Origin of the sequence: Shewanella piezotolerans WP3 (assembly GCF_000014885.1) — a bacterium.
Taxonomy (GTDB): Bacteria; Pseudomonadota; Gammaproteobacteria; order Enterobacterales; family Shewanellaceae; genus Shewanella; species Shewanella piezotolerans.
This window is the reverse complement of the sequence record NC_011566.1, coordinates 519,044-576,714: the sequence shown is the minus strand read 5'-3', so window position 1 is coordinate 576,714 and position 57,671 is coordinate 519,044. Positions and strand designations below refer to the sequence as shown.

Sequence of the window (57,671 nt, the reverse complement as noted above, 5' to 3'; positions counted from 1 at the left end):
ATTTATTGCTCATTTTCAAATCCTTTTACTCACTACTGGTCAGTCCAGATAGCAAGTTAACACATTTGGAATAAATCGTTAATACCTATAACATGTTGTTGTTTTTTGACTATCGTCAATAAACTGTCATGCAGTGCTACTTTCTATCATTGTCAGGATAGAGGATAATTATTGGTGTTTGACCTGTGTATTTCTTCATTTATGGCATAGATGTGACACGATTAGGAAAGTAATTCAATTGCAATATTAGCGTTAGAAAAGCAGAATAGTAACGCAGTAGCTTTATATTAAAGTATTTAAATTCATACATATAGGCATAAGTAAACTTTCAGTTAGCTTTTAAAAATAACAAAAAATAGTTAACTTGAGCACGAATATTAGGATAAAAGAACAATAATGCCATTTCCCGTACTAATATGTGACGACTCTGCGCTCGCAAGAAAGCAGATGGCGCGGACACTTCCAAAAGAGTGGGACGTAGAACTCACCTATGCCGCTAATGGTGCGGAAGGAATAGATGCGATCCGTGAAGGTAAAGGCGAGATTGTTTTCTTAGACTTAAATATGCCTGTCATGGATGGTTACGAAGTCCTCGAAGCGATCCAAAGAGAAGATCTTCCAGCTCTCGTCATTGTCGTTTCTGGTGATATCCAAATAAAAGCTCACGAACGAGTCAAAGTACTTGGAGCACTCGACTTCATTCAAAAACCAGTAAGTGTTGACGCTATCAGTCATATCTTGCAAGAGTACGGCATTTTAGAACTCGCAATTGGTACTGGCCAAACTGAAAACCCAATGGTTGAGGTTGACCTGCGAGATGCTTGCCAAGAAGTCGCAAACGTCGCAATGGGACGCGCTGCAGACTTGTTATCAAAACTACTCGATGTTTTCGTGTTACTGCCTATTCCTAACGTTAATGTGCTCGAAGTCAGTGAACTGACAATGACGCTAAAAGCGACGGAGGAAAACGGTACAGTTTCCGCGCTTTGCCAAGGCTTTATCGGTGCAGGTATAGCAGGTGAAGCTTTACTGCTATTTCATGACTCCTCTTTCCAAGATATGGCCAAGCTGATGAAGCTTGAAAACCCAGAAGACGAAACCACTGAGTTAGAGGTCATGATGGACACAGGTAATGTGCTTATCGGTGCCTTTCTCAATGGGATCTCAGAGCAGCTACACATGAAATTCAGCCAAAGCCATCCCGTGGTATTAGGCCGTCATTGTACCGCCAATGAACTCATTCATGAGAATTCAGATAAATGGCAACGCACCCTAGCAATGGAAATTAACTATCAAATTGAAGATCATGATATTCAATGTGATTTACTGCTGCTATTTACTGAAGACTCATTGCCAACGCTTAATTATAAGCTTGGCTATTTGCTAGATTAAGATGGATCATAAGATGGCAGACGATCAAAGCGCGATGAACGAGCTACACTGGCTGATTGATATGGTGCAAACCATTGAAGTTGGATTAGTCGTACTCGATAAGGATTACAACATCCAACTGTGGAATGGTTTCATGGAAAACCACAGTGGCGTCTCACCTAATTCGATTAAAGGTAAAAATCTGTTTAAGCAGTTTGACTACCTTCCCTCAAAGTGGCTTAAGCACAAGATGGAGTCAGTATTTCAGCTAAAAAATCGCGCCTTTATTAGCTGGGAACAACGCCCATTCATTTTTCAGTTCAAAAACTATCGTCCGATTACTGGCCGCGCAGATTTCATGTACCAAAATGTTACCTTGCTGCCGCTATCATCGCTGACGGGCGAAGTCACTCACTTAAGTATGATTGTCTACGATGTTACTGATGTTGCCATTAACAAGTTGCAGCTAAAAGCAGTTAATGAAAGCCTGGAGGTATTAAGTCAAATAGATGGCTTAACCCAGCTTTACAATCGGCGTCATTGGCAGCTTTGCATGCAAAAAGAGTTTGACCGCAACAGTCGCTACGGCGATGAGACGACCTTAGTAATGTTGGATATTGATAACTTTAAGCTGATTAACGACACCTACGGCCATCAGGCGGGTGACAAAGTCATTCAGAACGTTTCGCACCTAATCAAAAAGTCATTACGAGAAACAGACTGTGCAGGCCGTTATGGTGGCGAAGAGTTTGGCGTTGTGCTTGCCAATACACCGGCTGCTAATGCGCTATTTTTTGCAGAGCGATTACGGAAAAAAGTCGAACAATCAGAAACTGTGTTTGACGAACAGATCATTAAGGTGACGATTAGCATTGGCATATGTGATATCCAACCAGAGGTTTTGACTAGTGAAGCGTGGCTTTGCTTAGCCGATCAGGCCTTATATCAAGCGAAAGAATCGGGCAGAAATTCCTGTGCTATCCATCAACATAATAACAACTAGCAACCTGCGGATTAGCGGTTATTATACCAATCAGTATAAAGATTTGATCGCTCAGCGAGAGTTTAGCGACTTTGAGGTAAGGTCATTAAATGCTCCTGCATTAATGACATTCACCACATCCATGTGGTTAGCAATGAATGAAGAGCATAGTTATTCTACGTTCAAATTCATTAACGCAGCATCAAAGCCGCTAAAACTCGCCTTTAGGAGTGTTTTTGGCTTGCTACTTCTGCGTTGAATAAACTCATAAGGGAATAACCATTATGTCATTTATTCGCCTTGAATTAGCGTGCCAAAAACGCTCTGAGTAGATCAACTTCTTATACTGATTGGTATTAGATAGCAAAATGCCCATCAAAGATGGGCATTGGGATTCAGATATTGCTACAAAGCGCTGACGCTTAGTCCAATTCGTCTTCCTCTTCATCACGGACTTCACCATCTTCATCGATGAAGTAAGTGCCCCAGCCGTCATAATCCACTTTCTGCTTGTTGGCTAACAGCAATAATTTTTCACAAGCGGTGTCGAGCAACTCAACCTCAAGCTTATGAGAAGCGACAGCATCAAAACAGATAATCACCGAACCATCTTCCAGCTCCATCTCTTCTGCATCATTCACCTCAAAACCTAATTTGAAAGCGTCTACAGCTGCTTTTTCTAAGCGATCAAAATTGGTCGATGAGAAGTGATGTTCAATGGTGTAATCAGCATCTGGCAATGAACCGTCAGCAAGGATCGCTGCTACGATTTCACGGTTCTCAGCTTTTTGTTCGTTTAACAGGCGTTCTATAGACATCAGTAGCTCCTCAAAAATTTCGCGAAGATTATACCGCTTTAGTCATTAATGCTGAAGCTTCTTGGTTCAACTGTGATAACTTTTCCGACATCAAAGTATGAATACGTTTCGAAAGCTCTTTCACTTGTGTTTTATCAAACCCTTTGGTTTCGATAGGCTCCATCATTTCAATAATCACTACACCATTATTCCAGCGGTTTAGTTTGATATGACCTTGGTTGGACGCCAACACAGGCACCATAGGCACCCCTGCCGCAATAGCAGTGTAAAAAGCACCCGCTTTAAAAGGTAGTAGCCCCTTGCCACGAGATCGAGTTCCTTCGGGGAAAATCCAAACTGACAAACATTTGTCTTTGATTTTTCTTGCCGTCGCAGCCATGGTATCAAACGCTTTGCTGCGATTCTTACGGTCAATCAATATGTTACCTGACAGCCAATAAATTTGTCCAAACAGTGGCATCCAAGCAAGACTTTTCTTACCTAAACTGACAGTACCTTTTGGTACAGCTGCAGTATGGGTAAACATATCGAAATTATTTTGATGATTAGCGAGGAAAACACAAGGTTCTTCACTTTCGCCTTTAGAGTTGCGAACAATGACCTTAATGCCGAGTACAGGCGCTGCCCAAGAAAAAATCTTAGCAAACATATGCACGTTGTCACGGTGACGTGGTCGTAAAATGCAAGCTAAGCCACCGATAATAAAGGCTAAAACTAACATAACAGATAAGATCAAACATCTAAGGATTAACAGCACTACAATCTCCCGCGATTTAATTGGCGTCAGTATAGCCAGCAAGTTCTAGCGACTCAATGTTTAGTTTACACATGTAGCCTGAACCAGGCCTATACAGTAGTGCATTCTGTTTACTTTAGCGCATCTAACTTAAGTGAACTTTAACCTAGTGCACATAATAAACCCGCGAATTCTAGCCTATATGGAGCACGGTCAAGGTCAGACCTCATTAGCCGCTAGCGGCTAAAAGCTAATATTTATGCCTAAAAGACAACACTAATCTAAAGCAAATAGCACTTACAGCTAAGGTCGCCACTATCGCTGCGCCGCTAGGTAGATCAAATGAAGCTGATAACACCAGTCCTGCAACATAGCCAAATAAACCAACAAAGTAGGCCCAACCCAGCTTGAATCGACTATTAAAGTGATTAACCGCGAGTGCAGGAAGTATCAATGAACTAAAGACCAAATAGACTCCGACAAGCTCAACAGAAAGCGTGATGACGATCGCGAAGAGTAGATAGAAACCACGGCCAACAAGGATCTGAGGCTTTAGGGCTAATAGTAATAATATGGCGCCATAAATTGTCGCAGGAAACACTAATTGACTCCAGCTGACCCAAAGGATCTGCCCAGACATCAACTCTTTTAGCATCTCTGCTCCGTGAGGATCATTCGATAACAGCAACATGGCAGCCACCGCCGCCAACACGTAGAAACAACCAATAATTGCTTCAAGCTCGTCGGCCATCCGTTTTGACAACCAAGCGATGAAGCCCGCGCCTGCAATGGCAAACAGTGCTGGCATCCAAATATTAGAGAACGGTAACGCCTCAATATCATGATTAAGGTGACCAACAATTGCCCCTAATGCAGCCACCTGAGCAATGGCAAGATCAATAAAGATGATGCCGCGCTTTAAAACTTGTTGCCCAAGTACAACATGAGTAGACAAAACCAGCATTCCGGCGACGAAAGCAGGCAGTAAAATTGATAATAGGTCCAAATCAAACATTGGTATTAACTCTGATTGAGTAATTAAAATAGCAGGTAAACGCTAGCATCGACGCTTACCTGCTCCACGCTAAAATAGCGGTTATTGAGCAGCGAGCAATAGATCAATCACGCTGTCATACAAGCCAAATAGATCAATGCTATCGTCATTGCCCCCCACTGACATTGGCAGCATAATAACCGGTAAATCAGCTCGTTCTCCTAACCAGTCAGCCCCACGCTCGCTTTGATATGAGGCGATAATAATCGCCATAATATCGCCCTGTTTAGCTCGGGTCAGTAACGTGGCCAAGTGTGAACTACTTGGCGGGATCCCAGGCTTAGGCTCCAGATCGGCAACCTGCTCTATGCCTAACCAGTTATAGAGGTATTTAAAGCTCGAATGATAAGCGATAACTTTGTTCCCCTGTAATGGTTTTGCTTTTTCCTCCCAGCGTGGGATGGCGTCATTCCAGCGCTGACTAAAGCGAGTCAAATTACCTTGATACTCAGCAGCGGAACCGGGATCAATTTGAGCCAGCTTTTGCGTTAATGCCTCAGCAACCCCAAGCAAACGTCTCGGATCAAAATGCAGATGGGGATTACCCTTTGCGTGAACGTCCCCCATAGAGCGATCGACTGAGGCCATTTGATCGAGAGTATCGATTTGCTCGGCAGCAAAAAATAAACCTTGGTCGGTTGAGCGTACTTTCGCGTTTGCCGATTTCATCTGTAGCATAGGCAACCAGCCAATCTCTAAATCTGCTCCGGCACAAACCGCTAGATCAGCTTGGCGCATTTTAGCGATCAGGCTAGGCCTTGCTTGCACCTGATGCGGATCTTGCATCGCCGTTGTGGCCGAATAGATACGGGCATCTGGTGCCAGCTCTTTTGCTAACGCAGCATACTCAGGTTCACAGGCAAAAATATTTATTCCTGCGACAGCACTGTTTGCCGCCCCTAACGCCAGAGTAAGAGTGAGAGCTTTTAGCCCTCGAGTAATAAACTGCTTAGAATTGATGCGCACCGTGAGCCCCCAGAGTCATAACATATTGAAGAGTAATAACGTTATCGTCTTCTATACCATCAAAGTTAGTGCCTTGTTGGTTGGTATATTGCAAACGAACGGTTGAAAAGTGGCTGTGATGCCAAGCCAAACTAACTTCTGTTTCTTTCAGTTTTTGCGGGTCAAAGTGGTCATCATGCATCAATTGAGTATCTACCTGACCATAACGCACACCTGCGGACCACTTTGGCGAGAACTGATAAACACTGCTTAAGTACCAACCATCTTGGTAATCTTTACCTGAATCACCGTGGGCATCGCTGCCATGGTCATCATGCTCTTCCTCTAATGGTTTAAAGTCAGCCACTCTAAAATATTCGCCGCTTAGAGTCAGATGCTGATATTTGTAGTTACCGTTAGGCGCCCACTTGTAGACAAAATCTGCCACATAGGTGTTTTCACCTGTGTACTGCGCGCTATGGCTATGATCATGGTCATGATCTTCTTGAACGGCGGCATGATCATCATGCTCTTCAGCAGTCATACGACCATTTTCATTACGTAGATAGCTTAAACCCGCCTGCCATGAACCGTTAATACCTGCATCGCCACCAATCTTGGTAAATGCTGTATAAACACCAATGGTTTTATAATCGCGTTCACCATGCTCATCTGCGGCTTGCATGCTGTCGCCTTTAAATGCCTCGGCTCCCATAGTCCAATATAGATCTGTCGGTGCTACATAGCTCACTCGCAGGCCATCATCAAAATAGTGACTGCCTAGAAAGGCACGGTAGGCTGCAGGCCTGTCAGAAAATGCATCAGTGTGTACATGCTGATTATTTAGGTAGCCAATGTCTGATAAGAAACGACCCGCTCTCATGGAAAGGCCATAAGGCATTGCCATTGTTTGAATGAACGCTTCTTCAAGGCCTAGCTCAGTCTCACCATCGTGCACCTCGATTACAGCAGTTAACTTGCCATAGAACATGTCATCGATATTGGCACTCATCGCCACTTCTGTGTGACCAAGGCCAAAGCCTTCAACACGCTCACTCATGGGGCGTTCAGTGTTTTGATAATAGCCATCTAATACTGCACTTATCGCAGGGTTAGTTAGGCTTGAATCTTCCGCATAAGCGTTGATTGAAAAAAAAGCGCATGCAGCAGCTACACCTGTAAGGCGTATAGTTGAAATAGTCATTTTGTCTCCGAAATACAGCTAAGCAAAGCCTTCCCTTTGGGAATGCCTAATTAATTTTCTAGTTTTTAATTGAGAGGCTTAAGCTGTGAAAGGAGGAGCGCGGCTATTGAAAAAACTCACATGACGTGAATTAAAAACGGGCAGGATATACTCTTTGCTCTCAACAAACTGTCGCTCTACCGCAATATGTATTTCAAAGCTAGGTAGCAGCTTATTGACGTGGTGTTGGTGATAACACAGAGTACAATGGTTTTGAGCGCCATCATCCAAATGACTCAGATCATGAGCGGACGCTGCAAATGACAGGCACAAGAATACGGCAATAAGCCCTATTACAAGTTTCTGCTTTACGCTACTCAGTTGAATCAAAGTGTTAACCTTGTTTACAAAAAAACAAGCCAATTCTATGTCGTTCGAGGTCGAAGTCAAGCGTTCACTAATTGAAAGCGTTACAAAGTGTTTGTGATACAAATCACTTAAACTTGAATGGCAATTAATACTGTCTTAAGCTCATACAACTAATATAACTGCTGTAAAATGCATTCATAGTGATATGAAACAAGAGTTTATTTATTAATAAGGCGCAAATACTATGCTTGAACTTCTTCGCTCAAACTTAAAATTTCTTATTTTGACGTCGCTATTTTTTATTGTGGTGCTTGGCGGAATTTATTACGTTGAAGCTGCACTTGAAGCGCAAGTGCAGGTTATTGACTAACACTGCAAACCTATTGATGTGTTAGCACTCGAATTAAATCTAGTGCTAACGCTATCAGCTAGCTAAAACTGCCGACAATAGTGATTAACGATACTTCTGCCGTTCTTCACTGTTATCAACTTGCTCAGGCGCCTCGGTGACTTTCATATGATCCATCATATGACTTACTAGCAGTAACATCACCGCAAATATCGCTACCGGGATACAGATATTGCGTATGCTTTCGTCGAAATACCCCCATACTATTGCCATAAAGCCAATATAGAAACCCGCCATTTTGACTCGAGCCATCGTCGCACTCTTGCCTAACCATGCGCTACATAGTGGGCACTGGATCTCTCCACTCAAGCCTTTTCCTCTGTGGTTGACTATTTTGTCGATCGCGAAAGACTTAGAACAATGTGCACATATCAAAGCGGTTTCTCTCTATCATCAGTAAAAATCGTTGCATGACCAACAAAGGTCAATAAGTGGCATATACAGCCAAAAACAGGCTGCCAATTCTAACAGATTACGCTTTGGTCAGGGCGTTATTTTGCTCAATACAGCTATCAAACTCACAACACCCAGTTAATACACACACATGAGTTAGCTGTCATTATTTCAATTCCTAACGAACCGAAGAAGCTTAGTTGCTCTGATTTGACTACCTATTTAATACAATTGGTATAATATTAGAACTTCAGGGAACTAACGGACGTTTACAGATGCATAGATTGCTTACCCCGCTGATCTTTATCAGCTTATGCTTTTTTTCCTCCATCATATCTGCAAATGATGCTCCACTAACAAAAGAACTCAACAAAATCCAAAGCGCCATTGATAGCGATGCTAAGGTGCTCGTCGGGACTAAAGGCGAAATAAAATCATTTCTAGAGTATCGAATCAGTCGTAATGCCGCTTTATTACAGGAAAAACTCAAAGAGCAAATTGAGGCAACACCACCTAATTTAGAGATGCTTAAGCCTTATATTGTTAAACAGCTTGCGTTCACTAACTTAGTTGAGGACTATTTTAACGATCAAAAGAAAGCATTAATGGGTCAGGTGGGAGCCGACAATGACCGCAAGATAATGCTGCAATTGATCCATATTCAGCGGGAACAAGACAAGCTCTATGTAGCCGAGAAGCAGTTAATCGATTGGGCATTAATGGCTGGTGTTGATGTAAAAGACAAAAATCAACAATTCATTGCAGCACTGGTAAACAGAGCAGACGACCTCGATAGTTTTGTTCATTACAATCAGTCTCGGCTCGCTCAAGCCGTTGCGGATGTCACCGTCGCAGGTAAAGATGTTAGCAGTGACCAAACGGCCATAGTCGTTGAGTTAAAAGAGCGTCTTGACCAAAGCTCAACAAGCCTGTCGATAGCCATTGGCTTACTTGATGATTTAGGGCAAGACACTGCGATGTATAAGCAAACCCTATTTAGTATCTCAGGCGATATTACTCAAGACGTCCTTAACTTCGATGTTGCAAGCAGCCTACTCAGTGAGTGGATGTCAATTGCCAAAACCCAAGCCTTAGAAAATGGTGCTAGCGTAGTGTTTAAGCTCATTATTTTCAGTCTAATTCTGTTTCTATCCAGTTTGGTTGGCAAAATCGTTAAACGGGTAGTACAAAAAACAGTAAGCAATTCTAAGCTTAAATTTAGTTTGCTACTGCAAGATTTCTTTATCTCACTCTCTGGGAAAGCTGTTTTTGCTTTAGGCTTATTAATTGGTCTATCACAACTCGGATTTGAATTAGCGCCACTGTTAGCAGGTTTTGGTATTGCAGGTGTGATTATTGGTTTTGCCCTGCAAGATACCCTATCTAACTTTGCTTCAGGCATGATGATTTTGATCTACCGTCCATTTGATGTCGACGACCTCATTAACGCCGCAGGTGTTACCGGCCGAGTCAGCCATATGAGCCTGGTATCAACCACGATCAAAACGCTAGACAACCAACGATTAATTATCCCCAATAATAAAATCTGGGGTGACACTATCAACAACATTACTGTTGAACATCAGCGCCGCGTCGACCTAACCTTTGGCATCGGTTATGGCGATAACATTGAACATGCTGAAAAGGTGCTAAATGAGATTGTCATGGCGCACCCTAAGGTACTAAAAGATCCTGAACCTTTAATTAAGTTGCACGTATTAGGCGAGTCGTCTGTGGACTTTATTGTCCGCCCTTGGGCAAGGCCAATAGATTACTGGGATGTTTATTGGGATATTACCCGCGAAGTGAAAATGCGCTTTGACGCTGAAGGGATTAGCATTCCGTTCCCGCAACGCGATGTACATATCTATCAAACGACCTAGAATACACGTCCAGAAAAGCCCCACCAGCAAGTGCTGATGGGGCTTTTTTATTAGGAGTAAGTTTTTAGGCTAAACCAATAATCTCATCATCAGCATCAATATCTATATTCAAATAACCTGGCTTAATCCCGAGTCCAGGCATCGTCATCACTTTACCAACGAGTGCGGTAATGAAACCAGCACCAGCATTAAGTCTTAACTCGTTAATCGGCAGTTCAAAGTTACGGGGCACTCCCTTCACATTCGGATCATGGCTAATCGACATAGGTGTTTTAGCAATACAGACTGGCAATTCACTGTAACCCTGCTTGTGTAACCAAGCTAACTGCAGCTTTGCCTTGTCTGACAGAGAAACACTGGCAGCGCCATAACCGACTTCGGCCAAGGTCATCAATTTGGACTCTAACGTATCTGTTGTTTCGTATAAACAGTTGAACTCGGACTCTACCATTGTTGCTGCATGAACTACTTTTGCCAGTTCAGCCGCCCCTTGAGCGCCATTAGCAAAGGCATCACTGATTGCACAGCCAAATGCATTGGTCGTTGCTACCTTGGCCTGTAACCAGTCAAGCTCCGCTGAAGTATCTGTTGGGAAACGATTAATCGCTACCACAACAGGCGCACCGTATTGGTGTACATTATTGATATGCCATTGTAAGTTGGCAAAGCCAGCCTCTAAACGAGCCATATCAGGTTGATCGATGGCTACCTCAGATTCAATACCGCTATTAGCCTTAAGCGCTCTTAAGGTCACTACAACCACAGCTGCTGATGGCTTATATCCTGACTCTCTAACCTTAATATTACTGAATTTTTCAAAGCCCATATCAGAGCCGAATCCCGCTTCAGTCACCACCACATCAGCCAACTTTGAAGCGATACTATCAGCTATAATCGAGGAGTTACCGTGGGCAATATTGGCAAACGGACCTGCATGGATAAAGCAAGGATCCCCCGATAACGTTTGCATTAACGTTGGCTCAATGGCATCACGCATGATCACCGTCATCGCTCCCGCCACGCCGATATCTTCTGCCGTAATAGGTTTACCAACTAAATCGAGTGCTAGTACGAGTCGACCCACTCTTTGACGCAGATCCTTAACATCTCTGCTTAATGCAAGAATCGCCATCAATTCAGATGCTTTCGTAATATCAAAGCCCGAACTATGCACAGGTCCGTTTACCGCTCCAAAACCCACCTCAATTTGTCTTAAACTGCGCTCATTGTGGTCTACAACTCTACGCCATAAGATATTTTCAGGGTCGATATTCACTGCGTTAAGGCCTGACTCTTTTGTGAAAGCTATGGCACCTAATCTCGTTTCATGAAACAGCCGGGCATCAATCGCCGCGGCGGCAAGATTATGAGCACTGCTCACTGCATGAATGTCACCAGTCAAATGTAGATTCAACTCCTCCATTGGCACTACTTGAGCATAGCCGCCTCCCGCAGCACCGCCCTTGATCCCAAATACAGGTCCCATGCTTGGCTGACGTATGCAAGCGCACGTTTTAACTCCAATAGCATTCATCGCCTGAGTTAAACCTACAGTGGTAACTGTTTTCCCTTCGCCATAGGGCGTAGGAGTTACCGCAGTGACAATGACCAGTTTAGCATCAGGCTTGCTAGCTAAGCGATTAGTCACAGACAATGAGATTTTGGCCTTATTCGCACCGTGCACAGAGAGTTCTGACTCGACAATTCCAAGATTGGTCGCGATTTCAGCAATAGGTTTACAGACATGTTTACGAGAAATGTTTATATCTGACAGCATTGGTATGTATCCACTGTTTTATTTGTTGTAGGGTAAACTTGCTTGTAGTGCAATATAGTGGATCTGAAACCACGGTAGAATAGTGATACGACGCTATTTTAGCTTTTCATAATCTACATCAATAAAATAGACAGGAATAGCTCATGCGAAGTAGCGAATTTCAACTATCACAGTTTGTCGCGGGATTTTGGCGAGTCGCCGACTGGCAGTTATCAGCCCAACAGCGTTTAACCATTATTGAGCGCTATATTGAGCTTGGCGTTTACAGTATGGACCACGCCGATATATATGGTGGCTATCAATGTGAATATCTATTTGGTGAGGCCTTAGCTTTACAACCAAGATTGAGAGATAGCATCCAACTCATCAGTAAGTGTGGCATAAAATTGGTCACTGATAAGACTCCTGACAACGACCTCAATCATTACGATACCAGTCGCCAACACATCATTAAAAGCGCTGAAGCATCACTACAAAATTTGCAAACCGATCACTTAGATCTTCTATTGATCCACCGTCCCGATCCATTGATGAATGCCGATGAAGTCGCTTCAGCTTTCGAAACTCTGCACCAACACGGCAAAGTACGTCACTTTGGCGTGTCTAATTTTAGTCCGCAACAGTTTGACCTTTTGCAGTCTCGCACGTCACAAAAGCTAGTGTGTAATCAAGTAGAAATTTCCCCCACTAACATGACCACATTGCATGACGGTACCTTAGATCACTGTCAACAGCACAATGTGGTACCAATGGCGTGGTCTTGCTTGGGCGGTGGTAATATATTTGAGGCTAACGATCCGCAATCTCTAAGACTACGTGCAGTACTGGAAACTATCGCTGATGAAGTCAATGCACAGAACATCAGCCAAGTGATTTATGCTTGGGTGCTTGCTCTCCCTAGTAAGCCTCATCCAATCATTGGCAGTGGCAATATTAGCCGAATTGAGTCTGCTGTGAGATCCAATAAGATTACACTAACACGGCAACAGTGGTTTAGTATTTGGCAAGCATCTACCGGCCATGGTGTACCCTAGTATCGCTAGTTTTTAGACACAAAAAAGGCGCTATTACGCGCCTTTATATATGGTAACGGCTTACAAGAAGCTAATTTCGCCCGTTAGATGTGGACGGCGGCCTTTTTGATCTCTTAATTCAAAAACTAAACTATCTTGCTGTTGCTCAGCGGAAAAACTAACATTGCCAGGCATAAACAAAGGGAGCTTAAAGGCGACATCAATCTTGCACGGCTTATTGACGATCTCTGGCATAACTTGTGCGATACAACGCCCCTTAGACCACATTCCGTGGGCCAACACCCGGTCAAAACCGAAACGTTTCGACAATACAGGGTGCAGATGAATAAGGTTATAATCTCCCGATGCTTTAGCGTAACGGCGACCTAAGTCCTCACTTAGACTCCACGCTTCAGGCGCATCCCAATTCATATCACTTGCTTTAGGCGGACGCACGCGTTTTGTTTTACCTTCAATACGGTAAAGATAGGTCGATAGTGATTCCCAAACCAGCTCGCCAGCTACAAAGGCCTTTGATACTAATTCAAATTCCAGACCTGAATCTGTCATCTGACTAGTGGTTAACGAACATTCAATATCATAGTTTTCTGCCACGCTTGTAGCGCGATGCAGAGTGATACTGTTCTTTAAGTGGATCATTCCCAGCAAAGGAAACGTAATCGCTTCGTGAGTAAAAATCATCGCATGTAATCTAAATGCCATCACATACAAATAGGTAGGCGGTAAGGTTTGACCATCAAACTCAAAACCACATACTTTGGCATACTGCTCGACCTTATCTGTAGCTAATGCCACATTGGGACTGCTCACTTTAATCATAGGCAGCGGCTGTTCATCCCACCCAGGTTTACGCCCAAAAAATATCTTTCGATAAAGCGAAAACAGCGATGGCATAGCCTTTAAATCAATACAGTAATCTTTACTCAAACTAATCAAACCTTACATTAGAACGCAGACAAAAATAAAACGAGCGGCGGATTATACCCTAAAATGCCCGAAGCCGATAATCCACATTAGAACAGCTTTAAATACAACTGCTTTGCCAACAGTTTTTACTGCTTACTCCGTAAGGCGCTAGGTAGGCTTGCACACTCTTAGCCCCCACTAAATGCCCTGCCCCCACAACCACGAATAAAGGTTGTTTTGTTGTCGCCGAATTCATCAGCTCGATCAGTTTACTCGCCATGCCCTTATTGCGACCCCATAACATCCGCTCTACCATCTCTGTATTACCATCACGTAGCATTTCCCCTTCCATCAAGTCGGCCAGTTCTGCTTCATCACCGCTGCGCCAGGCCGAAATCAGCTCTAACATATCAGAATCGGGCGCCTCTATTGCTTCACGCACCATCTCCCACTGTGTCTCAGGGCTAAAAGAGGACAACAGCTCAAACTGAAACTCAGTGCTTTCTAGCTCATAAATAGGGCGATGCCCCGCTTGCTCCACTAAAACAGAATCAACACCATAAAGAGCGCTATAACCTAAAGCGGTATAACGTCCTATGCTTAACTGCATCGATTGCAACCAAGGTGCATAGCTGCTTAACGCAGTACATAAGGCCGCCTTATCCTGACAATAAGTCGCTAACACTTGTTTAGTATCATCATCCATAGGTATAGTTTCGGTGCCGTATTTCTGCAATAGCGCTGGTACGTTTGCGCCTCTAACATCAGCTTCAACGACTAACGCTTTTGATTGCAAAAATGCCTGCTCAATTTGTTCGGCAAAAGGGTAAAAATCAGCTTTACCAATGTGAATAGAGCCCAATAAGTAAGCTGTTTTACCTTGATAATCTATTTGATAAAACGGTGGTTTATCGGTGGGTGCAGCGTTAACAAACGTTGCCAACAATAGACTAGAAACACTAACTAACGACAATAAAGTTTTCTTGATACTTGTTGCCAACATACTTGCCCCTTATAATTCAGCAAATTTTAAAATGAGAGGCTGTTATGCCACACACACAGGTTACCGAGCAATTAAAAGCCAGTTTGCAAACCGCATACCGCCAAGCTATCGATGCAGATACCAGACTTGATGAGCTAAAAAAAGCGGGTCACGTTAAGTTTGATACTATCTTTACCAAAGACGAAGGCTTTACTACTGCCAGCAATCGCTTTCAGCCTTATGTACAAGAACTCGCTGCAGAGATGGAAGCCATGACTCAAAACACAGAGACCATGACGCAAGCGCTTGAAGGTTATGTGCGTAAGCTTGGCCTATTATTGCAAACTATGCAGGCTTTTAAATCTAACGCCAAATAAATTAACAGTAAGAACAGTCCATTAATGGCATAGCAACCAACCTTAGCGCATAGAGGTCATCGGTTGCTACTAATTTGTTAATGGATTGATTTTTGTCATCTAAATGTCATTCTAGCGTCATATAATTTTCTGCCTCTTAGATACTAAGTATTAGATATTAGGTAGACGATATGACCGCCATTGATCTCAAAAATGAACTCGCTAAAATCATCGAGCGAGAAAAAATCAACGCGGTTTTTCAACCCATCTGTAATATCTCAACTTTCCAAATTCATGGCTTTGAAGCGCTGAGCCGTGGTCCAGAACACAGCCCGCTTTATTCTCCTGTGCCGCTATTTAAAACCGCAGCCTATGAAGGCCGTTTATCTGAGCTTGAAAGTTTATGTCGTAAGATATCTATCCAGCAATTCAAAAATGGCGCGCTACCCGGTAAGTTGTTTATCAATATCTCTCCGAAAGCACTGCTCGACCCCAATCATGCCAAAGGACTGACTTTGAGCTTAGTGCAGGATTTAGGGATCCATCCTTCACAAGTTGTAATTGAGCTTTCAGAACAATACCCTGCCGATGATATCGATCTGCTAAAGTCTTGTTTAAATCACTATCGCAGCCAAGGCTTCTTGACCGCTATTGATGACTTAGGTGCCGGGTACTCAGGCTTAAGACTATGGTCAGAGCTAGCACCTGATTATGTCAAAATTGATAGACACTTCATTGATTCGATTGATTCCTCTCCAGTTAAGCAGGAGTTCGTTCGCTCTATCGTGGCTCTTTGCCAAAACTTGAGCTGCAAAGTTATCGCCGAAGGCATTGAGACAGAAAAAGAGCTCGCAGTATTAAAACAGTTAGGCATTATCTATTGTCAGGGCTATTTGCTTGGCCGTCCTGAAGCCTCACCAAAAACAAGCATTTCGCGTCAAGCAAATATAGAACCAATTACTCATCACATTAGATTCGCAGACTCCGCAGAAAGCCTCAGTTGCGGTGCGATAACCTGTGAATCAGGGACCAAACTAAAAATTATCGGCGAACAATTTAATCAACAGCCGGCCTTACGGGCGATAGTGGTAATGGATAGGCATAAGGTGATCGGCCTCATTGCACGTTCGCACGTCATCGAACTTTTCAGTACTCCCTATGGTCGCTCGCTACATGAACATCAAGCTGTTGACAATATTCTCGACAACAATGTGATTCAAATAGAGGCCCACCAACCTTTGTCCCTAGTGAGCCAGCGACTAACGTCAGAATCAACAGGGCTTGTCGCTCAGCAATTTATTGTCCTAAAGCAAGGGCGGTTGTTGGGTATTGGCCATACTAAAGATCTTCTAGCACAAATCACTGAGCAAAAGATCACTGTCGCACGTCATGCAAACCCGTTAACAGGCTTACCTGGCAATATCCCTATCCAGCAGGAGTTACAACGATTAAAGCAACAGAAAAAGCCATTTTATTTGGCGTACTTCGATCTATCGTATTTTAAGCCTTACAACGATATCTATGGCTTCAGCCGTGGTGATGAAGTCATCATGGAGGTCTCTCGATTATTACTGCGCCAGCAAAGCAGTGACAACTTTGTCGGTCATATTGGAGGGGATGATTTTGTAATAATAAGTACCTGTGATGAGATTCTGCAGCAAGCTCTCTGCATCATTGACGAATTTGAAGCAGTAAAATCACTGTTTTACTCAGATAAACACTGGATAAAACAACGCATGTTGGCGGAAGATAGAAATGGGGTTACTTGTTATCACGGTTTAATTGCGTTAACGGCAGGAGTATTACCACCAATCATCACTTCAAACTGCAATGAACATCAGCTGTCCGTCTATAGCGCACAAGCAAAAAAACAGGCTAAGCAAGCCAGTAGCTCATTTAGCCTATTTCAGTTACAGCAAGAAAAAATTGCTTAGTTTTAAGCACTAAACATGATTAACGAGAATCAAATCTTGGGTGCAACGGTATCTTTTAACCAAGATTTCAATAGCGCATTTTCGTAACGATTTGGTCTGCTATTGGTCTTGTTAATTGAGTACATAAAGTTCAGGTCAGTCAGCTTCTCATCGCCCGCAATGATCACTTGCTCACCTTCAGTGATTTTATAACTAAAGGTTATGCGCGGTGGATAGAGATCTTTAACGACTCGAAGATCATTTGTCGTCGCCCCGAATGAAGGTCTCACATCACCAGCTAAATCGAGATCAGTAACCACCATTTCTAGCTTTTGGTTTGGCTTTAGAACTCTAGCCGCTTCCTTATTGAGGTTTTTAGTTAACTCTTTAAAGGTACGAGCCTCAAAGCGAGATTGAATATCACCGCTGGACTTAACATCACGAAAACTTTTTGGGTCTTGCCACTCAATTTTAACAATACCATCTTCAGTAATCGGGTTTTCAACTGCTTCATCAGTAGCCATTGCCGATGTGGTTACCATTGAACCTGATAACATTAGTCCTGCGACGAGTAAGTATTTTAAATTCATATATTGGCTCCACAGTTAAACAAAGGGTATGTTCTATTTCTCAAGTATAAGCGCCTTTAGCTGAATCACACCTTAATATAAAACGTCTAATATTCAGCCAGTCTTATATAAGTAGACCACACTACATATCGATTTGTTGCATCAATCTGTATCAGTTCACGATTAGACAAGTTTGGGATAATACTTGTTTGCATTCTCAAGCCTAAATATTATCCTGTCAGCAACAGCTCATAATCTATATCAATTGGATTTTTTCATGCAAAAGTTTGCTCCAATCATTTTAGTGATCGTCATTTTTTCTGCCCTAGCCTGGGCTATCGTCAGTATCAATGAGTCAGAACAGAGTTCATCTTATGAGACTTGGTCCTCTTTCGTATATAAGAGTGGCTATAATTCGGGAGGATACGACAAAAAAGACAACTTTGATGATTACTCTAGCTGTAAGGCATTCTCTCAACAGCAATCTAAACAACTGAATAATGCAACTTGGGAGTGCGGTCTTAATTGTAGTTTTGATTCAATGCGTCAAGGATTTCATTGTGAAACAATGACTAACGAATAAAAATGTTAACAGCATTGGTACCCCACAATCTCTAATCGTAACAATTATCAGTTACTCACAATAAACAGATGTACATTTAACTAGCTGTTTAGATTCACATTTACAAACTCCAAGTGTTAAACAATCCTCTGCTCACTTTTCGTTCAGCTTTGGTACATGAAGTATTCGATAACATACGTATCAAGCAAACGCATCCCCAGAGGAAAACCTCTTAGCTAAGCCACTATATGTGCAAGTTAAGAGAAAGCAGTTCCTATACTGGTCACTAATTAATACTTGGAGTCAAATATGAACTACTCAAACATTACAAAACTACCATTTTCAGGTCGTCTAGCATTTATTGCTGCAATACTTTTCTCATTCAGCTTCATTGGCCAAGCAAGTGCCAATGACTTCACTCCAGCCGAGCAAGCTGCAGTCGACGGACACTTTGAAATCCTTGCAGAACAGCAAGCTCAATCAGACCAAGAGCTAGAGAGTAAACTTCAAGCAGAGTTTGACGAGCAGGTAAGCGACTCTGAAGAGGAGTTTATGGAGCTAACATGTGAAGCGCACGGTTATGACTTCGACAGTGAAATTAGCGCTTGTACTGAATAGATATCACAGTAAAAAAAACGAGGCCTAGCCTCGTTTTTTTGTATTTAATATCAATTTATACTGATTGGTATTACTCATTCAGCGCGCCTTTTTAAAACGGAAAGGCGGCGCTCAATAATGGATAAGTAGCCTTTAGCTGTTTTTTCTTATGAGAGAACTTCTTTCCCGCTGGCGATGCTTGTCCTGATGGCACATAAGGCAGCTCATCATCGGCGCGCTCTTCGTAAAGCTGACCAGCGATCAAATCATACTCATCTAAAAATGGGTATGCATAGCCATCTTTCTCTGGCCATTGCGTCAAATTGCCAAGTTCATCGGGCGACTCTACAACTTTGTCGTACCAATCTTTACCGAGAGATATCAAAAAGCACCTAAATTCAGCAAAAGCGTACTCTGAATCACAACCTGTGATGATGTAAGCAGCGCCCCAAACAGTCCATGAATAGCTGCGGCGCATCTGTTGGCCAAAGATTTTATCAAAATCACGCAACTCTTGATTACTCAAAGGCTCAAGTTTCTGTTTCAATGTTTCAGCCAAATCTGTTTGATTTTGCGTGGGAGAAGTACGGCTAACCAGCTCCCAAAACTGTGACTCTGTCATTATGCTCTCTAAAATACGGTTGCTATGACGCTATTCTAGCGTAATCCTCAATAAAAGAGTTAGCAAACTAATGACAATTAGTAACCCGCTAGTGTGGACTCATAGCGCTGATTTTTTTACACTCACTGCGGTCTAAGCAAAGAATTAACCTTTTATACAACAAAGTTAGGAAGCCAATGAAGAAGCCTCACCCCATGCTGGCAGTTTTGATGTTTATCTATGTATTACTGGCTTTTGCCGCTCTGTGGCGCACTGCGACAACCCAATCCTATGACTTATTCACTTTAGGTGTTTTCCCAGTATTATATGGACTTATAATGCGCCGCTATTGGGCTGCTGTGGTACTCAAAATATATTTGGCGATTCAAACCGTAGCGCTATTAGCATTAGCCACTGCAGCTGTTATCGCTTACCAAATTACTCCGGAAGATGTAAAAGTGGTTTTTCAAGGCCGTGATATTCCTATTAGTGCCATAGTTTTCTCAGCATTAATTGCCATGAGCTTCCAATATTGGATTGCCTTTAGTCAAAAGACTAAAGATTACTTAAAACAAGAAGAATAAGTTTCAATTTAACAAGTATTACCATCGCATTATAATACGGTGGACAAACCATATAACTAATAATAACGACAAGTGGTAAAGCTATATATGAGCGATTTACAACCGAGTGAACTGTCAATTCTGCTGGTTGAGCCTTCAGATACTCAGCGAAAGATAATTGCAAACCGGTTAGAGCAAGAGGGCGTCAAACAGATCCAAACAGCAACTAACCTTCAGCAGGCCCTCAGTATCATTAAACGCCATCAGCCTGATCTGATTACCAGTGCAATGCATTTTGAGGACGGTACAGCCCTAGAGCTACTCAAACAACTCAAATCAACAGAGCAATTTAGTGACATTCAGTTCATGCTAGTCTCTAGCGAATACCGCCGGGAGCAATTAGAAAGCTATCGACAATCAGGTGTTGTGGCCATTCTGCCAAAGCCATTTACTTCAAGTCATCTTGGCAAAGCACTAAATGCAACAATTGACCTACTTAGCCACGATGAATTAGATCTGACTCATTTCGATGTACAAGATCTACGAGTACTGGTGGTCGATGATAGTAAAATGGCAAGAAATGTCATTAAGCGCACAATCACCAACCTTGGTTTACGTATGATTACCGAAGCCCAAGATGGCCAAGAAGCGATTGAGATCATGCAACAGCAGATGTTTGATCTGGTGATCACCGATTATAATATGCCCAGTGTTGACGGTTTAGCACTGACACAATTTATTCGCAACGATAGCGAACAATCTCATATTCCTATTCTGATGGTGTCATCAGAAGCCAATGACACCCACTTAAGTAACGTGTCACAAGCAGGTGTTAATGCACTATGTGACAAACCGTTTGAGCCTCAAGTGGTCAAACAAATCCTGTTTCAACTGCTCGAAGAGTAGAAAAATTGAGAAATCGTTCCTATTTTTGACTTTAAAGGCTATTTCATAGGCTTAAAGCGCTTTTCAAATGCAAAAGCTTGTGGCATGTTAGATAGCGCTACTAACAAATAAATCTACGGAAAGAAGAGACGATTCAAATGAATAAGACTGAACTTGTTGCAAAAATGGCTGAATCTGCGGAATTAACGAAAGCTGAAGCCGCACGTGCATTAAAATCTTTTGAAGAAACTGTTGCAGAAGCGATGAAAAATGGAGAGAAAATCTCTATTGTTGGTTTTGGCTCTTTTGAAACTTCAGAGCGTGCAGCTCGCACAGGTCGTAACCCACAGACTGGTAAAGAGATCCAGATCCCAGCGGCTACAGTACCTAAGTTTAAAGCGGGTAAAACGCTTAAAGATAGCGTTAACTAATCACAATCTCTGTGATTAATATAAAACCTCCTCTAAGGAGGTTTTTTTATGCCCTTTGCCTGCAACAATTCTTAATATATGACGAATGCTCTATCTTGTTCCGTACAGAATTTGCTATTGCCGTCTTCTTTGGCCTTCAGATAGAGGAGAGACCAGGCCAATGAAGGCCTACTGACAGCGATTAACCGCAAATTCGCCTTGCCTTCTGCACTTAATATTCCCACAGTATGAACAGAGACTAATACAGTTAATAGAACTGCTGTAATATTGCACTAAACCAGTGCCCTCTGCCCTAGATTGATTCAATTCTACTTACAGACATAGTAGCTGCATAATTAAACAGCTGTTTTATAACATGAAAATTTCTGGCTTGGTCTTTGCTTTATCCTCCACGACAATGACAAAAATGATTATTCTAGGGGAAGAGAATGAACAAGCTATTAATAGGTACAGCTGTTATTACCACAACTGCATTGCTGAGTGTTTCAGCACATGCTGCCGTTGAAGCCAATATTGGTGCAACATCTAACTATTTGTGGCGCGGTATAACTCAAACAGATGATGCTGTTGCAGTTCAAGGTGGAATTGATTATAGCCATGATGTGGGCTTCTACGCAGGAACATGGGCATCCAATGTCGATTTTGGTAATGAGACAAGCTACGAGATTGACTTCTATGCTGGGGTTTGCAGGCAGCGTAGGGACGAGTTTGGTTACGATATCAGTTATCTCTACTACGCCTACCCTGATGCTGATGACAGTGTTGATTTTGGCGAAGTGACGCTAGCTGCCAGCTGGAAATGGATTGAAGTCAGCTACGCCCATGTTGTGAATGCGGGTGACGATGTCACAGGCGACCCTACACTCGATGAGAAAGATATGGGATACCTACAAACAACCTTAACTTTCCCTCTATCTGATACTCTTTCAATTGCCGCTCATTACGGTTATTCAACAGGAGATGTGGTTAGCGCTTGGTACGGTACAGACAACTATGCCGACTACTCACTGTCTCTCAGTAAAGATACCGACTTTGGCACCGTCTCTTTTATGGTGAGCGACACAGATCTTGAAGAAGATGATGCCAAAGTGCTGCTCGGTTACAGCTATAGCTTTGACCTCTAGCAACTAAGTTTTACATTAGAAATAGCTCCACTCAGAGTGTTTTTGGCGAGCTGGTTCAACAGCCATGCATGATTTAATTCCAATTTAATACAATCAGAAGCAAGTAGCCAAAAACACTCCCTATGGTCGAACTTTAGTGGGTCCGATGCAGCATTAATACCAATTGCATTAAAAGTTTGACCATTCAGCGGCAATTCAAAACGCTGTAGGCACGTAGTGGGATTTGAGCTAATAGTTATTCTCGGCTCTGGCATCCTGCTTCGCTCTCGATAATTGCTCCTGCATTATTCTACCTTCGACCATCCTTGGTCTCGTACCTCCTAAATCTGACCGCCAAGGAGGGCCGGAATGTCTTATTTTGTATGGAACAAAATAAACCATTTAGTCGTATACCCAAACCCCATAGCGAAGCATACAGCGTTTGCCAATTTGTTTAACCTCAGCCGCACTACGTGAGCCCCTCAGCCTTTCCATTTCTGCTTTGCATTGGCTTAAAAGAGAATAACCATTTCTTTACCAATGCGCTTTGAATTGAAAAGACTGAGGGGTTCTGAACTGCTCAAATACTTAATGCAATTGGTATAACAATGCTTGAACGCAAAATCACTACGCTTGTAAGCAACATGTTCAAGTATGTTCCTGACACGCTAACTACATCCCCTCCCAGTAGGTCAAATACAGAAGGGACAAAAGCAAAGATGAGCGAAGATAGATACTCTCGCTGATCGCGAAAGGGGATATACTGAGCGATATACCCCATCAAAAAGCGCTTATATCAACACTAAAACAGCGCCGTTTAACGTTATTTAATTTCATGTTCACTAGCGTTTGCTAGAACTTTAAACCATCGAATCAATGAAACTGTAATTTTGTTACACAGATCGCATATTTTTATTTAATTGCCTGCTAAATTCCTTCTTAAGCGCTCACTAATGTGGCAGTGAACAATGCCAATGCGAGCACGAGAAAATCTGTTATTAACCTATAAGTATCAATAACATTCTTACGATTCGGCAATACAAAATGCCAAGAGAATGGATACTTCTTAAAGAGGAATTCGTGATGGCTCAGATACTAGATTTTGTGCCCAACGATGCAGAAATTGAAGCGTTAACAGCCCCTAAAAACAAAAAGGCTGCTGATGATCTAGCGCACAAGAAAGATGTCAAAAAACGCTTAGAAGCCTACTTGGAAAGAACCCAGCTAAAACAAGCAATGGGCGATGACGAGTTCTGGGCTTAATACCAAAGATATAAACGCAACAAAAAAGCTCCTGAAAAACATCCAGGAGCTTTATGAAACAAGTCTATTGTAGGCTTATATTACAAACTACGACTCAGCAGCTTCCGTTTCACGCTTCTTAAGAAAGTACTCTCTTGTCAACGCAAACACGACAGGGCTTAGTAATGCCAATGCGATTAAGTTTGGTATCGCCATCATTGCGTTTAACGTATCTGCAAGTAGCCAGATAAACTCTAATGAGCTGACTGCACCTAAAGGCACCACGATCACCCAAAGGATCCTAAACGGCTTAATCGCTTTAACACCAAACAGGAACTGTACACACTTCTCACAATAGAAACTCCAGCCCAAAATAGTGGTAAATGCGAAAACTGACAAAGCAATTGCGACCACATAGTTACCTAACGGGAATGCATGGGAAAAAGCAAACGAAGTGAGTGCTGCGCCGTTCTCACCTGATGTCCATGCCCCTGACACTATAATCGCCAAACCTGTAATGGTACAAACGATCAAAGTATCAATGAAGGTACCTAACATAGCGACTAAACCCTGAGCCACAGGATTGTTCGTTTGAGCTGCAGCGTGTGCAATCGGCGCACTACCAAGGCCCGCCTCGTTGGAAAACACACCACGAGCCACACCAAAGCGAATTGCCGCCCATACCGCAGCACCAGCAAAGCCACCTTGCGCAGCGACAGGATTAAATGCACTGTGAATAATCAATTCAATTGCCGCTGGAATTTCTGCAGCATAAACCACCAATACCGCAATACCTGCTGCGATATAAAAAATGGTCATAATAGGTACAAGCTTACCGGCAACATCAGCAATACGCTTAATGCCCCCCATTAATACAGCACCTACTAAGACCATTAATATCAAACCAGTCACCCAAGTAGGTACGCCAAAGTTACTGCTTAATGCATCAGCCACTGAATTAGCCTGTACAGTATTACCAATACCGAAACCTGCTAGAGAACCAAATAGTGCAAACGCTGTACCTAACCAAGCCCACTTTGAACCTAGACCATTCTTGATGTAGTACATTGGGCCACCCACGTGGTTACCATTGTCATCAACTTCACGGTATTTAACCGCTAATACCGCTTCGGCAAACTTGGTGGCCATGCCGACTAATGCCGTACACCACATCCAAAATAGCGCCCCTGGTCCGCCAATAAAAATGGCAGTTGCAACGCCTGCAATATTACCAGTACCAATGGTGGCTGATAATGACGTCATTAGCGCGTTAAACGGGCTAATCTCACCTTTCATTTTTTTGTCTTTATCAGGAATACGGCCTGACCAAAGCAGTTTAAAGCCAGTGCCCAGTTTTAAGATTGGCATTAGGCGTAAACCAAAAGTGAGGAATAACCCCACCCCTAAGATCATGACGAGCATAGGAGTACCCCATACTACGCCGTTGATCATGCCAACAAATTCAGTAATAGCTTCCATTCAAACCTCGTTGATACAGATTATTTGTAGTTATTTTTATCGTTTTATTTTTATGTAATACCAATTGTATTAAGTATTTGGCCAGTTCAGAGCCCCTCACATAGTGCAGGGGTCAATATACGCTCTAGACTTCGCTATGGGATTTGGATATAGAATAACTATTAGCTCAGATCCCACTGCTTGCCTACAGCATTTTGAATTGCCGCTGAAAGGTCAAACTTTTAATACAATTGGTATAAGGCTTTTTGATCTTCCCCATAACAAGAGCAAGATCAAAAGTTCCTAATGTAACGTGACTTAAGTCAACGAAATACATCGAACAAACAGAGTACAACGAAATGTTCACCTTTGAAAAGGCCACATGAGAGAAAGGCGCTTGAAGATTATGATACTAGCGCCCGATGACGCTATTAGATGTTAGTGATTGATGACTTTCTTGGTAACTTAAAAGAGATAAGCCAAGTCAGTAATAAGAAGGCTGTAGAAATAGCTAAACACGCCCCAAGCCCAGCAACTTGATATACCCAGCCAGACAATATAGTGCCAATAAGCCTACCCATAGCGTTCGCCATATAGTAAAAGCCAATGTCGAGCGAGACACCATCATCCCCTGCGTAGCTGACAATCAAATAGCTATGCAATGAAGAGTTGATGGCAAATACTGCACCGAAGACAACAAGCCAACAATTAGGGCCACTTGGGGAGCAACCCAAGTGCTATAGATTGCCAGAGTTAATACCGCGGTCACCAGCGCCAGTAACCCAGCCCAGATAGTTGCGACTCTGCCGTCAGGCACTGATTTTCTAGTCGTTAGTGATGGCGCGATAGATTGCACCATCCCATAAGCAATCACCCACAGTGCGAGAAAAGCGCCGACACTGCTGTGCTCCCAATTTAGTTGGCTAGCAAGAAACACTGGCAGTGCAATTACGAACCAAACATCTCTGGCTGCAAATAAAAATAACCTCGCAGCAGAGAGAATGTTGACCTTGTCACTCTTAGAAAAGATTTGAGTGAATTTGGGTTTAGACTTAGCTTTACCTAAATCAGCTTTCAAATTCACTAGACTCCACAGCCAAACCACTAGCAAAGCAGCAGCCATAATCGCTATTGCACCAGTAAAGCCTGCCGCTGTGAGCAACACTCCACCAAGAAAGAAGCCTGCACCTTTTAAAGCATTTTTCGAGCCTGTTAGCATGGCTACCCAACGATAAAGTTTATCTTCGGCATCTTTGGGTACCAGAGTCTTTATCGCACTTTTGGCACTCATTTTGTTGAGATCTTTAGCTATCCCAGAAAGAGCCTGTGCAGCCATCACCCAAGGTACGGTCAACATAGCGGTTGGTAGCAATAACATAGACAGTGCGGCAATTTGCAGCCCCAAGCCAATATTCATGGTGCGATTTAGCCCAAGCCTTGCCCCTAGCCAACCACCGACTAGGTTGGTGATAACGCCGAAAATCTCATAGAACAGAAACAGCATTGCAATGGCAAGAGGTGTATAACCTAGGTCATAGAAGTGCAACACCACCAACATACGCAGCGCACCGTCGGTGAGTGTAAAGGCCCAGTAGTTAGCAGTAACTAACAAGTACTGCCGAACACTTTCAGGTAAAGCACGATATTTTTCTAACACGTTTATCAACCTAAGTTTTTTCAAAAACCACAGTAATCACTGACCAATAGAAATCAAGCAGCTCAGCAATATACAGACAGCCCCTACTCTTTGGCGGCCAGGCTATTCCTGATCTTGTTGACCGACCATAATCGCTAGCTCTGCGGTGCGATTAGCGTAACCCCACTCATTGTCGTACCATACATAGAGCTTAACTTGCGTGCCATTAACAACCATGGTTGATGGCGCATCTATAATGCTCGAACGAGGGTCTGTTTTGTAATCAACAGAAACCAAAGGGCGCTCTTCAAAGCCTAGAATGTCTTTTAACTCACCCTGTGCCGCTTCTTGCAGCAGCGCATTAACTTCAGCTTCAGTGGTATCGCGCTCAACTTCAAATACGCAATCGGTCAACGAGGCATTGGCAAGAGGAATACGTACTGCATGACCGTTTAACTTCCCTTTTAACTCAGGGAAAATATGAGTAATCGCCGTAGCACTGCCAGTGGTTGTCGGGATGAGGCTCAAACCGCAAGCGCGTGCGCGCCTAAGGTCTTTATGGGGGGCATCTAGAATCGTCTGCGTATTGGTAATGTCATGAATGGTTGTCATCGAACCGTGCTTTATGCCTATTTTTTCATGAATAACTTTTACCACTGGCGCCAAGCAGTTAGTGGTGCATGATGCGGCGGTCACAATCGGATGAATATCTTTGTTATAAAGTTGATGATTCACTCCCATAACAATATTAAGCACCCCTTCCTCTTTAACAGGTGCAGTAACCACAACTCTTTTAACACCTTGATCCAAGTAAGCTTGCAGTAAGGCTTTGGTCTTCATAACGCCAGAGGCTTCAATGACCACGTCACAACCAGACCAATCTGTTGCCTCAATAGTGTTATTGCGGCTAGTTGCGATCCGTTTATCACCAACAACAATACTTTCCCCCTCTGCAGTCGCTTCTTCAGACCAGCGGCCATGGATAGAGTCAAAAGTCAGTAGATGGGCTAATGTCGCCGCATCGCCAGCGGGATCATTAATCTGTACGAACTCAACATCGCTATGATGCCAAGCTGAACGTAGTGCTAAACGCCCCATTCTACCAAAGCCATTGATACCAATTTTGATTGTCATAGTGATCTCTTTACCTGTTATTTAATCATGTAAGTAGTGCTAGCGATCGAGTTCATGCTCAAGACTAGCGTTCAAAACTATTTCCGATACGGCATCTGCCATATTCAGTGATAACGGCCTAAGCCTCATCAGCAAACATATGTCGACTGCGATTAGCAATTGCCACCAGCGACAACATTACAGGCACCTCTACGAGCACACCAACCACCGTAGCTAGCGCTGCACCAGAGTGTAGCCCGAATAAAGAGATAGCGACGGCTACTGCTAGTTCGAAAAAGTTGGAAGTGGCAATCATGCATGCTGGTGCGGCAATTTTATGCGTTAGCTTGAGCTTTCTCGCTGCATAAAAAGCGATAAAGAAAATGCCATAAGTTTGGATCATTAATGGGATTGCGATGAGAAATATATCTTGCGGCTGCGCAATAATGGTCTCAGCCTGAAAGCCAAATAACAATACAACCGTCGCTAATAATCCAACCATTGACCAAGGTTTTAAGTTGGCAATAAATGCATTCAGCTGAGCATCACTGCCCTTTTTTTGTAAAAGGTGCCGAGTAATAGCACCTGCCACTAATGGCAAAACCACATACAAGCCAACAGATGACAATAATGTAGCCCAAGGCACTTGAATATCACTAACGCCCAGTAACAGAGCGGTGATAGGTGCAAAAGCGACAACCATGACCAGATCATTCACCGACACTTGCACTAAAGTGTAATTAGGGTCACCTTTAGTTAACTGGCTCCAAACAAAAACCATTGCCGTACACGGCGCCACCCCAAGCAATATCATGCCGGCAATATATTCACTGGCAGTTTGTGGATCAACAAACTCGACAAAGAATACTTTGAAAAATAGCCAACCTAATGCCGCCATAGTAAAGGGTTTAATCAACCAGTTAATCACCAAGGTCAGTATTAATCCTTTCGGGCTCTTACCGACATCCTTTACCGCTGAGAAATCGATCTGCACCATCATCGGGTAGATCATGACCCAGATAAGCACTGCGATAACCAAATTAACATGGGCATACTCAAGCCCTGCTACAATGGCAAAAGAGTCTGGAGACAAGTTTCCTAACACCACACCAGCCACAATTGCTAGCCCAACCCAAACACTTAAATAACGCTCAAAAATACCCATAACATCTGACCTAATTTAAAATAGTGAAACAGAATAAAAATAGCTGCCTGTTAGCAGCATTTTTTAGTACGTTCAGGACGATCGCCCATTTGCTTAAGCTGACTTAAGTTATCTTTGATAATCTCATTTTGCTGTTTTGCTAACGTCATTAGAACCTCATTTACCCACGAAGGTAGTTCTGGGTTAACTCGATAAAAAACCCATTGGCCTTGGCGTCTATCAACCAATAATCCCAGTTTGCGCAGTTGTGCTAGGTGGCGAGATACTTTTGGCTGGATCTCATCCAGCGCCGTCATCAACTCACAAACACAAAGCTCTGTTTCTGCCTGTATCAGTAATAAGCTGCGCAGTCGAGTGTCGTCGGCCATCGCCTTAAAAAACGTTAAAGGTGTCATTTTCATTACCCGAAGAGTATAAGTACTAGAGACTGAACATATGAAAAATAGTATATATGTTTTACTGCATATTCAAGTTTGAATTTGAAAAAGTAGCAAAATAGTCGTGAAAATTGAGCTTTAGATCAGTTTACTGCTAAGTTATCTATATGATTTTTAAAATTGTATTCATGTCATAGCAATGAAAATAATGGAAATGTTTTTAACTGTAGCGCTCATAATTTTGCTCAGCGGCTGTGCCAATTTTCGAGATCTGGCCAAAGAGGTCGACATGCTGGAGCAAGTTTATGTCGAATATCAGGTTAATATCGAGTCTGAGCATCAAGTGGAATCATTTGTGTTAGTGCTACTGCAACAAGTCGATGCTGAAACTATTGATGGCTACGAAGTCGTTATTGGCAACAAACAGATTACTGTAACGACAGATGCTCTTAGCAAATATCTATTTACTTTCAACGATGTAAATCATGACTTGCGCTTTCAAGTTGGTGAAGCTTTTTCAATTACCGAATTGACGGGAAAGAGCAATAACCCTAAACGTACAATAACGCTCAGCAAGACGGAGGGGGCTCCGCCAACAGCACTGATTGATAGACCACTCGTTAACCTAGTCGACGTAAAAATTAGCCCGGCTAAAATAGGTGAAAAAGCTCAGCTAACGGAAGAAAAATTCGATCGTGAAACGGCTAATCTTGGTATGTGGAAACCCGTTACTCATCTGCTTGAGGGTAACAGTGGCGTGTTCTTTCTTGATGAGTTTGATAGCAATAAAACGCCTATCCTTTTCATTCACGGCATGAGCGGAACAGCTAGAGACTTTACGCCACTGCTTGCCAACATCGATAGACGGAATTATCAAGTTTGGGTAATGAACTACCCCAGCGGTTTACCGCTTGAATTATTAGCTAATGGCCTTAACAGCCTGATTAAAATAATCGACTATCGCTATAATGTGAAAACTCTACACTTAGTGGCTCACAGCATGGGCGGATTAGTGGCTCAAGCTTACCTCGACCTTTGCCGAAACCAATTAGGTTGTAATGATATTGCCAGCTTCACTTCAATATCTAGCCCTTTTGGCGGAGTCAGCTCAGCTCAAAGCGGCATTGATTACGCCCCTGTTGTCATGCCAGCATGGCGTGACTTAGCCCCGAGTAGTGATTTTGTTGCCAAGCTTTTCTCCAGCAGCGAGCTTCACTCTACAACACCGCCACATCTGTTAATTTTTGGCTATAAGATGAGTGGATTTCTAAACCAAGAGAGTAGCGATGGTGTCATTAGCCTAGCGAGCCAGCTGAATGATAAAGCCCAACAACGAGCTGTCAAAGTTTATGGATTAAATGAAGATCATGTCAGCATTCTTAGTAATGACCAGCTAATCCGAACACTCAAAAGCTTTTGGCAGGAGAGCGAGAAGGCCCATGCCGAAAGATAACCACAAAAAAGGCTTCCAGAGGAAGCCTTTTTTGTTCAGGTATAACGGGCATAGCAAACAACGAATAACCTAGCTACCAGCGATCTTCATTTTATCCATCAAAATTCCGCCTGTGCGAATTGATGAACGAAGATCTCTATCTTTTGCCACTGCCACAATATTGCTATACATATCTTTTAGATTACCCGCGATAGTGATCTCTTCCACTGGGTACAAGATAACGCCATTCTCGACATAAAAGCCTGCAGCGCCTCGTGAGTAATCACCTGTCACCGTATTGACCCCTTGCCCCATCACTTCAGTGACAATCAGCCCTGTCCCCATCTCTTGAACGAGTTGGTCAAATGTTTGTCCAGTTGAAGACAATGTCCAATTATAAATCCCACCCGCGTGCCCCGTGTTGGTTAGTCCAAGCTTTCTAGCCGAGTAACTTGTTAGCAGGTACGTTGCTAAACGACCATTGTCGATAATTTTACGCTCTTGAGTGCCAACACCTTCACTGTCGTAGGCAGCGCTGGCTAGTGCACCTTTTAACAGTGGTTGCTCTTCAATACTAAACCAATCAGGAAAGACTTGAGTATCAACCGCATCTAATAGGAAGCTGGATTTACGATAAATACTGCCACCGCTAATGGCGCCGACTAAATGCCCCATCAAGCCCGTTGCTATCTCAGGTGAAAAAAGTACTGGTAACTCAGTAGTAGGAATTTTACGCCCACCCAATCTGCTGGCAGTCTTGGTAGCAGCTTTCCTACCGATCAACTCAGGCGCCAACATATCAGCGTATTTTCTGGCAACCGTATAATCATAATCACGCTGCATGCCGTTATCGTTTTCACCAATAGCCACACAACTTAGACTATATCGAGAGCTACAATAACCATGTAAGAATCCATGGCTGTTACCATAAACTTTGACACTTGAATGAGCGTTAGCGCTAGCCCCATCGGATATCTGCACACGATCATCAACATCAAGACAAGCCTCTTCAGCCAAAATCGCAATACGCGTTAACTCTTCAGGCGAAACAGTCTCAGGGTGATAAAGGTCAAGATCAGGCAAATCAGTCGCCATCAATGACTTTTCAGCAAGGCCATTAAAAGGGTCCGCAGAAGTAAAGCGTGCAATATCATCAGCCGCTTTTACCGCTTGTTTAATGGCTGCGGGGCTAAGATCTGAGGTTGAGGAGCTGCCCTTGCAACCATCCCTAAATAGCGTGATCCCCAAAGCACCATCTTTATTAAACTCTACCGTCTCAACTTCTTTCATGCGAGTAGAAACAGAGAGGCCTTGCTGCTTGCTAATCGCAACTTCTGCACCAGAAGTACCTAAGGTCTTGGCATATTCCAACGCTATTGAAACGGCGTCTTTAAGGGGAACTAATTCGATATCAATGCTAGGTGAGGACACAAATCTACTCTTCAATAATCGGTAATGACATAAGCATAACAAACCCAAAAACCAATCACATTAAATAACTTTAGCTTTTAGATCGCTCTAATTAGGTTAGGCCAAAAATTGACAGGTCAACTGGCTTTATAAATGTTATTATTATCTTAGTATTTGTAAGAGATTTAAGATATGAAGATTGTCGGTGACTCAGAACACTTCCACCAGCCCTATGACAAAAATGATGATTACGAAAGCAGAGCAGATGCTAAGCGTGAGATCGTCATCTATCAAGAACTAGGTAAAAAATTGATTTTACTTAGTAAAAGTCAGATTGAGAGACTCAATCTAGATGAAATAGTTTATGACAACGTATTAAAAGCGAAGACGATTAAGATCAATACTGAAGCCTATCGTCGTCACCTGCAATATATTGGCAAATTGATGCGCTACGTCGACATTGAAGAGCTACAGCTCGCAATGAAAAATGTATTGAATCAAAACAGCAATGAAAGCGCTAAAACTAACGTTGCAGACAAGACGCGTGATCAGCTGCTGAACGAAGGCGATCCTGCGATTCAAGCATTAATAGAGAAGCATCCACAGCTTGATAGACAGAAGTTACGTCAGTTTGTACGTCAGGCAAAGAAAGAACTGACTAAAAATGCTGATATTACTCTGTCGAAAACAGCGAAAGAGTTAAGTAAATATTTACGTAACGAAATCACAGAATAAGCGTGACTAATCTAGACATTAGCTCCCTGAATAAGTAGTTTATTCAGAGAGCTATTTTTTTGGTCAAATAGGGTGAAAATAGACCTATATATGACTACACAACTCCCCTTCAAACATTACTGTATATAGTTGCACAAGGAATTTGCGAATGCGCCTCACCAAAAAGCTGGCCGCCCTCCCTGTTACTCTTTTATGTTTATCAGCCTTAAGTGGTTGTAATGGCGCCTCAGGCGATAATGAAGATACCGATAATAGCGGTGTTTATAGCCTGTCTTTAAGCTATAAAACTGTGGTTGACGGACAATGTGCAGAAGCTACTGATGCACTTAGTTTCAGTGCCGATAGTTCATTCTGTGCAGTCGCTCACCTTAAGCAAGCTGGCAGTGACCGTAATGGTAAGCTTATCGCCTTCTCAACCAGCTTTGGCGAGCTTTCAGCGGCAACAAAATTGACCAACAGCAGTGGTCTAGCCGAAGTCATTGTTAGTCATTCAGCTGCAAATGAAGGTGCAGGCACTCTAACAGCAAACTTCTCTGAAAATGAAAATACAGCCAGTGGCACTCGTAATTTCGAATTCACCTCAGCCACATCGCCGTCAGAGCCAACATTTAGCTTAAATAGCGCCATCATTAATGGCACTACCATAGTGACTCAATTCAAAGCTGAAGAGACAGTACAACTGCAAGCACAGTTTTTGGATGAACAGGGCTTAGGCGTTGCCGGAAAAATGGCAACTTTCGTGGCCGGTAGTGTAACGCTAACGCCAAATTCTGCACTCACTAAAGAAAACGGTATCGCTCAAGTAAGTTATACCCCAACAGAAAGTGAACTCGGTGCAGCAAACATGTCGGTAACGTTAGAGAGTGACGGTAAAACATATCAAAGCTCTGGTCTTTATGAAGTATTGGCAAAAGATGCAGTCAGTGAAGAGGGTATAATTGTTATCGGCAGTTTCTCTGCTGATGGTGCAACATTTACAGAAAACCAATTAGCCACAACATTACCACTCGTTGATGGCAAATACATGGTTAGCGCTGGCGGCACCTTCGGTGTCACTGCTGATTTAGCAACAAAAAACGATGATGGCAGCTACACTCGGCTACAAACTCCTACCAGTGTAAGTTTCAGCTCAAGCTGTGTATTAAGTAATAGTGCCAGTATCGACTCACCAGTGACCTCACTTTCAGGCACAGCCAGTTCTACTTTCCAGAACAGCAGTTGCAGCGGTAATAGCGAACGCGATGACCAGATCACTGCAACAGTGGTTGCAGGCAACCAAAGCATCGCTGCCAACCTTGATTTCTCACTCGCAAGCCAAACATTAGCTAACTTAAGCTTTGTATCAGCAGAGCCAACTTCAATCCGCATTAAAGGTACAGGTGGCACAGGTTCAAGCGAATCGTCACTGATCACCTTCAAAGTGTCAGATGCCAATGGTCAAGCTATTGCACAACAGCAAGTCGACTTCTCTCTCGATACGAGTGTCGGTGGGATTAGCTTCTCCAACGGTGACACAACAATTAGCAATACCAGTAACTCTAGTGGCTTGGTCAGCGCCAGCGTGCTTTCCGGCACAATTCCAACGCCTGTTCGCGTACTTGCAACTGCGATGGGTACTGATGATGAGAGCGTCACGACACAGTCAGAGCAATTGAGTATTAATACAGGTTTACCGCAACAACTTGGATTTAGCGCATCGGCATCAATATCCAATCCAGAAGCTGGGGATTTCAATGGAGAGAAAGTCTCTATTACCACCTACGCCTCAGACAGCTTTGGTAACCCAGCGCCCGATGACACCACCATTAACTTTACCGCTGAAGGCGGGCAAATTGTTTCTAGCTGTTTAACTGTAAATGGTGCCTGTAGTGTTGAATGGACCTCTGCCAGCCCAAGAGTGCCAGATCACCGTATTACGATTTTGGCCTACGCTCTTGGTCACGAAACTTTTTTCGATACCAATGGTAATAACATATTTGATGATGCCGACGGCGGCTCAGTGGCTTTAGCCTGTTTGGATAGAGATGGCAATGCCGTGGCTTGTTCAGGCAATGGTATGGACATTGAAACATACCATGCGGGTGGTTTTAGCGACCTTGGCGATGCATTCAGAGATGATGATGAATCTTATACTCATACCTCTGGCGAACCTTACTTTAATACTGCAGCCAAAGATAGTTACACTGCAACCGATGGCAAATTCAACGGCCCTCAGTGTGACAGCACCAGCTTATGTGGTGAAGGTTTAGCCAACAAGACTTATATCCGCAAGGCGCTTATTTTGACCATGTCAGGCTCGCAGGCTCATTTCGAAATAAAACAAGATGGCATTACTATCTATAGTGATGGTGATGATGCTGCTGCGATTGTAACCAATGCAATTCCAGCAGGCGCCTCATCCACCTTCAGCATTCGCTTCTTCGACAGTGCCAACCAAATCATGCCTGTTGACACGACACTCAATACCACCGCCAATCAGGGTGAACTTACCGCCGATGCTTACACTGTACCTAACCGCAACGGTATTGGCGGAACGACCACTGGTTTCACGCTAACTAATGATATAGATCCCGCTAGCAGTGGTGAACCAGCCAAGACTAGCCAAGTATCCATTGACGTCGATACACCAAAGTCGGTGAAATCTAGCATCGGTTTTGCGGTTGAGCTCACAGGCACTTAACACTACCGTTAGCTAGCCATCAAAAAACCGCTACAATTGAATTGCAGCGGTTTTTTTGTATCCTGCGAGTCAATTATTCACTAACGCACAGCATTAGCATGCAATGGCTGTTTATCCTACTTCCTCTGCCACAGCCAAACGCTGATTCACACCAAACCAAGCTAAAGCAAAATAGATAGCCGTCATTCCCCACAGTTGCAGCCACTGCGGCATAATACTTTGCCATGATGCGCCCATTTGATTCAGCTCTAACATTGCCATAATGCCGGGTACAGCAGGGAATATTTGTGAAATGGCCACCACAGATTCAGGGATCAAGGCAGTTGGCCATACAAAACCTGACACAAAGAGAATTGGCATGGAGATCAGCAGTAACACCTGTGTCGGCAAATCACGTCGAGTAAAAAGACTACTAAATGCAATTCCCGCCGCCGTCGTTGCCAGCAAAAATGGCAGTAGCAGTAACGCCACTTGACCAAAGCTTGCCTGCAAACTTACATCGTACCAATAGTAACAATAGCCAACATAAAAGCTGGTTAGCAGGCTATAAATCAGCATAAAAGCCACCAGCCGACCACATATCAATTTAAGGGGGTTTATCTGCTGCCAGTAGCCAGCTTGTTGCCACTGGCTTGCTCCAAGAATACTGGTACCTATCAATAGTGTCTGATGCAAGATCAGTAAAAACAGTCCCGGAACGATATAAGGGGTATAGCCTAAACTCGGGTTAAAAGCTGGAATACTATTGAGCTTAATTACATTAAGGCTTTTATCTGCCGCTTGTGCGCCGCTACCTTGAGCCAGTAGACCTGAACGTTGAACATTTTTACCAGCATCAAGACCCGCTGCAATCAACCCTTCCGCTACAGCAGAGTAAATTAGAAAGTAACTCGCATCACCACCATAGCTCAACGTTACCCCGCGCCCAAGTAACAGGTTACGCCTAAAGTCAGCAGGAATAACCAACAGGCCGTGCGCCATGCCTGTTTCTATCCAGCTTTTAGCCTCATCAATGGAACCTACTTTTGCGACCACTTGAATTTTAGCACTGGCATCAGCATGGCGGATAAGCTGCCGACTTAATGAGGAATTATCGTGATCAACCACCACCAGTTGTTGCTCGGTAGGCACTTGATTGAGATAGGGTAAAGGATAGAGAATAGCGTAAAAAAGCACGCCACCAAATACAGTTAGCACTATGGTTTTGTCTGCTAGTATTGCTTTCAACTCGGCGAGAATAAGCTGTAAAAAACTCATGCTAACTCTCCTCTTGGGTCATTGCTATCGCAATATCATCAGCTGACTCAAACCCTTTCTTTGCTAAAAAGCTAATCGGTATAAGCAACAATAAATAGCCCCAATAACTGGCAAACTGTGGCAATGTGGCCAACCAACCTTGGCCATAACTAACAATGGCAACGTGGGTTTCAATATAGTGACTAGTAGGCATAATGACTCGCCACCACTGGGCTAATTCCGGCATCTCATGGGTTGGGAACGTCACCCCCATAAACGCAAACGCAGGTGCAAACATCGCGGTGCAAAAGCTTATGACTCGCGCGCTGTCTTTTAGCGCAAAGAAAATTAATAGAACCATCAGCCATACGGCAAGTAACATGAGTAACTGCGCCACTATCAACAGTGCAATGCTGCCTGCTATAGGCAAGTCTAAATACAGATAGATGAGCGCCAGAATAAAGCCACCGTGTAATAAAACGAGTGGAGTATAAAACAGCACCTTAGCCGCAATCCCTTTCCAAAGCCCCAATGCCATCCATTCTGAAGTGGTATTCCAACGTAGCTCTCGATTCAAACTATTGGCAAACACCATCATTGCGACCAATTGTAATAGCGCAATGAGCACTGGCGGCACCAAAAAACCGACATAGTTATTGTTGCGATTGAACAACGCCGTTGTTTGGCTACTCACTGGACTTAAATTAACAGCAACTTTGGCTTTAGGCACACCCGCTGCCAACTGCTTGATTGCCGCTAACGGTTTTAATCCATCTGCCATACTGGCTTGCAGCTGACTTGAAAGCAATTTCCCCACCAACAAAAACTGACTGTTATATCGAATATCTATAGTTGGGCTTTTTCCGGTCAGTAGATCTCGCTTAAGGCCATGAGGCAGTACTAGCAAGGCATAAACGTCTGCTTGCTGCATCGCTGCAACTGCACTTGCAAGATCGGTATAACTGATAGGCTGCGTGACAGGATTCGCTTGTAATTGCCTCGCTAAGGCACGGGAAACTTGACTTTGGTCCAAATCGACTACAGCCACAGGCAGTTGCCTTGGTAGCCCGGCACTAAAAAGTAGCCACAAACCGAGAATACTGAGTAGCGGAATATAGCTGATAAGTGCTAGCTGCCAAGGATCGTCTAACAGGGCAGTAAGCTCCCTTTTTAGCATGGTAATCACAGTAACTGTCCCGTGCTACAAAGCGTTATAAAGCGAATAGAACTGACATGCCGACTCGTAGATCAGCAATCACTTCGTTGGGGCGTAGTTCGACTTGAAAGGTACGCATATCAAAGTCATGGCCGCTCTCTGTTGCACGCCAAGTTGCAAAGTCGCCCATTACCGCAATATGGCTAACGGTAAATTCGACGTCACGCTCTAGGGCTGGGATAGTCAATGACAGCGTCTGTCCCTGTTTAACCAATTTGAGCTGATCTTCTCTAATTTGAAACACCGCCCAAGCATCGCTCATGTCGATAAGACTCACAACTGGAAAACCGCTTGGAGCAAGCTCACCGGCCTGCAATAATACTTCACTGACCTCGGCATTTTTTGGCGAACGCATCTGGCTATCCGCGAGGATTGCATTGACCTCATTGACTGCGCCTTCAGCCATACGCGCATTACCCGCAGCGGCAGCTTTAGTTTCATCGCGAGCACCTTCATCAGCCATCTGATACATGGCTAATGCCGCTTGCTCTGTGTATTTAGCCGCTTGCCATTGCGTGAACGCTTCATCTCGCTTCTGTCTCGCCAATACGCCTTCGTTAAATAACGCTTCGACGCGTTCAAAAGTGGTGCTGGCAAGCTTGGAAGCCGCTTGCGCTTTTAGCCACTGCTCCTTTGATGCCATGATTTGCTGTTTGCGAGCTCCGTTATCGGCTTCTTGCTGCATCGCTTTAGCAGCATCACGCCCCCCCTCAGCTTGCATCAGCTTGGCCTGCAGCTCAGGACTGTAGATAGCATACAGGAGATCACCTTGATTGACTTTGTCACCGCGGCGCACTAGTACCTGCTCAACCCGGCCAGGTACCTTAGAGGAGATATTATATTCACGCGCTTCTATCTGCCCCTGTAAAACTTGAGATTTCGGCGTATAAGCTAACACTAAGCCGTAAGCGAGTATCCCTATGAGCGCAATAAAAGCGACTGCTGCCAAGATGCGATTAGTGCGCATTATATTCCCCTTGCTTAAAGCTTCTTCCAATAAATTCATCTAACTGACCGCTAATCGCCATCAGTCTTGCATAGGCTTGTACATAGCGATATTGCGCGCCAAGTTGCTGAGTTTCAACGGCTGTGAGCTTAAGCTCTGCATCCACTTTTTCGATAGAAGTTGATAGCCCCTGCCTGAAGGCAATATCTCGTAGTCGCTTATTTTCTTCTGCCAAACTCAGGGAGGTATTCAGCGAGACCACCTCCTCCTGCGCTTGCAGTAACTGTCGATAGCTTTGTTCCAGTAATAGATTTAAATCTTGTTGAGTTTGTGCTTTTGTATATCTAGCCTGTAACAGTGCGCTCTTAGCGGCTTCGACTTTACCACTGCGACCATCTCGGCTAATCAGTGGAATATTCACTCCAACGCCGACCATCCAATCGGGTTCAACTTTAGAGAACAAACTATCATCTTCGTAAAGAGTGTAATTACCGTATAGGAAAACAGTTGGATAGTAACTTCCCTTCTCGACACTTATTAACCCTTGAGCTTGCTCCTCTTTCGCAGCTAACAACTTCAAAGCCGGATGCTGATTCATGGTCAATTGAGACAATTGCGGCAGTGACGGCGCATTATTTAGCATAAACATTGACGAGGTTGCATCGACTTGACGCTCATGCAGCATACGAGACAGCGCGATCATTGCCATTTCAGCTTGGCGTTTAGCGCTACCGTAACTGACCTTAGCATTTTCAAGTGCAACCTGTGCATTGAGTCGCTCGACCTTAGCTATTTGCCCTTGCTCCTCTAGCTTTTGTGCATGGGATGCATGCTGCGTGAGGGAATCAACCAACTGCTTTTGAGTCTGAGCTAAGGTTTCGGTTACCGCTACAGCGTAATAGCGATCGACTAGACTGACGAATAGATCCCGAGTGGTTAGCTTTAGCTGCTCCTCTTTCTCGGCAACGTGGGCTTCATGAATCGCTTGTGCAGCGGTAATCTTTCCGCCGGTATAGATTGGCCACATCGCCTGTAAGCTCGAACGGAAAATATCTTGCTCGGTAAACGGAGTGATAAACATTGACGATGGGATCCCTGCTAACGCCCCCCCTAAAGCAGGCGGAAGTGTCGCGGGGTCCATTGATGCCAAGGGGTTTAGGTCGCGCAGATCTAACTCTATCGGTTTCTCTAGCCGTGTGTAACTTCCCTTTAAACTTATTGAAGGTAAGTTCATGTCTTCGCCAGCGACTCTTTCAGCCTCTGCACGATTAACCTCTTGCGTACCAGCTTGCAACTTATCACTCACTTGGAGCAACTGTTGCCAAGCTTGATCAAAAGCTATCGGTTTAGCTTGTATCGACAGCGGAAAAACTAACAAAATAGCACAAAGCGAACGTTTCATTGGCACCTCTAGAGCTTATACTCTATTTAATGTGCGGATGGTATCATTGCTAACCGCCATTGCGCTAGGATCTAGTGCAATGACTGATACCAATTGCATTAAAAGTTTGACCATTCAGCGGGAATTCAAAACTCTGTAGGCAAGTAGTGGGATTTGAGCTAATAGTTATTCTCGGCTCTGGCATCCTGCTTCGCTCTCGATAATTGCTCCTGCATTATTCTACCTTCGACCATCCTTGGTCTCGTACCTCCTAAATCTGACCGCCAAGGAGGGCCGGAATGTCTTATTTTGTATGGAACAAAATAGACCATTTAGTCGTATATCCAAATCCCATAGCGAAGCATACAGCGTTTGCCAATTTGTTTAACCTCAGCCGCACTACGTGAGCCCTTCAGTCTTTCCACTTCTGCTTTGCATTGGCTTAAAAGGGAATAACCATTTCTTTACCAATGCGCTTTGAATTGAAAAGGCTGAGGGCTCTGAAATGGTCAAATACTTAATGCAATTGGTATGACTACTAAATCCTAGTTTACTTTGAATATTTTGCTTCTACAGAAGTTGCTTAAGCGGTACCACCAACGGTCAATTTATCCAGTTTAAGAGTAGGTTGACCAACTCCAACTGGCACACTTTGCCCATCTTTACCACAAACTCCGACGCCTTTATCCAGTGCTAGATCATTACCGACCATCGAAATCTGCCCCATAGACTCAGGGCCATTACCAATTAAGGTTGCGCCTTTAATTGGCTGGGTAATTTCACCGTTTTCAATAAGGTAGGCTTCAGAAGCAGAAAAAACAAACTTCCCTGAAGTTATATCGACCTGACCACCACCAAAGTTAGGTGCGTAAACCCCCTTCTTAACAGACTTGATGATCTCTGCCGGATCAGAATCCCCTGCTTCCATGTAGGTGTTAGTCATACGTGGCATCGGCAGGTGAGCATAAGATTCACGGCGACCATTACCAGTCGAACGTTCACCCATCAGGCCTGCATTAAGCTTATCTTGCATGTAGCCTTTTAAGATCCCATCTTCAATCAGCACTGTCTTTTGGGTTGGCGTACCTTCATCATCAATGCTCAATGAGCCGCGGCGATCGGCAATAGTGCCATCATCAACTACAGTAACCAATTTAGAGGCCACCTGCTGCCCTACCTTGCCGCTAAAGGCGCTGCTGCCTTTACGGTTAAAGTCACCTTCTAAGCCATGACCTACTGCTTCATGCAATAACACCCCGGGCCAACCTGCGCCTAATACCACCGGCATTTCACCCGCAGGAGCATCTATCGCTTGAAGATTAACTTGCGCTTGGCGCACAGCTTCTCGGGCAAAAGCAAAGCAATAGGGTAGACCATCGTCGCCATCAGCCAGCAAGACATCGTAACTATGACGCCCGCCACCACCAGAGCCACCGCGCTCGCGCTTGTCACCCTCTTGTAAAATGACACTGCAATTAAAACGAACCAATGGTCTGATATCGGCTGCCAATGTGCCATCACTGGCTGCAACTAATATCTCCTCGTGCACTCCAGATAAACTCACTACCACCTGAATGATCCGTTCATCCAGACTTCGAATATAGGCATCAGCCTCTTTTAGAAGGGCAATTTTTTTAACCTCTTCCATCGCTGCGATAGGATCAGAGCTCAGATAAAGTGCTTTATCATGTTGCTGCTTCCAAGCATTCACCTTGCCACTGCCACCAGAGATCGCAATGCCGCGGGCAGCGGTTGCTGCAGCGTCTAAAGCTGCTGGATTGATTTCATCAGCGTAGGCAAAACCGGTTTTCTCACCGGTTATGGCTCTAACACCCACGCCACGTTCAATATGAAAACTACCGTCTTTAACAATGCCATCCTCTAGCACCCAAGACTCGTGACGACTACCTTGAAAATAAAGATCAGAGAAATCAATCTTGTGCTCATGGATACGCTTCAAATAGCTTTGTAGATCATCTATAGCTAATCCATCTTGCAGAAGACTTTGTCCAACTTGGGTTAAAAATGACATCAATTCTCTCTCTTCGACCAAATTTAGTTCTATTTAAAAGGCGCTTAACAATAAGCAGCTCTATATGATTTGATATTACATGCTAAAACCCATTAGTTTTAGCTTAAGCTTACTCGCTCAATCTCGGTGACTGAAAACGATTATGGTTGATTATTGGCATTTTAGCGCGAACATCTACCAACTCACTCATATCCAGTTCTGCACTCAGCCAGCCCGTTCCAGTCGGCTTTTCAGCAATAACATTTCCCCACGGGCCAATAATCATACTTTGCCCCCAAGTTTCACGTCCACCTTCGTTATGAACTCCCCATTGCGCTGCGGCTAAAACAAAACATTGGGTCTCGATGGCGCGAGCTTGCAGCAGTACTTGCCAATGCGCTTCACCTGTCACTTTAGTAAAGGCGGCTGGCAGTGCAATAATCTCAGCTCCCGCTTCACGTAACGCTCTAAATAGATCGGGGAAACGAATATCGTAGCAGATCGACAAGCCGAGTTTACCAAAGGGAGTATCAACGACCGTGATATGTTTACCCGGACAGAACGCATCACTTTCACGATACTGCTTGGTGCCATCAGACACCTCTACATCGAATAGATGCAGCTTATCGTAAAAACCCAATATGCTGGAATCGGTGTCAAATACATAACAGCGGTTATAGATACGGCCGTCTTCAGCCAGAATAGGAATACTGCCAGCGACAAGCACTATGCTGTATTTCGACGCTAACGCAGCTAAGGCTTGCTTCAGCTGACTGTGAGCTTCATCGGTGGCATATTCTAGCTGTTGGCTCTCTCGCCCACCAAACAGCAAGCAGCACTCAGGTAGAACCACCAGCTGCTTGCTTTCAATGTGACGCGTTAGCTGTTTAAGCTGCGACTCGATGAATGCTAGATTCTCGGTTACGCTGCGACTGCTTTGACATTGCAGTAGGTTCACTTGCATCAGACTCTCCCTGTATCAACTTCAAAGTGGGTTGCCCACTAACTGGCTCAAAGTTGGATTGCTCAGCCGCTTTCTCAGCTGGATTTGGTTGTGTTGGAACGCCTTCAGCTTGTGGGCTCGCGGCAGCTTCCACGGCAATTTGTTCATTCAGCTCTGATGGAGGACTTTGACTGCTCTCCACTTCGGAGCTTAACTCTGTAGGGCTCGAAGTAGGCTCAATAATGCCGCCCTGCTCCCCAGCTTTGCTCGTTGGCTCTATAGCCTTTTTAGGCAATACAGACTCAGGAATTTCAATCTCTTTACTCTTACGCGATAGCTCTTCAAGTTTAGGCTCAGACATGGTGCCGGTTAACCTAAAGCGGATCTCGGAGATAACCTCAATGACTGGTTCCAATACTTTCGTTAGTGCAAAAGCGCCAAGACCTAATGTCCAACCACCGGTACTAAGTAGCACAACGGTTGGCACGCTAGAGGCAAGTTTAGGCACAAAACGAATGTCGTAGTTCAAGCTCTCGCTCATTAAATTGGTATAGCCGCGTACCCGCATATTACCGGCGACCGCTTTCATTTCGGTATCGGTGGTTTTTACCACCCCGTTATCCAACTTCAATGTCCCCGTAAATGAGTCAAAATATAACCCTTTGCCAAATACATCAGAAAAATCGAGAGACAATTTACGCAGTAATGAGTCAAGGCTAAATAACGAGAATATCCGTGCGCCTTTATCACTGACCTCAGATAGATGTCCTTTACCAAGTTCAAAGCCGATTTGTCCGTTTAATGTCTCTAGCGAAAATGCATAAGGCGCGCCGCTCCAAGAGATCTCTCCGGTCACCGCAGTCGGTGCATCTTTCAAACCTGGATCAAAACCAAGTTGCTTTGAAAGGTGATCAAATTTTGTCGCATCCAGTGTTAAACTAAATGACGTTAAGCTTTCACCATCCAAGATAGACCAAGTGCCATTACCTCTAAGGCTCACCTCATCAGTTGTCATAGACAAGGTTTGAATATTATAAGTATTCTCTTTAGGTGTAGCTTGCAATACTAGGTGCCCCATAGGGCGATCAAACATCCTAAAGTCATCGACATCAACAGCCAAGGGCGGCAGATTTGCTAACACGGTATCGGATTTATAATGCGCGGTTTCATCTGGTTTAGCTTCTGGCGACAGATATAGTTTACTGGACACAATTTTAAGACCCTGCTTAACCCAATCAGGGTAAAAATCAATCCTGCCATCAAACTGCTCCGATGTAGCATCAAAGCGCCAAGAATGTTCTGTTGGTGCAGCGCTAAAATGCAGTTCATTGAGCGCTTGCCCCATCAAATCAAGTTCATTAAAGTTCGCATCAATTGACACCAATGGTGGGAAAAAGCTCTTAGAAGTAACGGTAGTGTCAGTAGCTAACTCTGATTTAGCCGTGAACCCCTGAATAATCGGTAACCATGGTGAGAACTCTGTTTTATCGAGTTCTATCTGTAAATGCCCCTGTTTCTTACGCAGTTGATCACCAGGTTTAAATAAACGGCCGAGGAGCAGATCAAAATGAGCCAAGCCGTTACCAGATTCAACATCAAAGCCTCCCCAAAACTCTAATTGCTTATTGAGCTTAATCCCTAAAGATGACTGTTTATTATCACCGATAAGCTCGGCTGTAAACGCTGCAGCTTGCTCGGATGACTTAGCAAATGGAGCTGGTAAATCAAACTCAGTGCCAATGAGGTCACTGTCCACTCTTGCTTGAATTCGATAGCCAGTGGGGTCAAAAATAAGCATCAAACCGCCAGACCAATCGACATTGCCCTTATAGTAATCACTCAATGGATTATTAAGCTCAACGGGCAAATTGGCCAGCTGCCACTGACCTGCTAGATCAACATTAACCGCATAGTTTTTATTTACGTTACCCGTATCAAAACTAAACTGTAACGGTTGTCCGTACATCAAGGCACTAATGTCGCTACCTGTCACCACATCATTGGTGAACTGCACTTGCCCTGTGACACTTTCCAGCGCGATACCAGGCTCACTAATGAAAACAGGTGTTTTATCAAAATCTACCGTGCCCTTAATGACAGCATCTGCGCCATCATATAACGGAATACTAAGATCAAGTTCACCGGTAATGTCACCATTAATCTGCACCACATCAAGGGTTGAACCCACGGAGCTTTTTAAAGGAGACTGTTGAATAACAGCGTTAGCAGCTGCAGCCTTAGTAGCTAAATCGGCTTTTACCACCAGCAGACTTTCATGGCTCATAGAGGGAATACCAATATAGGCACCCGCGGCAGACACATCCATCAATTGACCTTTATTGACCCACAAATCCATCGCTGCATTCTCAAACAGCGCAGACAGATTGAGATCAGAGACAGCTGGCCAAGTCTGTTGGAACTCAAAATTGGCTTTATCGAGTGTAAAGCCTGCTTGGAAAATACCAGCGCTTTGCGCATAAGGGTAATCTTTAAAAGCGCCATGCCACACAATCACGGCATCGTCAGTTTTACCAGCCTTCAACGCCCCTGTTAAATAAGTCACTAAGCCATCACTCATCCCTTTTAGTGGAAAGTAGCGATGTGCATTGGCAACATCATTGATCTTAAGTTCAGCTAACAACGCCATGTGAGCGGCATCAGAAAATTCTAGTCGAGTTGAGGCATCAAGTGAAATATCGGCGTTACTAAAATGTACTTTGGGTAAGGTTAGTGCCGAAGTTTGGAAATCAAACAGACCAGAGAATGCTTCGCCATCTAACGCTAAAGGAGCCTCAAAACCATCATCAAAGTCGACAATGTACTGCTGCTTAGGCAATAGAAAACTGAGTGACTCACCCGTTACCACCAACTTGGCATCAATAGGACTAAGACCAGGGATCCCATCATGCGCTTGCCAACTAACACCATGAATATCAGCCGACAAATTAGGAGGCTGGTTTGCTCGAGCCCACTGAAAGTGAGCGTTGTCTATTTCCCCTTTGGGATCTAAAGATTGCCAAGTATCTAAGGCGGCCAAATCAACCCCAGGAATAAGTGGCAATAAAGGCAATATAGTGGCGAGATCTAACTGGCTTAAATAAGCGTCGATACTATCGCCATCTTGCTTAGCACTGAGTATAGGCAACGGCCAATGCTCGCCATTAGTCGCAAACGTAAGAGCATGACTGCTAACCTGCCAGCCACTCTCATTAGGCTGCCAGCGCATAGCGCCCGATTTAATTTCAAACTTTTGCGCTTCGTCATTTAAGAACCATTCCAACCAGCTAGGCTGAAATGCTACGGTCGCATCCTGTATCTCTCTGTTGGCAAAGCTAATCCACGCCTCTAGATTAACCACACCTTCGAGCTGCAATTTCTTATCCGCATCAAAAGGATCTGGCTGGCGTGATGCCCACTCACCGATATCAAGCGATTCAGCAGCAAGATAAAACTGACCGGCTAAAGATTCTGGTTTATAGCCATCGCCCTTGATATCAACACTTAAAGACAGCAGTTCAACCTCGGATGCTTGCTCATCCAAAAACAATTTACCTTGACCACGATGGCGCTGGGCAGAATTACGCCACTTCATATCTTTAATAAAAATAGGTCGATACTGATGTTTACTGCTCAATAATTGAAGGCGAGCATTGGCAATTGAGAAACGATCTAACTGTTCCAGCATCAGCTGATAAATCCAGTCAGTTTCCATCTTTGTATCTGATGAGGTCGATGTGGATGCTAATCGATCTAGATCGACCGCCACATGGGCACCATCAAAAATGACATCTTCAATCTGCGGTGTTGCTGTTAGCAGGCTTTGCCAGAAATCAAATTTAAAGTGGACTTGCTCAAAGAGCAGTGTAACCGGGAGATTCTCTTGTGAGGGCAATACAAAGTTCTTGACGGTTAATGCAGGGCCAAACGCTTGCCACTCAGCCTGCAATTTGCCGACCTGAACCTCGACTTGATACTGCTCATAGATGTAATCGACCAGCTCTAATCGAACTTGATCAAGTTGCGGCAGCAAACCTCGAAACAAGCTAACGACTAGCGCAAAAAGCACCAGCACAATAGCTAGAGACTGTAGACAAACTCTTGGAAAATTAAATTTAACCGACTTGGGTGGCACTACATTATCACCACATCAAATTTATTCTGAGCGTACATAGGCTCATTTTGCAAGCGCACTCGTTTAGAGATATACACCTCGAGCTCAGCTAAAAGATGGCTCTCGTCACCTTTAAGGCTGTGGTATACCGCTGGCGCGCAATAAACTAGGAACTCATCGGCGTCATAGCCGCGATTCAAGCGAATTATTTCTCTGAAGATTTCATATGAAACTGTCTCTACCGTTTTTAAGCTTCCAGTCCCAAGGCAAGAGGGGCATTCGCCGCACAGCACATGCTCTAGACTTTCACGGGTACGCTTACGCGTCATCTCAACCAAGCCAAGGCCTGAAAAACCACTAATATTAGTCTTAACTCTATCGACCGACAATGCAGCTTCAAGGCTAGAAAGAACCCGCTTTTGATGCTCAGCTTCTTGCATATCAATAAAGTCGATAATGATAATGCCGCCTAAATTACGTAGCCTTAATTGGCGGGCAATCGCTTGGGTCGCTTCAAGATTAGTGTTGAAAATAGTTTCTTCTAGATTTCGGTGACCAACAAAAGCGCCAGTATTGATATCAACCGTTGTCATCGCTTCGGTTTGATCGATAATCAGGTAGCCACCAGACTTTAGCTCGACCTTACGGCCTAATGCGCGCTGCACTTCATTTTCGACATCATAGAGGTCAAAAATAGGGATAGGACCATTGTAGTGTTCAAGTTTATTGGCAATTTCTGGCATAAACTCATGGGCAAACTGCTGTAGCTCTTCATAGGTCTGATTAGAATCAACTTGAATTTGGTCAAGCTCAGTACCGACAAAGTCGCGTACGATTCGCACTGGCAGAGCCAAATCTTGATAGAGTAATGATACTCCTCGGCGCTTACGACGCTCGCTGACTTTAGCCCAGACACGCCTTAAAAAAGCGGCATCTTGCACCAGCTCATCTTCGCCAGCACTCTCTGCTGCGGTGCGGATAATAAACCCACCATCATCATCAACAAAGGGTTCAGTTATTTTCTTTAGTCTTGCGCGAATTTCTTCACTTTCAATACGCTGAGAAACACCGACATGGCTAGAACCAGGCATAAAGACCAGATAACGAGATGGCAGAGTAATATCGGTAGTTAAGCGAGCGCCTTTAGTACCAAGAGGATCTTTAACCACCTGCACCATAATATCCTGGCCCTGTCTAACAAGCTCAGCAATATCACGTACAACAAAATTGCCTTTCTCCACATCTGCAACACACTCTGTATGCGGCACGATATCCGAGGCATGCAAAAAAGCGGCTTTATCTAAGCCAATATCGACAAATGCAGCCTGCATACCAGGCAGTACGCGGCTAACCTTACCTTTATAGATATTGCCCACCAAGCCGCGCTTCATGCGTCGCTCGATATGAACTTCTTGCAATACACCGTGCTCAACCAAAGCTACTCGAGCCTCAGTTGGTGTCACATTGATCAGTAGTTCAGAACCAATTTTTCTCTGGACTCTACCTGGCACGATTCGACCTGTATTCAAAACTCACCCCACTTAGGGAAATAGCTAACTTAAAAAGGATTCGACGCTACTGAGTATTTTCATAACCAAAAATCTTTCTTATTATTAATTTGTAGGGTTATAAAACTTTCAACTCACACAACAACGCACGGGTTTCTACCAAAGGTAACCCAACTACTGCGGAATAACTTCCCTCAATAGCCTCTACAAAACTGCCTCCAAGTCCTTGGATCCCATAAGCTCCAGCCTTATCCATAGGCTCTCTAGTCGCGATATAAGCTAAAATATCAGCTTCAGTCATAGCGCAAAAATTAACGCCTGTTGTGACCAGCTTACTAAGCGTTTTATCGCCATCGGTAACGGCTACAGCGGTCATCACTTGATGTGCTTCGCCTGATAACTGAGTTAGCATGGTTTTAGCATCAGCATCATCTACGGGTTTGCCCAATATCTTGTCACCTTGCACCACGATGGTATCGGAGCCCAGCACCACGATCTGGCCACGTTCGGGATGAAGCTCGAGACCTGCAAGCGCTTTTTCTGTTGCTAAGCGCACCACAAAATCTTCAGCTAACTCACCAGCACGATGGCTCTCATCGATATCTGTAGCCAGAATATCAAAACTAAATGACGCGTTATCAGTTGAGTTCAAAAAGCCTAACTGAGCCAATAACTCTTTACGTCTTGGTGATGCCGAAGCGAGTACTAACTTCATTCTACAATACCTATTAGCTCGCACTTAGCAAAGAAGATGCCGCGCAAGTAGAAAATAATTAAATAAACGTTATTGCCAAGCCCTGCCAGCTAACGGACTTTATACAGGCGCCTGACCCGACGCAGGATCCAAAATATCCAAGGCCACATAATCAAACATGAAAATGCTGGGTAAAATAAAGTGATATCAAAGCTTGCCGTCCCGGTGACAAACTGTACCCAAAAAACTATCAGGTTATACAGCGCCACTTGAGTCGCCACCAACAAAGCTTGTTGCCACATAGGAAAATTACGCAGGCGCTGAAAGTGTAACACCACCACATAAACCACAATCGACATGGCAAATGCCCGAATACCTAATGTTGCCCCCAGCAAGATATCCAACAACACACCCAGCACCCAAGCCGTTAGAATATTGTATCGGTGTGGAAGCGCCATTGCCCAGTAAATAATGACTAGCAATAACCAATCTGGTCGCCACGCTTCAACCAATCCAGGCAAAGGCATGATTTGAAACATCATAGCGACTAGCAAGCTCAGCCAAACGACCCAACGGCCATTCGCGACATGTAAACTCATGGTGTCGCCTCCTTGTTGGCTTCTAATGCAGCTTTAACACTTTCAGATGTAATCAACTCCGCTTCATCAGCTTCGATATCAGGCCAAATCAGCAGCAAGTAACGAATGCGATCTAGCGCCGCTAGAGGCTGTGCAATAACGGTTGCGTAGTTTTTTCCATCCTCTTTCTCGACCGACATGACCCGTGCGACGGGGTAACCTTCAGGGAATCGCTTTCCTAAACCAGAGGACACCAATAAATCCCCAGCGCGTACATCGGTACTTTTTGCAACATGGCGTAACTCAAGCTCATCCAAAGAGCCCGTGCCGATAGCCATCATTCTCACGTCATTACGCGTAATTCGAACGGGAATACCATGGGAGGTATCAGATAGTAGCAGTACTCGGCTGGTCAACTCACTGACCTGCACGACTTGCCCCACTACGCCTTGAGCATCAACAACGGGTTGGCCAACAAAAACACCACTGCGTGCCCCCCGGTTAAGCACGACATACTGATGGAATGGATCGCTGGCGACCTCCATGACTTCAGCAACCACTTTCTTCGAATCCATATGCACAGGAGAGCCTAACAAGCCACGTAAACGGTCGTTTTCCTGACGCAGATGTTCAAAGCGTTGTAAACGTTCACTCATCAACAGTTGTTGACGTAGCAGTTCTTTGTTTTGCTTAGCCAGCATATTGCGAGTTGCTAGGCTTTCGGCGGACTCGTCGAGCAATACCCCAGGGATATTGGCGACATACTGCAATGGACTTAGAAGAGAAGACAAGGAATTGCGCACAGGCTCAAGCCTGTCATTAGCGACAAGTAGAATCACTGACATGATGACAGCTAAGGTCAATCTAAATTGGTTGGATATACCGCGAACAAAAATAGGTTTCATAAAAAGCTAGGGCGGTAATCACCGCCCTTTTTAACCGTCTTAATTTTCTTCGGAGAATAAGTCGCCACCGTGCATATCGATCATCTCGAGGGCTTTACCGCCACCACGAGCCACACAAGTGAGTGGGTCGTCAGCAATCATCACAGGAATACCTGTTTCTTGCATCAGTAGACGATCCAGATCGCGAATCAGCGCGCCACCACCAGTCAGTACCATGCCGCGCTCTGAAATATCGGACGCCAATTCTGGTGGAGACTGCTCGAGTGCAACCATAACAGCACTAACGATGCCAGAAAGTGGCTCCTGCAGTGCTTCTAAAATTTCGTTGCTGTTTAGGGTAAAGCTACGCGGTACGCCTTCTGCAAGGTTACGACCACGTACTTCAATTTCTAATACTTCGTCACCTGGGTAAGCGGTACCAATAGTGTGCTTAATACGTTCAGCCGTTGCTTCACCAATTAAGCTACCGTAGTTACGGCGTACGTAGTTGATAATTGCATCATCAAACTTGTCACCACCGATACGTACAGATGAAGAGTAAACTACGCCGTTTAGCGAGATAATCGCCACTTCTGTAGTACCACCACCGATATCAACAACCATTGAACCGGTTGCTTCTGAAACCGGAAGACCTGCACCAATTGCCGCAGCCATTGGCTCTTCAATCAAATACACTTCGCGAGCACCCGCACCCATTGCTGATTCGCGAATAGCGCGTCGCTCAACTTGGGTCGCACCAACCGGTACACAAACCAAAACACGAGGGCTTGGGCGGAATACGCTGTTGTTATGCACTTGCTTGATAAAATGCTGTAGCATTTTTTCAGTCACGTAAAAGTCGGCAATTACACCGTCTTTCATTGGACGAATTGCTTGAATATTTCCAGGGGTACGACCTAGCATCTGCTTAGCTTCAGTACCGACGGCCGCAACCGACTTCTGACCCGAACCAGACCGTTCTCCACGGATAGCAACCACTGAAGGTTCGTTCAAAACGATGCCCTCTTCGCGGACGTAAATTAGCGTATTAGCTGTACCCAAATCGATCGAAAGATCATTAGAAAAAATGCCGCGTAGCTTCTTGAACATGTAACCAGCCTGTCTCTGTGGAGTCGAAGAAAAAAGAAATCAGGTAACTTTATCATGCTCTGTATATTCCACAAGGCCGCAGAGGTTAACATTTGCTAATGAAGCAAAGTTTTTTGCAAAAACTCGATAAAGTATGAGTCAATAGTTTGCCGCGGCCACGCGTTAATGGCGCTTATACTTATACTGCTTACGTTTAATTAACTTCTCGCCAATATATAATGCGATCATGACCGCGATAAGTACCAAAGAAAGCACTCGCTCTTGGGTCCTCAAGTGCGGCGCTATCGAAGTTCCAATACCACTGCAGCCACTTATCAACATGAAGCTGTAATCCCACTTCACCTTCGGCATTCGGTGCAGGGAAATAGATAAAGCTATTGCCTAAGCCAATTGAACCTGTTTTACCGTTGCCACCAGTATTAGTAAATCCCTCGACGGCGCCAAGTCCCGCGTCAGGCGTTAGCACTAAACCAGTATCCTCGACAACGGTTGCGGTTGTGGTATCGAAAACAGAGCAGCTATCTTGGCCATTACTCACCCACCGTGAATTTGCATCAACATATTCAGTGCCAAGCTCAAGCCGCAACTCTTCTGATGATGGCCCATAGGCATTTTGCATCACTAAACGGCCGTAGCGCATTTCAAAGTTGTCATCTTTGGCTATGTCAGTAAAAGTAACACCTGTACAATCGGCTGCAGCATTCTGTTGATAACAGATACCGTCAGTATCCTTGAGGTCGTTCACTTCAAGACTGAGTTCAAATACGGCATCAAAAGGTGTTATTAAAGCAGTGGTGCGGTTGTATCTAAGCGTACCATCCACTAAATAGGCCGATCTAACTTCACTGTCAGTACCATCAAGATAAGCAACGGTACGACTATTAGGGTCTAACTCTTCAAGCACTGGGAGTGTCGAGCCGGCAATATTACTGAATGCTCGATGAGTCCATTGATTTTGATACTTCCACCAATTTTCTACCTGATAGTTTTTAGTTTCATTGCCATCAATATTTTTACCAAGTACCAGCAGCTTAGGCTCAGCACCCGTTTTGAATAAAAACGGCTCGTCCATATAAGTAAACACACCACAACTTGCTTGAGGTGCGGGCTTATTAGGAGTTACCGTCAAGTAATAGGGGGTAAAGCGTCCAATACTTTCCGTTGTAGCTCCCGGGATACTATAGCCAAAATAGCCGCCAGCTTTAGGTTCTACTGAAAAAGTGAAAATACCCACTTCCGAAACTGATTGTGCGATCACTTGCTCACCAGCATTTTGTTCGTATTCACTTTTGCCCAAGGTTCCTGCTTCACCACCTTCAGCAATGGTTGGACTGATAAGTTCATGAGTCAGCAGCATGTTATCGTGAGAGAAATTTGGAGTTACCGCATTGCCACTGCAGATATCAGCGTCAGTATCTGACTGCCAAGCCATAGCTTTAACCTTGATATCAAACTCCTCGCCTGCTCTTTTATACTTAGCACTGCTAACACTGCAGTTGGTACAGGAATCAGACTCTAAACAGATCCCCACTGGACGACGGACAAACTTATTGCTGCCATTCATCACCAAGCCATCTTCGTCACCAGTGCCTGTATATCGTGCATTGAGCTGCATCTCGCCGGCATCGGCATAGTTGACGTCTATTTTAGCCTCACCATTCTCATCAAAATTGAGGCTCATGCTCTCAGCTGTTGCCAAAGAGATGCCAACCTCTTTTTCAACACTGCCAGACTTAACCGAAACTTTCATGGTTCCTGTCGTAGGCTCTGCATAATCACTCCAGAAATTAAGCGATTTAGTTTGACTCTTAAACGCTGGCACACATGCTTGACCTGCATCACCTTGCTTAACAGCCTTTACCAGAATATCCGTTGATGGTTTATTTGAAAGCTCATCAGGGATATCAAAAATAAACCCGCTTTCGGCAAATGCAAGCGTACAGCTGGCGCTATTTAGCGCTCCACTACCTTGCCTACAAAGAGTGTTACTGCCTGCAACCGTTGATGGGAAAGAACTAGAAACACCAATAGTCACAGGTGACACTGTATTAGAACGCAAACTCACTGTCGCCGTACCATTAACTAAATTAACCACATTGCCACCCACCCAGCCACCATTAGTCATTGACGCAGGTATTAGATTGGCTGTAACAGGATCGGTAAACAGATCGCAATTAGCATTACGACAGGCTCGAATCGTCATCTCTTCTGCATTACAGGTTAGTGGGCTACTTGAGTAATCAAACTCAAAGTGATGCACGAGTTGCCCAACCGGCGCAGAATCTAATGAACAAACTTCAAAATTATCGATTTCATGGTTGTTATTAGCTCCACCTGTTGAGCCTGTTATAGATAGATAAAAATCGTCAGGGACACCACCCTGACCAGCAATATTTCTGGCGTCAAATTCAGGCACTAATATTTGGAATCCATTGCCGTCTTTAATATCACGCTCAACTAATACTAGTGCTTGGCCAGCGACTCGAGAGTCTACGGTTATTCTATACCTATGATTGGGCGAAGCTGTATTGGTTGGCCTTTTATCAATAGCCGGGTTTAAATTGGCCGCTGTGCCAGCTAAATACATGTAACTAGAGTTAGCAGAGCCACGGATTGTCACTGATTGAGTTCTAAATCCAGGCCCTCCGATTTTACCCTCAGTTGGATTGGAGAAGTTACCATACTCATCCAAACCGACCCCCATCCAACCTCCCGCAAACCCTGGCGTACCATTATTACGTTGAGCATAACCTAATGCTCCGCCAAAGCTGCCTGGTTGTGGAGTGATAGATGCATCGGATAAAATAATAGCGACACCATCGCCTCCAGTTCCTGACGAAGGAGACCAAGCGTAGTAATCAAACTCGACCTTAACGAAGTTATCTGCAGCAGGAAAAAGGCGTTGATAAGTGCTCGATGTCGCTTGATTACCTCTTGCTGGCGTAATACGCATTCGGTTGGATTCAATTGCAGGTGCAGTAGAGTTACCAAGCGTTTTAATTGCCCAGTCGCTACCTAAATCATCACGATTAAAATCATCGTAGAAACACTGTAATACAGGTGTTTCATCTTCATATGACAGCGCTACAAAAGCGTAATTTTCTGCGACATGGCTGCGCTCACTATCTTGATACTGATCCTCATCAACCCCAATACTCACTTTATTACTAGTAAGAGTACATCGTCTTAACCAACCACCATCTGGACCATATCTCGAACTTTTACCAGCAACAAAAACAGGAGGGGTATCAAATCCAGTAAGGTCACTTTCGTAAGCACATTGAGCATCAAGGTTCTGCACTGTACTTTGAGGGATTGTCCAATAACCGCTGCCAAAATGATATTTAGTCTGCTTACCATTTAATGAAATGGTGCCAGTGCCACTCTCAAGCGCCAAATACGCGATGTCCTCACTACCCAGTTGATTAAGTCTAGTGCTACTACTTCCCTGGCGACAATATTTGTTGCCAAAGCCATTTCCTGGGCCCGCAGTAACCACCTCTGAGACATCCATTCCTATAGAGAGTTGACTACCATTGGGATCTGCAATACTTGATAACCAACAACTGTTATTGGCCGATTGAATCTGACTGAGCACCACATCAAAGCTTTGACTCAAAGAGACACTTTCATAGCTGCCGAGCGCTTTATAAAGCACCTCATCAACCGCCTTAATACCCGCCTCGAATTTAGTGCCATCAGAAAACTCGTGTGTTCCCGCAGTGGTCGCTAGCCAATGAATTTCCGTCATAATGTTAGCCGAAAAATCTGAGCCATCTGGCGATCTTTGGCTCCAACTAAAGCCAGTACTTGAAATACTAGTGATGAAAACGGAGGCTGGACCATCACTAGTGCTAGGATTACTCTCAGTAATAGTTGGCATTAAAAAAACCAACGGTGTGACACCAGCTTCAAAAGCGGTATCGAATGTAACTGTGCCAGAGGTTGCTTTGCCAAATTGGAAGTTCAATGCTTGCGGTGGGCTAGCATCATCATTAATACTACTGGTCGAATTCATTTCTAAATAACGAGATGTAACTCGCCCCTCAACAGCACTAGAACTATTCATATAAATGACATCATCGCTATAAAGATTGGCTTTTACCGACGTCCCACCATTTAATGTCATTTTATCGTAGCCAAACAGCAGCACTTTACCCGTACCTGATTCGTTAATTTTCGCTCCCGAGATTTCAATAGCTGATTTAACAAATATTCGAACATCGCCTTCAGCAATAATATGGCTATTTGATGCTAACTTAAGTTCTTCAACGAAATAATCTCCGGCAGATAAGACGATCTTAGCTCCACCTCCAGCTAGAATGTTTTTTATTCTATATTCATCATGGTTAGCCGAAAAAGTAACAGTACATGCACTGTAGACTGAAATCTTACCAAATTGGGTATCGCTCCCATTACCAAACGTATAATCTTGGCCGCTTGAGCACCAGCCGAGTTCCCCACCATTTTCATTACTAAATTTAAATGCATTTGAACCGTTTGTACTAAGGCCTCTAATATCCCCACCTGTGATAGAGCAATATCTATCTCCACCCGACGGGGTATCACAGCCGTCATTTGGTAATCCATTTCCGGAATTATAACTACAGAATTTTAAACCTAGCCCTTCAGTACCATTTATTCGTGCAGAGTTATTCTGCTTGAACTGAGGATCACTGATCTGGTGGCAACTATTGTTATTGTTACCATGATGCCCTTGAGCAACCGCGGGAAAATATACTGACTCATCGATATCATCAAATGCGTTTACAACATTAGAAAAGGCTGCACTAAAGAAAAATAGCACGATAAGCCGTTTAAAATTACTCACGTGCTTCTACCTCCACGGTGCGATTAACGCGGATACAACTGGCATCGCTATTGGTTCCTGAGTCACACTGACCCGTGCTGCAAGTGGCTGTGCTGGTAATCAAGTATTGCGTCATATTTATCGGTAGTGTTGTAGTGGTCACAGCGTTACATCTAATATTAACCGAGCAGCCATGAAACCCGACTAAGCCAGTATCGGTACCAATGTTCCAATTTGTATTGGCATTGCAGGCGCCGACACCGACTTGATCAACCGGAAATAGTTCGGCTAAAGCCCTATCAGCACCACTGTTTGCCGCAGCAAACGCACGGGTTCCCCATACTTCGAGGCTAATTTGCTGATCCGCATCATCGAGTACATTGATTAATGTCGCTGCCAATAAAAACATCACGGTAATAATAAACACACCAATGATCAGTGCGCTACCGCGCTGCTTAGTTAAAGGCTGCTGACAGGTTTGTTTCATTTTAATCTGCGTCTGGTTAAGGGACATTTATCACCTGCACTTGATGATGATATTGCAGTGCTTGCCCCTGCACATCAAATAGTGGA

At 44.1% G+C, this 57,671-nt stretch carries 50 protein-coding genes and 1 pseudogene (2 of these 51 running past the window's edge); 17 read left to right on the top strand and 34 right to left on the bottom strand.

Translation table 11 applies throughout. The annotated features are described in order from the left end of the window. Positions 1–13, bottom strand: the beginning of a protein-coding gene (locus SWP_RS02545) for a crotonase/enoyl-CoA hydratase family protein (RefSeq protein ID WP_020910768.1). It extends 794 nt beyond the left edge of the window; 13 of the gene's 807 nt are visible here — the first part of the coding sequence; its start codon is at positions 11–13; the stop codon falls past the left edge of the window. Between the two features lie 383 nt (positions 14–396). Here SWP_RS02545 and SWP_RS02540 point away from each other — a divergent pair, with 383 nt between their 5' ends. Both SWP_RS02540 and SWP_RS02535 read left to right on the top strand, forming a co-directional pair. Continuing rightward, on the top strand, positions 397–1,392 hold the full coding sequence (locus SWP_RS02540; RefSeq protein WP_020910767.1) for a response regulator: 996 nt from the start codon (positions 397–399) through the stop codon (positions 1,390–1,392). A 13-nt stretch (positions 1,393–1,405) separates the two neighbouring features. Continuing rightward, a complete protein-coding gene (locus SWP_RS02535; protein WP_020910766.1) occupies positions 1,406–2,374 on the top strand; it encodes a sensor domain-containing diguanylate cyclase in 969 nt (322 codons plus the stop codon). 401 nt (positions 2,375–2,775) lie between these two features. Here the strand turns inward: SWP_RS02535 and rraB are convergent, their stop codons facing one another. The 6 genes from rraB to SWP_RS23300 all read right to left on the bottom strand — a co-directional run bounded on the left by rraB (position 2,776) and on the right by SWP_RS23300 (position 7,479). Beyond that, positions 2,776–3,171, bottom strand: a complete 396-nt coding sequence (gene rraB, locus SWP_RS02530) for a ribonuclease E inhibitor RraB (RefSeq protein ID WP_020910765.1) — start codon at positions 3,169–3,171, stop codon at positions 2,776–2,778. A gap of 28 nt (positions 3,172–3,199) precedes the next feature. Continuing rightward, positions 3,200–3,928 (bottom strand): 1-acylglycerol-3-phosphate O-acyltransferase, encoded by a 729-nt coding sequence (locus SWP_RS02525; protein ID WP_044555592.1) that lies wholly within the window; start codon positions 3,926–3,928, stop codon positions 3,200–3,202. A 229-nt stretch (positions 3,929–4,157) separates the two neighbouring features. After that, complete coding sequence (locus SWP_RS02520) at positions 4,158–4,922, bottom strand: metal ABC transporter permease (RefSeq protein WP_020910762.1); 765 nt, start codon at positions 4,920–4,922, stop codon at positions 4,158–4,160. Positions 4,923–5,003: 81 nt separating this feature from the next. Then, positions 5,004–5,870, bottom strand: coding sequence for a metal ABC transporter solute-binding protein, Zn/Mn family (locus SWP_RS02515; protein ID WP_143711227.1), 867 nt, complete (start codon positions 5,868–5,870; stop codon positions 5,004–5,006). Between the two features lie 40 nt (positions 5,871–5,910). After that, positions 5,911–7,110 carry a hypothetical protein gene (locus SWP_RS02510; protein ID WP_020910760.1) on the bottom strand — a complete coding sequence of 400 codons (1,200 nt, stop codon included), beginning with the start codon at positions 7,108–7,110 and terminating at the stop codon, positions 5,911–5,913. A gap of 78 nt (positions 7,111–7,188) precedes the next feature. Further along, positions 7,189–7,479 (bottom strand): ABC-type zinc uptake system zinc chaperone, encoded by a 291-nt coding sequence (locus SWP_RS23300; protein WP_228371103.1) that lies wholly within the window; start codon positions 7,477–7,479, stop codon positions 7,189–7,191. Positions 7,480–7,702: 223 nt separating this feature from the next. Here SWP_RS23300 and SWP_RS24600 point away from each other — a divergent pair, with 223 nt between their 5' ends. Beyond that, on the top strand, positions 7,703–7,828 hold the full coding sequence (locus tag SWP_RS24600; protein ID WP_020910759.1) for a hypothetical protein: 126 nt from the start codon (positions 7,703–7,705) through the stop codon (positions 7,826–7,828). Positions 7,829–7,912: 84 nt separating this feature from the next. Here SWP_RS24600 and SWP_RS02505 read toward each other — a convergent pair whose 3' ends face one another. Then, positions 7,913–8,176 carry a hypothetical protein gene (locus SWP_RS02505; RefSeq protein WP_338057155.1) on the bottom strand — a complete coding sequence of 88 codons (264 nt, stop codon included), beginning with the start codon at positions 8,174–8,176 and terminating at the stop codon, positions 7,913–7,915. 359 nt (positions 8,177–8,535) lie between these two features. On the opposite strand from SWP_RS02505, the gene SWP_RS02500 reads away from it, so the two are divergent. Then, positions 8,536–10,143 (top strand): mechanosensitive ion channel family protein, encoded by a 1,608-nt coding sequence (locus SWP_RS02500; RefSeq protein WP_020910757.1) that lies wholly within the window; start codon positions 8,536–8,538, stop codon positions 10,141–10,143. 64 nt (positions 10,144–10,207) lie between these two features. On the opposite strand, the gene SWP_RS02495 is transcribed toward SWP_RS02500, so the two are convergent. Further along, positions 10,208–11,920 carry a formate--tetrahydrofolate ligase gene (locus SWP_RS02495; protein ID WP_020910756.1) on the bottom strand — a complete coding sequence of 571 codons (1,713 nt, stop codon included), beginning with the start codon at positions 11,918–11,920 and terminating at the stop codon, positions 10,208–10,210. Between the two features lie 143 nt (positions 11,921–12,063). On the opposite strand from SWP_RS02495, the gene SWP_RS02490 reads away from it, so the two are divergent. Further along, positions 12,064–12,954 carry an aldo/keto reductase gene (locus SWP_RS02490; protein WP_020910754.1) on the top strand — a complete coding sequence of 297 codons (891 nt, stop codon included), beginning with the start codon at positions 12,064–12,066 and terminating at the stop codon, positions 12,952–12,954. 60 nt (positions 12,955–13,014) lie between these two features. Here SWP_RS02490 and SWP_RS02485 read toward each other — a convergent pair whose 3' ends face one another. Together SWP_RS02485 and SWP_RS02480 are read right to left on the bottom strand one after the other, a co-directional pair. Beyond that, positions 13,015–13,848, bottom strand: coding sequence for a MaoC/PaaZ C-terminal domain-containing protein (locus SWP_RS02485; RefSeq protein ID WP_187148554.1), 834 nt, complete (start codon positions 13,846–13,848; stop codon positions 13,015–13,017). A gap of 130 nt (positions 13,849–13,978) precedes the next feature. Further along, on the bottom strand, positions 13,979–14,863 hold the full coding sequence (locus tag SWP_RS02480; protein ID WP_020910752.1) for a TraB/GumN family protein: 885 nt from the start codon (positions 14,861–14,863) through the stop codon (positions 13,979–13,981). A gap of 44 nt (positions 14,864–14,907) precedes the next feature. On the opposite strand from SWP_RS02480, the gene SWP_RS02475 reads away from it, so the two are divergent. Both SWP_RS02475 and SWP_RS02470 read left to right on the top strand, forming a co-directional pair. Beyond that, positions 14,908–15,219 carry a hypothetical protein gene (locus SWP_RS02475; protein ID WP_020910751.1) on the top strand — a complete coding sequence of 104 codons (312 nt, stop codon included), beginning with the start codon at positions 14,908–14,910 and terminating at the stop codon, positions 15,217–15,219. 170 nt (positions 15,220–15,389) lie between these two features. Next, positions 15,390–17,132: a bifunctional diguanylate cyclase/phosphodiesterase gene (locus tag SWP_RS02470; protein WP_020910750.1), complete on the top strand. Its 1,743-nt coding sequence runs from the start codon at positions 15,390–15,392 to the stop codon at positions 17,130–17,132. Between the two features lie 29 nt (positions 17,133–17,161). Here the strand turns inward: SWP_RS02470 and SWP_RS02465 are convergent, their stop codons facing one another. After that, positions 17,162–17,701 (bottom strand): DUF3016 domain-containing protein, encoded by a 540-nt coding sequence (locus SWP_RS02465; protein ID WP_020910749.1) that lies wholly within the window; start codon positions 17,699–17,701, stop codon positions 17,162–17,164. Between the two features lie 256 nt (positions 17,702–17,957). Between SWP_RS02465 and SWP_RS02460 the strand changes: the two genes are divergently transcribed. Then, complete coding sequence (locus SWP_RS02460) at positions 17,958–18,263, top strand: hypothetical protein (RefSeq protein WP_044555591.1); 306 nt, start codon at positions 17,958–17,960, stop codon at positions 18,261–18,263. Between the two features lie 288 nt (positions 18,264–18,551). Beyond that, a complete protein-coding gene (locus SWP_RS02455) occupies positions 18,552–18,860 on the top strand; it encodes a hypothetical protein (protein ID WP_020910746.1) in 309 nt (102 codons plus the stop codon). Between the two features lie 91 nt (positions 18,861–18,951). On the opposite strand, the gene SWP_RS02450 is transcribed toward SWP_RS02455, so the two are convergent. Continuing rightward, positions 18,952–19,461, bottom strand: coding sequence for a DUF4240 domain-containing protein (locus tag SWP_RS02450; protein WP_020910745.1), 510 nt, complete (start codon positions 19,459–19,461; stop codon positions 18,952–18,954). A 176-nt stretch (positions 19,462–19,637) separates the two neighbouring features. On the opposite strand from SWP_RS02450, the gene SWP_RS02445 reads away from it, so the two are divergent. From SWP_RS02445 to SWP_RS02420, 5 genes are all read left to right on the top strand, one after another. Continuing rightward, entirely contained in the window at positions 19,638–20,024 is a 387-nt protein-coding gene (locus tag SWP_RS02445; RefSeq protein WP_052634154.1) for a hypothetical protein, read from the top strand. Between the two features lie 87 nt (positions 20,025–20,111). Continuing rightward, complete coding sequence (locus SWP_RS02440; protein ID WP_020910743.1) at positions 20,112–20,909, top strand: response regulator; 798 nt, start codon at positions 20,112–20,114, stop codon at positions 20,907–20,909. Between the two features lie 137 nt (positions 20,910–21,046). After that, complete coding sequence (locus SWP_RS02435) at positions 21,047–21,319, top strand: HU family DNA-binding protein (protein ID WP_020910742.1); 273 nt, start codon at positions 21,047–21,049, stop codon at positions 21,317–21,319. Positions 21,320–21,747: 428 nt separating this feature from the next. Further along, the gene (locus SWP_RS02430; RefSeq protein WP_020910741.1) at positions 21,748–22,443 is read left to right on the top strand and encodes a TorF family putative porin; all 696 of its coding nucleotides are present in this window, start codon (positions 21,748–21,750) and stop codon (positions 22,441–22,443) included. A gap of 1,062 nt (positions 22,444–23,505) precedes the next feature. Beyond that, entirely contained in the window at positions 23,506–23,685 is a 180-nt protein-coding gene (locus SWP_RS02420; RefSeq protein ID WP_044555588.1) for a hypothetical protein, read from the top strand. 87 nt (positions 23,686–23,772) lie between these two features. Here the strand turns inward: SWP_RS02420 and SWP_RS02415 are convergent, their stop codons facing one another. The 5 genes and pseudogenes from SWP_RS02415 to SWP_RS02395 all read right to left on the bottom strand — a co-directional run bounded on the left by SWP_RS02415 (position 23,773) and on the right by SWP_RS02395 (position 29,431). Next, complete coding sequence (locus SWP_RS02415) at positions 23,773–25,143, bottom strand: alanine/glycine:cation symporter family protein (RefSeq protein ID WP_020910739.1); 1,371 nt, start codon at positions 25,141–25,143, stop codon at positions 23,773–23,775. Positions 25,144–25,553: 410 nt separating this feature from the next. Continuing rightward, a pseudogene (gene arsJ / locus SWP_RS02410) lies at positions 25,554–26,779 on the bottom strand (organoarsenical effux MFS transporter ArsJ). Between the two features lie 102 nt (positions 26,780–26,881). Beyond that, on the bottom strand, positions 26,882–27,892 hold the full coding sequence (locus SWP_RS02405) for an ArsJ-associated glyceraldehyde-3-phosphate dehydrogenase (protein ID WP_020910735.1): 1,011 nt from the start codon (positions 27,890–27,892) through the stop codon (positions 26,882–26,884). Between the two features lie 118 nt (positions 27,893–28,010). Further along, entirely contained in the window at positions 28,011–29,036 is a 1,026-nt protein-coding gene (gene arsB, locus SWP_RS02400) for an ACR3 family arsenite efflux transporter (RefSeq protein ID WP_020910734.1), read from the bottom strand. Positions 29,037–29,086: 50 nt separating this feature from the next. Next, complete coding sequence (locus SWP_RS02395) at positions 29,087–29,431, bottom strand: metalloregulator ArsR/SmtB family transcription factor (RefSeq protein ID WP_044555587.1); 345 nt, start codon at positions 29,429–29,431, stop codon at positions 29,087–29,089. A 190-nt stretch (positions 29,432–29,621) separates the two neighbouring features. Here SWP_RS02395 and SWP_RS02390 point away from each other — a divergent pair, with 190 nt between their 5' ends. Beyond that, positions 29,622–30,866, top strand: coding sequence for an alpha/beta fold hydrolase (locus SWP_RS02390; protein ID WP_228371102.1), 1,245 nt, complete (start codon positions 29,622–29,624; stop codon positions 30,864–30,866). Positions 30,867–30,935: 69 nt separating this feature from the next. On the opposite strand, the gene pmbA is transcribed toward SWP_RS02390, so the two are convergent. Next, on the bottom strand, positions 30,936–32,276 hold the full coding sequence (gene pmbA, locus SWP_RS02385; RefSeq protein WP_020910731.1) for a metalloprotease PmbA: 1,341 nt from the start codon (positions 32,274–32,276) through the stop codon (positions 30,936–30,938). Positions 32,277–32,447: 171 nt separating this feature from the next. On the opposite strand from pmbA, the gene yjgA reads away from it, so the two are divergent. Together yjgA and SWP_RS02375 are read left to right on the top strand one after the other, a co-directional pair. Next, positions 32,448–32,990 carry a ribosome biogenesis factor YjgA gene (gene yjgA, locus SWP_RS02380; protein ID WP_020910730.1) on the top strand — a complete coding sequence of 181 codons (543 nt, stop codon included), beginning with the start codon at positions 32,448–32,450 and terminating at the stop codon, positions 32,988–32,990. A 148-nt stretch (positions 32,991–33,138) separates the two neighbouring features. After that, the gene (locus SWP_RS02375; RefSeq protein ID WP_020910729.1) at positions 33,139–35,670 is read left to right on the top strand and encodes an Ig-like, group 1; all 2,532 of its coding nucleotides are present in this window, start codon (positions 33,139–33,141) and stop codon (positions 35,668–35,670) included. A gap of 111 nt (positions 35,671–35,781) precedes the next feature. Here the strand turns inward: SWP_RS02375 and SWP_RS02370 are convergent, their stop codons facing one another. The 15 genes from SWP_RS02370 to SWP_RS02300 all read right to left on the bottom strand — a co-directional run. After that, positions 35,782–36,927, bottom strand: a complete 1,146-nt coding sequence (locus SWP_RS02370) for an ABC transporter permease (protein ID WP_020910728.1) — start codon at positions 36,925–36,927, stop codon at positions 35,782–35,784. Position 36,928: 1 nt separating this feature from the next. Further along, positions 36,929–38,083, bottom strand: coding sequence for an ABC transporter permease (locus SWP_RS02365; RefSeq protein ID WP_187148553.1), 1,155 nt, complete (start codon positions 38,081–38,083; stop codon positions 36,929–36,931). Positions 38,084–38,117: 34 nt separating this feature from the next. Continuing rightward, positions 38,118–39,089, bottom strand: coding sequence for an HlyD family secretion protein (locus tag SWP_RS02360; RefSeq protein ID WP_020910726.1), 972 nt, complete (start codon positions 39,087–39,089; stop codon positions 38,118–38,120). Further along, the gene (locus tag SWP_RS02355) at positions 39,079–40,470 is read right to left on the bottom strand and encodes a TolC family protein (protein WP_020910725.1); all 1,392 of its coding nucleotides are present in this window, start codon (positions 40,468–40,470) and stop codon (positions 39,079–39,081) included. The genes SWP_RS02360 and SWP_RS02355 overlap by 11 nt, the downstream gene beginning before the upstream one ends. A 562-nt stretch (positions 40,471–41,032) precedes the next feature. Beyond that, on the bottom strand, positions 41,033–42,481 hold the full coding sequence (tldD, locus tag SWP_RS02350) for a metalloprotease TldD (protein WP_020910722.1): 1,449 nt from the start codon (positions 42,479–42,481) through the stop codon (positions 41,033–41,035). Positions 42,482–42,590: 109 nt separating this feature from the next. Next, complete coding sequence (locus SWP_RS02345) at positions 42,591–43,424, bottom strand: carbon-nitrogen hydrolase family protein (RefSeq protein ID WP_020910721.1); 834 nt, start codon at positions 43,422–43,424, stop codon at positions 42,591–42,593. Beyond that, a complete protein-coding gene (locus tag SWP_RS02340) occupies positions 43,348–47,535 on the bottom strand; it encodes a YhdP family protein (protein WP_044555585.1) in 4,188 nt (1,395 codons plus the stop codon). Before SWP_RS02340 ends, SWP_RS02345 begins: the two co-directional genes overlap by 77 nt. After that, a complete protein-coding gene (rng, locus tag SWP_RS02335; protein ID WP_420804963.1) occupies positions 47,535–49,001 on the bottom strand; it encodes a ribonuclease G in 1,467 nt (488 codons plus the stop codon). Before rng ends, SWP_RS02340 begins: the two co-directional genes overlap by 1 nt. Before the next feature lie 139 nt (positions 49,002–49,140). Beyond that, the gene (locus tag SWP_RS02330) at positions 49,141–49,737 is read right to left on the bottom strand and encodes a Maf family protein (RefSeq protein WP_044555584.1); all 597 of its coding nucleotides are present in this window, start codon (positions 49,735–49,737) and stop codon (positions 49,141–49,143) included. An 89-nt stretch (positions 49,738–49,826) separates the two neighbouring features. Next, positions 49,827–50,315, bottom strand: a complete 489-nt coding sequence (gene mreD / locus SWP_RS02325) for a rod shape-determining protein MreD (RefSeq protein WP_020910717.1) — start codon at positions 50,313–50,315, stop codon at positions 49,827–49,829. Beyond that, a complete protein-coding gene (gene mreC / locus SWP_RS02320; protein WP_020910716.1) occupies positions 50,312–51,199 on the bottom strand; it encodes a rod shape-determining protein MreC in 888 nt (295 codons plus the stop codon). The genes mreD and mreC overlap by 4 nt, the downstream gene beginning before the upstream one ends. A gap of 39 nt (positions 51,200–51,238) precedes the next feature. After that, on the bottom strand, positions 51,239–52,288 hold the full coding sequence (locus SWP_RS02315) for a rod shape-determining protein (protein WP_020910715.1): 1,050 nt from the start codon (positions 52,286–52,288) through the stop codon (positions 51,239–51,241). 193 nt (positions 52,289–52,481) lie between these two features. After that, positions 52,482–57,119 (bottom strand): DUF6701 domain-containing protein, encoded by a 4,638-nt coding sequence (locus SWP_RS02310; protein WP_020910714.1) that lies wholly within the window; start codon positions 57,117–57,119, stop codon positions 52,482–52,484. Next, positions 57,112–57,585 (bottom strand): MSHA biogenesis protein MshP, encoded by a 474-nt coding sequence (locus SWP_RS02305; RefSeq protein WP_228371101.1) that lies wholly within the window; start codon positions 57,583–57,585, stop codon positions 57,112–57,114. The genes SWP_RS02310 and SWP_RS02305 overlap by 8 nt, the downstream gene beginning before the upstream one ends. Before the next feature lie 16 nt (positions 57,586–57,601). Continuing rightward, a protein-coding gene (locus SWP_RS02300) for a PilW family protein (RefSeq protein WP_020910712.1) crosses the window boundary here: on the bottom strand, positions 57,602–57,671 show its end. Its footprint extends 809 nt past the window's final position; 70 of the gene's 879 nt are visible here — the last part of the coding sequence; the start codon falls outside the window, past its right edge; it ends in the stop codon at positions 57,602–57,604.

What these genes read in the sequence shown, in the direction of transcription:
- SWP_RS02415 (WP_020910739.1), bottom strand. Translation starts at nt 25,143, where the DNA reads ATGGAAGCTATTACTGAATTTGTTGGCATGATCAACGGCGTAGTATGG.
- SWP_RS02480 (WP_020910752.1), bottom strand. Translation starts at nt 14,863, where the DNA reads ATGTTGGCAACAAGTATCAAGAAAACTTTATTGTCGTTAGTTAGTGTT.
- SWP_RS24600 (WP_020910759.1), top strand. Translation starts at nt 7,703, where the DNA reads ATGCTTGAACTTCTTCGCTCAAACTTAAAATTTCTTATTTTGACGTCG.
- SWP_RS02445 (WP_052634154.1), top strand. Translation starts at nt 19,638, where the DNA reads ATGAAGAAGCCTCACCCCATGCTGGCAGTTTTGATGTTTATCTATGTA.
- SWP_RS02365 (WP_187148553.1), bottom strand. Translation starts at nt 38,083, where the DNA reads ATGCTAAAAAGGGAGCTTACTGCCCTGTTAGACGATCCTTGGCAGCTA.
- SWP_RS02450 (WP_020910745.1), bottom strand. Translation starts at nt 19,461, where the DNA reads ATGACAGAGTCACAGTTTTGGGAGCTGGTTAGCCGTACTTCTCCCACG.
- SWP_RS02405 (WP_020910735.1), bottom strand. Translation starts at nt 27,892, where the DNA reads ATGACAATCAAAATTGGTATCAATGGCTTTGGTAGAATGGGGCGTTTA.
- mreC (WP_020910716.1), bottom strand. Translation starts at nt 51,199, where the DNA reads ATGAAACCTATTTTTGTTCGCGGTATATCCAACCAATTTAGATTGACC.
- SWP_RS02495 (WP_020910756.1), bottom strand. Translation starts at nt 11,920, where the DNA reads ATGCTGTCAGATATAAACATTTCTCGTAAACATGTCTGTAAACCTATT.
- SWP_RS02510 (WP_020910760.1), bottom strand. Translation starts at nt 7,110, where the DNA reads ATGACTATTTCAACTATACGCCTTACAGGTGTAGCTGCTGCATGCGCT.
- SWP_RS02475 (WP_020910751.1), top strand. Translation starts at nt 14,908, where the DNA reads ATGCCACACACACAGGTTACCGAGCAATTAAAAGCCAGTTTGCAAACC.
- SWP_RS02420 (WP_044555588.1), top strand. Translation starts at nt 23,506, where the DNA reads ATGGCTCAGATACTAGATTTTGTGCCCAACGATGCAGAAATTGAAGCG.
- SWP_RS02355 (WP_020910725.1), bottom strand. Translation starts at nt 40,470, where the DNA reads ATGAAACGTTCGCTTTGTGCTATTTTGTTAGTTTTTCCGCTGTCGATA.
- SWP_RS02500 (WP_020910757.1), top strand. Translation starts at nt 8,536, where the DNA reads ATGCATAGATTGCTTACCCCGCTGATCTTTATCAGCTTATGCTTTTTT.
- SWP_RS02435 (WP_020910742.1), top strand. Translation starts at nt 21,047, where the DNA reads ATGAATAAGACTGAACTTGTTGCAAAAATGGCTGAATCTGCGGAATTA.
- SWP_RS02470 (WP_020910750.1), top strand. Translation starts at nt 15,390, where the DNA reads ATGACCGCCATTGATCTCAAAAATGAACTCGCTAAAATCATCGAGCGA.
- SWP_RS02315 (WP_020910715.1), bottom strand. Translation starts at nt 52,288, where the DNA reads ATGTTCAAGAAGCTACGCGGCATTTTTTCTAATGATCTTTCGATCGAT.
- SWP_RS02370 (WP_020910728.1), bottom strand. Translation starts at nt 36,927, where the DNA reads ATGAGTTTTTTACAGCTTATTCTCGCCGAGTTGAAAGCAATACTAGCA.
- arsB (WP_020910734.1), bottom strand. Translation starts at nt 29,036, where the DNA reads ATGGGTATTTTTGAGCGTTATTTAAGTGTTTGGGTTGGGCTAGCAATT.
- SWP_RS02345 (WP_020910721.1), bottom strand. Translation starts at nt 43,424, where the DNA reads ATGCAAGTGAACCTACTGCAATGTCAAAGCAGTCGCAGCGTAACCGAG.
- SWP_RS02360 (WP_020910726.1), bottom strand. Translation starts at nt 39,089, where the DNA reads ATGCGCACTAATCGCATCTTGGCAGCAGTCGCTTTTATTGCGCTCATA.
- mreD (WP_020910717.1), bottom strand. Translation starts at nt 50,315, where the DNA reads ATGAGTTTACATGTCGCGAATGGCCGTTGGGTCGTTTGGCTGAGCTTG.
- yjgA (WP_020910730.1), top strand. Translation starts at nt 32,448, where the DNA reads ATGAAGATTGTCGGTGACTCAGAACACTTCCACCAGCCCTATGACAAA.
- SWP_RS02485 (WP_187148554.1), bottom strand. Translation starts at nt 13,848, where the DNA reads ATGCCATCGCTGTTTTCGCTTTATCGAAAGATATTTTTTGGGCGTAAA.
- SWP_RS02330 (WP_044555584.1), bottom strand. Translation starts at nt 49,737, where the DNA reads ATGAAGTTAGTACTCGCTTCGGCATCACCAAGACGTAAAGAGTTATTG.
- SWP_RS02455 (WP_020910746.1), top strand. Translation starts at nt 18,552, where the DNA reads ATGAACTACTCAAACATTACAAAACTACCATTTTCAGGTCGTCTAGCA.
- SWP_RS02375 (WP_020910729.1), top strand. Translation starts at nt 33,139, where the DNA reads ATGCGCCTCACCAAAAAGCTGGCCGCCCTCCCTGTTACTCTTTTATGT.
- SWP_RS02465 (WP_020910749.1), bottom strand. Translation starts at nt 17,701, where the DNA reads ATGAATTTAAAATACTTACTCGTCGCAGGACTAATGTTATCAGGTTCA.
- SWP_RS02430 (WP_020910741.1), top strand. Translation starts at nt 21,748, where the DNA reads ATGAACAAGCTATTAATAGGTACAGCTGTTATTACCACAACTGCATTG.
- SWP_RS02490 (WP_020910754.1), top strand. Translation starts at nt 12,064, where the DNA reads ATGCGAAGTAGCGAATTTCAACTATCACAGTTTGTCGCGGGATTTTGG.
- SWP_RS02440 (WP_020910743.1), top strand. Translation starts at nt 20,112, where the DNA reads ATGAGCGATTTACAACCGAGTGAACTGTCAATTCTGCTGGTTGAGCCT.
- tldD (WP_020910722.1), bottom strand. Translation starts at nt 42,481, where the DNA reads ATGTCATTTTTAACCCAAGTTGGACAAAGTCTTCTGCAAGATGGATTA.
- SWP_RS02520 (WP_020910762.1), bottom strand. Translation starts at nt 4,922, where the DNA reads ATGTTTGATTTGGACCTATTATCAATTTTACTGCCTGCTTTCGTCGCC.
- SWP_RS02305 (WP_228371101.1), bottom strand. Translation starts at nt 57,585, where the DNA reads ATGAAACAAACCTGTCAGCAGCCTTTAACTAAGCAGCGCGGTAGCGCA.
- rraB (WP_020910765.1), bottom strand. Translation starts at nt 3,171, where the DNA reads ATGTCTATAGAACGCCTGTTAAACGAACAAAAAGCTGAGAACCGTGAA.
- SWP_RS02540 (WP_020910767.1), top strand. Translation starts at nt 397, where the DNA reads ATGCCATTTCCCGTACTAATATGTGACGACTCTGCGCTCGCAAGAAAG.
- SWP_RS02460 (WP_044555591.1), top strand. Translation starts at nt 17,958, where the DNA reads ATGCAAAAGTTTGCTCCAATCATTTTAGTGATCGTCATTTTTTCTGCC.
- SWP_RS02390 (WP_228371102.1), top strand. Translation starts at nt 29,622, where the DNA reads ATGGAAATGTTTTTAACTGTAGCGCTCATAATTTTGCTCAGCGGCTGT.
- SWP_RS02395 (WP_044555587.1), bottom strand. Translation starts at nt 29,431, where the DNA reads ATGACACCTTTAACGTTTTTTAAGGCGATGGCCGACGACACTCGACTG.
- SWP_RS02535 (WP_020910766.1), top strand. Translation starts at nt 1,406, where the DNA reads ATGGCAGACGATCAAAGCGCGATGAACGAGCTACACTGGCTGATTGAT.